Here is a 46,247-nt window from a genome sequence, read left to right as displayed (position 1 = left end):
GCTGATTGCTGGACGGTCGTCGGAAACATTTGAGAATGGCCTGCTTTCAGTCAATGTCCAGGACCCTGAGTCTCCGCAAATCGCTGGGGTGACACCACTTGAACTCACGATTCTTTCCGATCTGGAAGTCCACGGAAACCTGATCTTTAGTGCGATTGGTCGAGGGCTTTCAGTTGGGTTTATTCCAGTGTATGTCATACCTGAAAACCAGTCGCGTGCGGTCCTGGCTGGAGTGGTTCCAGCGTCACGCCTGGATGTACCCGGCGGTATCAACCGCTACCGGTTTGCAACTGGAATTGCCGTGGATGAATCGTTTACCTACCTGACAGCATCTGCGATCAACGGCAATCAAAACCAGCGCACAGGAGATTCGCGACTCATCATCAGCCAGTACAACCAGACGGATCGCAATGACGTTGCACCACAGGCTGAAATTACATCGCCAACGGCTGATCTGACGGTTGTGGGAGGCGAAACGTTCCCGATTGCGGTTTCCGCCACCGATGACAGTGCCGTGGTCGGGGTCGAAATCAAAATCAACGGCCAGGTTGCCGCCAATTTGACCGAAGCGCCGTTCCAACTGTCCTACACGGTTCCGAATGCCGCGCCGGGAACGCAACTCACGTTCGAAGCCCGCGCGATTGACTCTGCCGGGAATGTCGGGGAAGCCGCACCGGTGACGATTCAAATCGCTCCAGATCCATTGACGACTGTGACCGGAAGGGTGGTGACTCCAATCGGAACTGGTGTTGCCAATGCCCAGGTGACGCTCCAAAGCGACAACCAGACCACGGTTACTGACGCGGGGGGCTTTTTTGAGTTTGTAGGTGTGCCCACGCTACCGTTTGGAAAAGCAGTTTCGGTCAGCGTCGAAGAGCCAATTGAGGGCTACCAGGGACGTTCTGCCTGGGTGTCGGTGGTTCGTGGAGGAACAACTGGCCTTGGTCTCATCACAGTTTCCCAAACCAAAGTCACTTTGCTTCACTCCGATGTGACGTCGGTGGTCACCTGGAATTTTGGTGGAGACGGGCCAGATGACCTGTTCATCGGATTTCCCGACCAGGCCAGTCAAATCTATTTCAGTTCCGGAACTGGCTCATTCAGTTTTGATTCCCGGTTCAACCTGCCGTTTGGTGCGACACTCAGTGCCGAATCTGGACAGTTCAATACTTCCCGAGATTTTGAACTCGATATTTTGGCTCAACCAGTTGGCCAACCTCAACCAGCAACTACCCTTTATCTGGACCGCAACCTTGGCGTTGTAGGAAGTGACCCGTTTGAAACCGGCCTGAGCCAGGAATGTGAGGCCATGGCGCGTGGAATTGATTTTGTCCGGATTGGTGGCGTTCAGCAAGTGTATGCCTTCCTGAAGGTCACTGGCGGAACGGAATTGACCGTTCGAGCTGAAAGGCCAGACCGAACCTTTGGCCCGCCGATTGTGATTCCAACTTCAGGTTCGACTCCGCTCCGAGGGTTGAAAGTGCTTGATGTGAATCAGGATGACCTGGTTGATGTGCTGGCAATTGCTGAAGATGGGGACAACCAGCGCCGACTTCTGGTGTTCCCCCGGACTTCGGCCACGACGTTTGGGACTCCGATTGAATCGGAAATTGTCACTCGGGATGTGATCCCTTCGGTTGGAACGGTGGATTTTGTGTACAGCGGAACGGACCTGCTGGTATTGGGAGACGACCGGGTACGGGTGTATTCCACCGATGGAAGCGGAAACTACCTGGCGTCAACTGAATTTTCACTTCCGGAAAACTTCAAGCTGCTGGGAATGGCCCAGGCGCCACAGGCTGGAAACGGGTCGGTACTGGGTTTAGCCCAGGACGAAGCAAACCCAACCAATCGGATTCTTTTGGCCAATGGGGTGCCGGTCATTCGGTATGAAGGCGCCTCAACTAGCCTCGATACCCGAATCGTAGTTGGGAATTTCGGAGGTGATCGCAACTATGATGTGGCGCTCATCGAAGGCAAAACGATTCGGGTCTTTCTGGATATTTTGGAGAACAACTCACCAGAACAATAATACCAGTTCGTTGTCAGTCGTTCGATAAGTTTATTTGATCGAATCGCTTGATGGCAGCAATGCTTCGTTCCTTCTTGTGTTTCCACCAATCACAATCGGTACTTAGTGAGTACCACCCGTGTGAGCGGGTGGGTTTGGAAGCAACCAGGCCCACTGACGCGGGTGGTACTGACAGGCCCTTTCTTTCCAAGGTGAGCCTGGCATACCACAAAATCCGGTAGAAGCAGAAACGACACGCCTGAGCAGTAGGACCACCCAGGTTTGGATTCAGACTTGATGATTTGATTTTTGGCTGGAGAAAGCAGGCTCACGCACTGCCTTTTCTTCAGCCAAATTTTTTTAAGTGAATTGAAAGTTTTTCTCGTGCTTGAGACACGGCTGTTTCCTGTGTTACAAGCTACGACCGTCCTTTTCACAACTCATTTTTCATCACCAATCTGCCGTTGTAGCCAGTTAAATCACTCAATCTCCTCAAGTTGATGAACGACTGACGACCGACTACCGGCGACTGACTAAAAAACCGAGACATTTTTATGGAATTCATTGAAAAAGTCCGTCTGATGGACGCGCCTCAAATGAACCGGGTTCTGGCCCGCATGGCGTCTGAAATCGTGGAACGCAACCACGGCAGCCAGGATTTGCTGTTAACCGGAATCCGACGACGTGGCGTTCCGCTGGCTGAACGCATGGCCGACCGGATTGCCGAACTCGAAGGGAGCCGCCCTCCGGTTGGAATCCTGGATATCACACTCTATCGCGATGACCTGACCCTGGTCGCCAGTGCTCCGGTTGTCAACCAAACCGAAATGCCGGAAGACATCACTTCCTACACCATCGTGCTGGTGGACGACGTGCTCTATACCGGACGCACCATCCGGGCGGCGCTGGATGCACTCTTTCATATCGGTCGCCCGAAATGCGTTCAACTCGCCGTCATGGTTGACCGGGGCTTTCGCGAACTCCCGATCCAGGCCGATTACATTGGCGAAAAAGTGGCCACCAAAGCCAGCGAAATCGTCAAAGTCATGATTGATAGCATTGACGACATCAATCAGGTGCTCATTGTTGAAGCGAAGAGCAAGAGCGAGTAGCGAGGTAGCGAGTAGCGAGTAGTCAATCCATCACAGTTTGAATTGGATCCTTGACCTTTAAGTTCTGGAGGCTGTCAATAATTTTTGAACACTTCAAATTTGGGAGTATTTGTTCTGACTACTCGCTACCTCGCTACCTCGCTACCTCGCTACTTCGCTACCTCGCTACCTCGCTCATTATGAAAGACTTACTTGGCATTCGCCCGCTCAACATTCAGATGATTCTTGATGTGCTGGATCGAGCTGATGGCTTTCTTCCACTCGAAACTCCTGATCAAGCAACGCTCTCCCGATGTGCCGGGCGGACGCTGGTGAATTTGTTTTTTGAAGCCTCGACCCGCACCCGCACGTCATTTGAAATCGCGGCCAAGCGTCTTGGAATGGAAGTGGTCAATCTGGTCGTTGGCGCCTCAAGTGTGACGAAAGGCGAGACGCTTCGCGATACCATTTTGACCCTGGATGCCATGCGACCCGATGCGGTGGTGGTTCGGCACTCGACTTCGGGAGTGCCGGCCCATCTGGCGAATTTTTCACAGGCGCATTTCATCAATGCCGGAGACGGTGCGCATGAACATCCCACCCAGGCGCTGCTTGATGCGCTCACGATTCGGCGACATTTCGGGAAAATCGCCGGGTTGACGGTGGCAATTCTGGGCGATGTGCTTCACAGTCGGGTGGCCCGCTCAAATGTTCATTTGCTGACCAAACTCGGCGCCCAGGTTCGAATTGGCGGTCCCAGAACGTTACTGGCGGATGGAATAGAACATCTGGCGGATGGAAATCCTGGAACAGCAACGGTTTATAATTCCATTCAAGATGCCGTAACTGATGCCGATGCCATTATGATGTTGCGAATCCAGCGCGAACGCCAAAACAGTGCCTTCCTGCCAACCCTGGGCGAGTACTTCAAGTTCTATGGCCTGAATCAATCCCGACTTGATCTGGCTCGCCCGAATGCGATTGTGTTGCACCCTGGTCCAATCAACCGAAACGTGGAAATTGCTTCTGAAATTGCTGATTCAGTCCAATCCAAAATCCTGGAACAGGTCCAAAACGGCGTGGCCGTACGAATGGCGGTGCTGGAAAAACTCCTTTTGGCCAACTCATAGACTGGTGAGGTTCACACACCCCTGAACCCTGAACCCCATAAGCGCCAGGATAAGGAAACCTGAGCTCCTTCCGTAGACACCAAACGACACCATTGCCTGGCCTGGGTCTGGTTCTGGCCGAGAAACCGTGGGCTTCGCACCACGGCTATTGCACGACGACCCTGCGGGCCTGAAATCCTTATCCTGGCGCTTATGCCCCTGAACCCTGAACCCTGAACCCTGACTCCTATGACATCACTCCACAGTGCTCCGTTTGGTTCGTGGAAATCCCCAATTTCCTCTGATTTGATTGTCGCCAAAACCGTCAACCTGCTCGAAATCCACGTGTCAGGCCACGACATGTACTGGATTGAAGGTCGCCCGCTTGAGGCTGGACGGAGCGTCCTGGTCAAATGGAATGGCGATGGGACAACGACTGATTTGATTCCCGAAGGCTTTAACGCGCGAACCAGAGTTCACGAATACGGCGGCGCTCCGGTGCTCATTGACACACAGACGGTGTACTTTTCAAACTACCGGGATCAACGGCTGTACCGCACAAGTTCAGGGTCCGCACCTGAAGCGATCACGCCGGAAACCCAAATGCGATATGCGGATGCAGCCATTGATCGAGCCCATCAGCGGCTGATTTGTGTGTGCGAAGATCACTCACCGGAAGATCACGAAGCCCGGAACTTTCTGGGTGCGGTCACACTCGATGGATCTGGAACCATTTCGGTGCTGGTGGAAGGCAATGATTTTTACTCCACGCCGAGACTGAGTCCCGACGGAAAGTTTTTGACCTGGATTGAATGGTCACACCCCAACCTTCCCTGGGATGGCACTGAGCTATGGATGGCCGAAGTTGCTGAATCCAGTGAACTCATCAACCGCTCTCTGATGGCTGGTGGCCGGACGGAATCAATTGTCCAGCCAACCTGGTCACCTTCCGGCGAATTGTATTTTGTGTCAGACCAAACCGGCTGGTGGAATCTCTATCGGTGGAAGTCAGGTGATATTCAGCCGGTGTGCCCAATGAACGCCGAATTTGCCGAACCCCACTGGGTATTTGGCATGACCCTGTTTGCGATTGAGTCGGCTGAACGGATGGTGTGCAGCTACATTGAGCACGGCCAATCGCGTCTGGCCACAATCAATCTGCAGACTGGCGACTTTCGCAAAATTGATCTTCCCTACACCAAAATTTGGAATGTGAGTACGGTTCCGGGTGCGGCGGTTTTTTGTGCTGCGTCTCCAACTGAATCGAGTCAGGTGGTTCGGCTTGACCTGGAGACGCTTCAGGTCGAAGTGTTGCGCACATCCAGCACCCTGGCGGTTGACGAACGGTTTTTGTCGGTTCCCCAGGCAATTGAATTTCCAACCGAGCAGGGGTTGACGGCCCATGCTTTTTATTATCCGCCGACCAATCCTGATTTCGAGGCACCTGAAGGTGAAAAACCTCCGCTGCTGGTCAAATGTCATGGCGGTCCGACCGGACAGACCTATCCGATTTTGACCTGGGGGTATCAATACTGGACCAGTCGTGGTTTTGCCGTACTGGATGTCAATTATGGCGGCAGTACTGGATATGGACGCGAGTACCGCGAGCGGCTTCGTGCTGAGTGGGGTGTGGTTGATGTCCAGGATTGCATCAACGCGGCCCGGTATGTGGTGGGTCAAGGGCTGGTAGATGCCAACCGGCTGGCGATTGATGGCGGCAGTGCCGGAGGCTACACCGTGCTCTGTGCATTGACCTTTCACAATGTATTTCACGCCGGGGCCAGTTTTTATGGCGTAAGCGATGCCCTGGCACTGGTGCGTGACACCCACAAGTTCGAATCCCGATACCAGGATTTTCTGTTCGGGCCTGACTGGGAACGGGTGTGCGTCGAACGGTCGCCGATTCACTTTGTTGACCAGCTTTCGTGTCCAGTGATTTTCTTTCAAGGGTTGGAAGACAAAGTCGTTCCTCCCAATCAGGCGGAAATGATGGTGGCGGCACTGGAACGAAAAGGGCTTCCGGTGGCCTATGTGGCTTATGAAGGCGAACAACACGGCTTCCGCAAAGCTGAAAACATCAAGCGCACGCTCGACGGCGAGTTTTATTTCTATTCGCGAATTTTTGGGTTTACTCCGGCTGACCTGATTGAACCGGTTCAAATGAGGAATATAAAATGAAGAACCTTTTAACCTGTAGGGCACAAACAATTTGAGCCTGTTTCTTAACGACATTTCATTTTGTTGCGGAAACAATGAAATTGGGGCTACGATATATTTGATTTGGTGAAAACCAAGACCACCCTTCCCTGGAAACTTTGTTCAAGCGGCAGATAACTTATTTATTCTACATTCTTTTAGGAGGCCAGAAATGTCCACCAAATATCAAACATTGGACCACCCGTTGCCACCAAAAGAAACACTTCCAACCATGGAAGATCTACCATCCGAACAGATAGGAGACCCAGGTGTGCCAGACTTTTTTCATCTTTGGCAGCCCCGTCTACTCGAAGACACATTTCAGTCACCGGTTTATGCGCCCGAAGAAATCTGTATCGCCGCAGATGTGAATTTGTATTTCAACGTGCATAACACCGGCCAGTGCAAGCGGCCAGATTGGTTTGTTGCGGTTGGCGTGAAAAACGGACGGAAATTGCGTGACAGCTATGTGATTTGGCAGGAAGGAACGGCGCCCATGATCATTGTTGAATTCCTGTCGGAAAGTACCAAAGATGAAGACCTTGGCAAATCTCGACCTCGAAAACTAGGCGAATCCCCTTCCAAATGGGAGGTTTACGAGCAAATTTTGCGGGTTCCCTATTATGTGCTCTTCAGCCGACATACGGACGAGTTAAAAATCCTGAAATTGTCGGGGACACGGTATGAGGAAGTGCTCAATCATCAAGGGCGATTTTGGTTTGAAGAAATCGAATTAGGACTTGGGCTATGGGAAGGCAGCTACCACGACAATCATCGGCTTTGGCTCCGGTGGTATGACAAGTCTGGCCACTGGATTCCACACCTCGACGAACGCCTGGAACAGGAACGAAGAGAAAAAGAATCCGCATTGCGTCGAGCTGAACAAGCCGAGCAAAAAGCCATCGAAGCTGAGCAAAAAGCCGCACGCCTTGCTGAATTGCTCCGTCAGCTTGGACAAGACCCAGATCAAATTTAAGGTATTTGGAATCAAGGATATGGCTTTCAAAGTAGTTAAAAAATCCACTGGCGAGATTGGCTATGGTGATTTATACCCAAGCCCGGTTGAGACAGATCCATTTAAAATGTTGATCAAGTTCCCAACGAACCAAAAAGACATTGTGATTCTGTCTGATGATCCGGAATACAAATGGACCTATCTGGATGAATGTGACATGGGGTATGAACTGGTAGCACTCAATGACCGGCTTGCGTTGCTGGAAATCCAGCTTGCGGCACTCGCTGCTCCAGATGGGACTGACGAACCACCCGCCAACACAGGTGAGCCGGACACTCCTCTGGACTGGAAAGTCGGATAGACCGGGCGCCCCCACCTCCTGTAGGCTTCCCTTTTCACTCATCATCTGCAATTTTTCAACGAGGAGTATGGGGGTATGCCTAAGATTGAGGATATCGAATACACGCCAAATCCAAATGCTCGCAAGATCATTTTGAAAGAACCATTGACCGCGCCAGGTGTCTCACACAGTTTCGCCACCCCGGCGGAGGCAGCTTCAGACCCGCTGGCCGAATCGCTGTTTACGATTCCACACGTCAAGAGCGTCTTTATCATGGACCGCTTTGTGACCATTACCAAAGACAATGAAATTGGTTGGGATGAATTGCTGCGTCAGGTGGCAATCCCAATTCGAGCAGCGGCTTCGATTGCCGCCCAGGTGCCAGCGGAGGCGGCCTTTTTGCCCGGATTGAACCCCAAGCTGGATCAAATCAATGAAATTTTGGACCTTCGGATCCGACCTGGGCTGGCTGGGGATGGTGGTGGCCTGCAAATTATGGGACTTGAAGGAAAAACCTTATCGGTCCGGTATCAAGGCGCCTGTGGAAGCTGCCCAAGCTCCATTTCCGGAACGCTGTACGCCATCCAGCATATCCTGCGGAGCGAAGTTGACCCGGAACTCGAAGTCGTTGCCGTGTAGCAAGCCTCCACATTCATCAGTTGTTTCCCCAAAGACGAACCATGGCCAATGTGGCCACGGTTCGTCTTTTTTTGTCCAAAAATTAGTCCTTGATATACTATGGTATGAACGGTGACAGCTAACTCACGGGAATTTCCCATCAGCTATCCTCTGAAAACAACAGGGTACTCAGTTATGCACGCGATAAATCGATGCCTAAAGCGTCTTGTATGGGATTCAAGAATATTCATTTGGCTTATCATTGGATTCACAACCAGTTATGGCCAGCAGTCACCGTCAACAACCAATGTTCCCAACCCACCACCTGTCACTCAATCCCCTCAATCAGCGCCATTCTCTTTTGGAACGACACTTCGAAAAACAGTCGTGACAGGCGAGAAATATGTCTACTCACTCTCACTCCCTGAAAATTCGGTCCTTGAAGGAAAAGTTGTCCAGCATGGGGTTACCACAACGATTCGACTCAGAAGTGCTGACCAAAACCTGCGACTTGAACGGTCATTTCCGTTGGGCACCTATGGCTCCCAGATGATCTTTTTTGTTTCAGGATCGGGTGGCCGGTATGAGCTTGAAATTAAACCAAAAGATCCAACATCCACTTCCAGCTTTTTTGAACTTACGGTCAGTGAGCGACATCCAGCCACGCCAGATGATTTTTGCCAATTTGCAGATTATGTGAACCTGCCGCAATTTTTTGATGAGGTTCAAAAATTCTCTCAAACCGATGACCCAGAACAATTGCACCGGGCCCTCACCAAACTTGGAGCGGGAACTCAATTGAGCCAACGCCTTGGTGATAAGCGCGCTGAGGCATTGTTTGTACAGGAATCAGGACAGGTGTATGAGCGTTTGAACAACTTTGAGAAAGCCCTGGAAAAATACCAGCAGGCAGCCCAGATCTTTCATGATGCAGGAGATAAAGACACTGAATGTGTTGCACTTTCCGCGGTGGGAGGGATCTATCAATATTCAGGACGACTTCCGGAAGCCCTGAAAACCTATCACCAGATGTTGGAACTCAGTCGTAAAATAGGCATCCGATTTCATGAAGCAACGTGTTTGGGCAATATTGGTGCCGTTCACAAACTGGCGGGTGAGCAACAAACAGCGATTGAATATTTTGAGAAAGCGCTGGTCATCCAGCGCGAAGTCAAAGACCAGGCGAGTGAGCTATTGATCCTGAGTGACCTGGGCCATACCTACTTCCAGATGGGAAACCCTCAAAAGGCAATTGAAATCCTGACCCAGGCACACGATCTGGCTCAGTCCCGTCAGGTGGATAGGGAAATAGTAAGAGCGTTCAATGATTTAGCTGCCACCTATGATGCGTTAGGCGAATATGAAACGGCGATTGGCTATTATTCCAAAGCTCTGGAAATGGCTCACAAAAATAAATTTATCCACAGCGAAGCCAATCTCGCCAACAATCTTGGGTATGTCTACCTGATGATCAGGGACTATGCCAAAGGCTCAGAAATCCTCAAGCAGGCAATTCAACTCAGTCACGAATATGGATATCAGTACATCGAAGCCTCATCGTTGACGACGCTCGGTGTCATCTACCGCCGAATGGGTGATTTGCCCCAGGCGTTGAGCCATTATCTTCAGGCGCTCGAATTGCACAAAAAAATCAGCAATCCCATCATTCAAGCTTCGACGCTGAACAATATTGGGCGGCTTTATCACCTGACGAAGGAATTTTCCAAGGCAGAGGAAGCTCACCAATCGGCACTTCGGCTGGGTCAGCAAACTGGCGATACTGAAACTCAAATCAGATCACTTGGAAGTCTGGGGTCATTACAAAAAGACTTGCGTCAACTTTTAGCAGCCAAAACCACCTTTGAGGAAGGCATCAGACTGGTTGAACTCTTGCGTCAAAATACAGCCAGTCCTCAAACTCGGGCGGCCTACTTTGCAACGGTTCAGGCACTGTACGGCAGCTATATTGAAGTCCTGGTGCAGCTCGATCAGGAACATCCCCAGGCAGACTATGCCAGGCTGGCCTTTCAAATGGCCGAAGGGAGCCGGGCGCGAAGCTTTGTGGAACTGTTGCGGGAAAATCAACTGGGTCTGCGTCAGGGGGTCAGACCGGAACTCCTGACTGAGGAACAGAAGCTTCAGCGGCAGTTGAGCGAAAAGTTCATTACTCTCCGAAAATTGACCAGCACCAATCAGCCCGCCGACAAAATCAGCGCGGGTGAAAAAGAAGTCCAGGACTGTCTGAATCAACTTGATCAGGTACAAACCAAAATCCGAACTGAGAACCCAAAATATTCATCGGTGTTTCAATCCAAACCGCTCTCGGTTGAGGAAATACAACAGCAGATACTTGATCCCGACACCGTGCTGCTTGAATATCTACTCGGTGAAAAACAAAGCTATTTGTGGGTTGTTTCCCAAACAACCATAAAAACGTACCAACTCCCTGGTCGCACTACCATCGAACCCGTTGCCCGCCGGGTGTATGACGCACTCAGTGCCAATCCAGCGGCAGAAACTTCCAGTTCGCCATCGGCTCAATCAGCCATCGGTGAGGCCGCCCAGGCGTTAAGTCAGATGATCCTGGCGCCAGCCGCAGCCGAGTTAGAAGGAAAACGACTCATCGTTGTCAGTGATGGAATTTTGCAATATATCCCGCTGGGTGTGTTGCCAATTGCACCTGCGGCGGGTGAATCACAAACTGTGCCAGCCTCCCTGGTGACAACCAACGAGATTTTATACCTCCCGTCAATTTCAGCCGTACCGGTTTTAAGAAAAGAAGGTGACCATCGCAAGCTGGCGTCAAAAAAACTGGCGGTTTTTGCCGATCCAGTATTTACCTCAACCGATAGCCGACTCAAAAAAGAACTGGCCCAGACCAAAAAGAACCCGCCCGAACAGGTAGTCGCCAGTGCCTCAAAGCATCAGGTATTGCGTGATTTTCCAGGGGATACCTCCTTAGGGCGACTTCCCTTTTCCCGCCGGGAAGCAATTGACATTACCACTGGTCTTTCACCAAAGGACTTTAAACTCGCCCTGGATTTTGAAACCAGCCGCGATACAGCCCTTCATCTTCCGTTTGATCAGTATCAGGTGATTCATTTTGCCACCCACGGGCTCCTCAACAGTCAGAATCCGGAGCTTTCAGGCATTGTCCTGTCGCTGGTCAATGAGAAAGGCACGGACGTAGATGGGTTTTTGCGGGTTTCGGATCTGGTGAATCTGAAAATCCCGGTGGAACTGGTGGTCCTGAGTGCCTGCCGCACCGGTCTCGGAAAAGAAGTCCGTGGCGAAGGGCTGGTTGGGCTGACGCGTGCCTTTATGTATGCCGGCGCCAGCCGGGTGGTCGCCAGCCTGTGGAAAGTTGACGATAAAGCCACGGCAGTCTTTATGAAGGAATTTTATCGAGCCATGTTTCAGAATCATCAACGTCCAGTCGCGGCCCTACGAACAGCACAACTGACACTGATGAAAAACCCCCGGTTTCGCTCTCCATTTTATTGGGCGGCGTTTACGCTCCAGGGTGAATGGCGATGACAGAGGGCACCTGGACTGACTGAAGCCGGATCAAAAGCCAGTATCCCTCACTCGAATTCGACTTGACTTTTCCGGTAACATCTCACAAAGAAAACACTTCCCAGCAAACAAGCGGGTAAGGTATGGTTTGTTTTTTTGAAGGAGAACTTTGATTTATGTACTGCCCAGCCTGTGGAACCGATTTGCCATCCCAACTGAAATTCTGCAACCGGTGTGGAACGCAATTGTCACTCCAGGGAAGACCCGCCGAAATGGTGGTGCCATCGCATCAACTGACAGAGATGGTGAAATATGTGTCAACCACGGTTGGTGTGATCGGAGGTGGAGCACTGATCCTGTTGTTTTTCTTTGCCATCAAGTTACTGGAGCGAGGACAGGTCGGCGAAGCCGTGCCGTTATTTCTCATTGGATTGTTGATGATTATGGGTCTTGCCAGCGTGTTTCTCTTTCAGTGGTCTCGACTGTTGAAACTCTATCTGCACATGGCACCTCCGGTACAATCGAATTCCCTCCCCTTGCCAGAGCGACCCCTGGCTCAACCGAACCTGCTTCCAGAGCCTCCACTCAGCGTCACCGAACACACCACCAAGACGCTGCAACCGCAGTCGCAGTATCGGGAACGAACCACAAAATAATAAGAGTCAGTAGTCAGTCGTCAGTCGTTCGCTAAGTACAAGTCCCCATAAAAGGGGGATGAAATTCGACTACTCGCCAGGAGAAAATTGGTTTTCGCCCGGATGGGCGCCGGACAATAGCCGGTGACAAGTGTCGCTTTGGACAGGCGGCCACCGGAAAGAGTCGCCATCACGGGTTCGCGCCCGGATGGGCGCTGGAACAGGAGTCGTGAGCCAGCAGCCGAAACTTCCACGAAAACCGGGACCCGAACCAGCTTCCAGCGCCCATCCGGGCGCGAACCACTGCGGACCAAAGATCCGGTGGTGTGCCCAAAGCGGCAAACCACCGGCTATTGTCCGGCGCCCATCCGGGCGAAAGCCAATTCGGAATCACCGAAATTCCATCCCCCATTTATGGGGACTTGTACTAAGTTTATTTGATTGAACTATTTGACTATTTTATGATACGAGCGCTTTATTGCAAATTGGTCTTAGGCTACTCCGAGCCCGATGACGGAGAATCGCTCCTCCGGGCAAGTCTCAAGGCATCGTCGGCCTTCGATTCAACCCGATAAACCATTTCCTTTAAATCTTGAACCATCTCACGAACCAGCCGCCGGTCGGCATCCGCCGTTTCCATTGATCTCCGCGAGAGTTCGATCAAACTGGCAATGTCGGCAGACATGCTCGCCTGATTTGCAGCCATACTGGCCTGATTTTCGGTTAACCTTCCGATGTCGGCAGACATTCTGGCCTGATTTTCAGTCAGTCGTTCCTGAGACTCTTTCAACAAATCAATATCCACGCTGAATTTGGCTTGCTGAGTCAGAATAAACCCCATCGTGCGTTCCATTTCTTCGTGAGTCATTTCGGCTTCTCCACAAATACAGGTTCTCGATATGAGCCAGGAGTTCTCTTCGTGAACGATACCCATTGCCTGGTTTCACGGCAACCAGTTTGCCAATGGCGAGAGCACAACAACTTCAGCAAAGCTGAGCATCGGTCACCTTTCCGTTTTCTGAAAGAGTTTTGTTGCAGATTGCTCCTTAATGATTGAGAATGTCCTTTGATCATTCTCTTCCAACCAGCGCGGATCATTCTTCTTTGATTTCACGCTTTCGAGCTTTCTCCAACAACTGTTTTGATTTCACGGATTTCCAGGTTTATGACCGAATACACCATCCGCATTTTTCATATTTCGGACTTCCACCAGAAACCATCTGATGATTGGCGCCGACGTCGAGTGCTTGGCAAAGAGTGGGAAGACAACCTCTCCAAAATTGTCGCAGATGGAAAACCAGTTGATCTGGTGTGCTTTACCGGAGACCTGGCGTTTTCAGGACAGCCTGCGGAATATGAAAAAGCTTCGGAGTTTCTTGACCTGACGCTCACCCGGCTCAAGGTGCCTCCCGAACGATTTTTTGTCGTGCCTGGGAATCACGATGTTGACCGAACTGTTCAAAAACCAGTCTGGGAAAAACTCCGCAGCGATTTTTTTCAAGCTTCAGCCGTCAATCTTTCCAACTGGGTGGCCGGCGGAAAACCACCATTTGGATTTGAAGCTGCACAACTTGCCGCCATTTTGGAACGGCAACAAGCCTACCGTGAGTGGCTCCGAGCTTTTGGACGGACTGCGTTGCTTCCAGATGCTCAATTGCACTCCAACCTTGGCTACCGGCAAACGCTACGATTAAATGGGTTTCCATTTGACCTGCACATCATTGGCCTCGACTCCGCATGGCTCGCCGGAGATAACAACGACAGCGGAAAACTCCGGTTGACTGAAGATCAGGTGATGCGCCTTGCGACGGAAAAAGGTGCTTCCCTTCCCGGGTTTCGGATTGGATTGATCCACCATCCGCTGGAAGATTTAGCCGATGGAAATGACTGTCGCCGCTTTGTTTCCGAGAACCTGGATTTGCTCCTTCGCGGACACCTCCACGAGACCGAAGTCTCAGAATGGGCAGACCCGCAACGCTCGCTCCGGCACCTGGCTGCCGGGTGTCTCTATGAACACGATAAATATCCGAATTGCTGTCAGGTGATTGACATTACCTTTGACCAGACTGGACGCCCGCTCAAATTTGATCTGTGGTTTCGAGGCTGGGCAAAAGGTGGCTTCTGGAGTGACACCAATGAAATATACAAAAACACCAACAATGGCCGGCTTCGCTGGTGGGTTGTTCCACCACCTCCCGAACCAGATATTGAACTCCGCGAACGTGTTTTCATCGGTCGGATTACCGAACTCGAAACCCTCGAAAAGGCATTACTTCCCGCCACTGGCAATCCTCAACCCGTGGCGATTTGCGCGGTTCACGGCATGCCCGGCGTCGGTAAATCCTATCTGGCGGATGAATTTGCCCAACGACATCACGACCGATTTCCAGGCGGGTACAAACGGCTGGTGCTCCAATCAGATGATGTCAGGACAGCAGAGCAATTGCGCGACACGTTGCTTGACCAACTCCAGGTGAGTTATGGCGGAGCTGATCCTTGGAAGCTTCTGCGTGAACGTTTGTTCAACTTCCTGACTTTGCTCCATATCGAAAATGTGGACTCCAGTGCCATCGCGTCGGTGGTCGGACAACTGGTCAGTCAATTGTCTTCCGTTCCAATCATCATCACCGGACGGCTTCAAGGATTAGGACGACAAAATTCAAAGTGGGAACAGGTTTCCATCCAGCCCTTCACTGAAGAAGATGCACTCAAACAACTCCTGGCTGAATTTGGGAAATATCCATTGCCTCCGCTGGTGGACCAAAAACGACTGGTCAAAGAGCTGGGCTTCCTTCCGCTGGCGATCCACCTCGCAGTTGGGTATTTGCTTGACGGGTATTCGGTCAAATGGTTTTTAGATGAACTCCACCGGAAACAACTCGATCTTGGCCCGGCTGACCCAACTGATCCGGCAGACAGAGCCCGCACCATTTTGCGAAGCACCTTTGAACTTTCGTTGGAATTGCTTCGCCGTCATTTTGATCATGACGGTGACCGAATGTGCTCCGCCCTTGCCTTGTTGGGGTACTTGCCGGTTGCCGGTTTTGGGCCTGGGATTGGCGCTGCCGTTGCCGGTTTGGAGGAACACGATTTTGAAACGCTGATCGTCACGGCACAAAAGTTTTCGCTGGTTGAAACTGTTCCCAAAACAGTGCGCCCTGACCCGGCGTGGAATATTCACCCGCTTCTGGCGGAATACTTCCGTTCGCTGGCGGATGCCAAAACAGCCCTTGATCGCATGACCGACTGGTTTACGGTTCGTTTTCCGAAAGCGGCTGAAAACACTGATGAAGCCCACCAACAGCAAGGTGATTGCTGGCGGGCGATTCATATTGAACAGGCAGCACTGGTCAACTGGCTGGAAATAGTCCAAACCGCCAATCTTTCAGAACCAGAGCTGAACCACATCGAACAAGCCGCCAGTTGGTTTGCTTCCATCGTGGGCCCATTCCACGCCTGGATTCAATTTTGCCGGGCTGGACTTTCTGTCTGCCAGGATGATCTTTCAAAATCAAATTTCTATTGGACGCTGTGCCTGGTTGCCCTCAAAGCTGGTGAACCAAAAACCGCCTGGGATGCGGCTGAAGCCAAACATACGCTTGACCAAAAACGAGGAGCGGACCGTGAGGTAGCCCTGGCAGCCGGGGTCAAAGCCGACATTCTGGCGGCGCGTGGGGAGTTGGACTAAGCGTTGCGGATTCGGCAGGAGGAACAGTTGCCGGTCTATAGCCGGTTGGGCGATGTGCGGGAGCGGGCGGTGACGCTGGGGCAGATCGCCGACATTCTGGCGGCGCGTGGGGAGTTGGACGAAGCGTTGCGGATTCGGCAGGAGGAAGAGTTGCCGGTTTATGAAAAGCTCAATGCCAAACGTGACCTTTTGGTTGGGCGAGCAAAATTCAGTCTGCTTTTGATGCAACGAAATCAACCTGATGACCGTGCCGAAGCCCGGCGATTATTGACACTGGCACTCCAGGCGGCTGAGGAGATGCAGATACCCGAAGCTGGAATCATCAGAAGCTGGTTGGCGGGGCTTGATGTTGATGGAGAATGAGACCGATGAGGGTTCAGGGTTTTGTGAAAAGGCAGTTCTTTCAATCATTGAATCGTACCGAACACATTGTGCAGCGCCCATCCGGGCGCGAACGCTTCGCGGCCTGGATTCCGGTGGGTGCGCCTCAAAGCAGGCTTCCACACCGGCTACTTTCCGGCGCCCATCCGGGCGAAAACCAATTCTTCAACACCGGAGAAACGACTGAACCTCTCCCCTCAAATGACACCTCCATCATAAAAAATATTACCTTTTTGGAATCATATTCCCGATTATCAAAAGACTAAACCATTGAAATAATTGTATTTCTCCGAACCCTGAACCCTAAATACCATAAGGACCACCTATGTTTCGTTTGACTCTGCTTGTACTTCTCTCTGGCTGGCTGGTGCTGTCAGCCGCACTTCCAACTCTGGCAATCGTGCCGCAAAGACCCACGGCATCGGCACCGACCACCTATCAAACTTTTCAAAATGCAACCGAAGACCACCCGGTTTTTCTGAAGTATGTCACCATTGAAACATCCGAAGCGCGCTACGAAATTGACGTTTCCGGCCAGGGAATCAAAATCCCCGTCCGAGGCGATTCCGCGCTCAAATTTTCCTGCCCCGGTTTTGAAAAAAGCACGTTGCGCCAACTGCAATTCATCGCTCATCAAAATGAACTCCTGACGGTCGCGCTACTGCAACCAGAAGAACCAGGTAAAGACTACAGCTATGAAATGACCTTGTGGGACACAACCACCATGAAGCCCAAATGGTCGCATCCGGTGAGCAATCCGGATGGGAATGACGTCATGGGCGCCAGTTTTAAGGATGCTATCTTTTTCGCTTCAGGCGACACGGTGACCAGGTACGAATGGGCAACTGGTAAACAAGTCTGGACGATTGAATTGCGCAAGCCGGATAAAATCATTACTTCTTCAACCAGCCTTGGGTTCTCAATTGATCTGACCCAGAAGATCGTCTTTCAGTGGTCCATCAATGACATCGGGCATCCGCTTTATGTCTGCACGATTGACGGCGTGACCGGCAAAGTGCTGAACGTGAAAAAACAAAAGCGGAAGTGGTAGCTGTTCAGAAAAAGAATATGGAGTGCTGTGACTTGTCACAGCTTTGATTTCCGTTGATGTGTATGCCTTGTCCCCGTGTCTCCTCATCTCGCTGTCTCAAAGACGCTAAAATTTCCTTATCCTGGCGTTTATGGGGTTGATTGACCTGGGTTTGTTCTTTATGATCGGCTCAGCTTTAAAAAGTTGAACAAATGTCAGGTTCGAGGGTTTCCCCCTCTGGTTCGCATACATCCCAATATCACATTTTTTGGAATCTAAACTTGAGAAGAATTATGAAATACTCTTCCCTCTTTCTGTTTGCTGTTCTCTGCTTTGTATTCACGAACCCGTTCCTGGGTTCAACCGCAGCTCAAGAATATGCTTACAGTTCAAAACAAATCGCAGTCAACCAGATGATTTCACCTGCCTGGCCAATCAAAGTGGAAACGGCTGTGATCATGGACATGGATCAAAAACAAGTGTTGACCGGCACCGTGAGGAACCAGGGTCAAACGACAATCCACAATATTGAATTTCTCATCACGGGATTTTTGCCAGATGGCTCTCATAATTGTGTTGCGCTCTGGCAGCAGCCAGTCAGCATTGCCCCTGGGCAATCAGTTGATTTCACCTATCAACTTGGTTTGAAAGTCAAACCTGGCACTTCAACCAAACTTGATAAGCAAGGAATTACCATGGAGTCAGCGAGCCAGGTGGCCCTGTCCATCACCAATGTAAAAACTGACTCAGGGGGCTGGAAAACTGACCAACTCCAATCGCTCCGATCATTAAATCGCTTTGCGCTGGGCAAGTTTATTCAACCTATCGAACCCGAAAAATATTAAAACTCGCTTCTCACAACGAAAGAATCGAATTTTTCCCATCCACCGCCGTGCTGCCCTGTTCAATTGAGTTCAGGTTGGCACGGCGTTTTTGTGTTTCTGGCTCTCACCTCATTTTTGGTCTCAGTGATGGTTGGTTGAGTCCAAACCAAAGGACATAAAGGACATAAAGGACATAAAGGACATAAAGGACACCCTTGAAGTCAGTTTGATGGGAGTGACAAAGAGAGTTTCGTGAAATCCAATTCCACTCGATGCCATCTTGGGCAAAAGTGAGGTCATTCGCATCACCAGCCACTCACCACTTTTTTCATTCTTCATGCTGCCTTTGCGGAAAATCCCCCTTTTCAATCAAGGCACGGGATTTGCTCCTCTTCTAAATCAAGTGAGGTACAACCCCAAATCGGTCTCCAGCACAGCAACGACCCAATCTCGGTGAAAAGTTTTTGATGGTTGCTCACGGTTCCTGTTTGTCGAACTGGTCAGATGAGTTGCGTCTCCTCGAATCAGAATGACAACCAGTTGAAAATACAGCACTTACTTAATAATTCAATGCTATTGAATTTCATCAGGACGTGATCGGGCACCAGGTTTTCGGCCAGCCACAACTGAGGAAAACAACAGCCAGCGAAAGGTAGGACGAGCAATGAATCGCGAAAAAGTTACCCTGGAAGGAAATGAAGCCGCCGCTTATATCGCGCACAAAACCAATGAAGTGATTGCCATTTATCCGATTACCCCGTCTTCGGCGATGGGGGAATTGTCTGATGCCTGGTCGGTTGCCGGCCAGACCAATATTTTCGGCAGCATTCCACTCGTGCAGGAAATGCAATCTGAAGGCGGCGCGGCAGGTGCCGTCCACGGTGCGCTCCAAACCGGTGCCCTGACCACGACCTTCACTTCAAGCCAGGGACTGCTGTTGATGATTCCCAACATGTTTAAGATTGCGGGCGAATTAACCAGCACCGTGTTTCATATCGCCGCCCGCTCAATCGCCACCCACGCACTTTCAATTTTTGGCGACCACAGCGATGTGATGTCGGTCCGGTCAACCGGCTGGGCGCAGTTGTTTGCCTGTTCGCCGCAGGAAGTGATGGATTTTGCGCTGATTGCGCAAAGTTCCACACTCAAAGCCCGTGTTCCCTTCCTTCATGTATTTGACGGTTTTCGAACGTCACACGAAGTGATGAAAATCGAGCGCATTCCGGAAGAAGATATCTCCGCAATGATTGACCGTGAAAGCGTTTATGCCCACCGCATGCGTGCGATGTCACCTGACCGTCCGGTCATTCGAGGCACGGCCCAAAACCCGGACGTCTTTTTCCAGGCCCGCGAAACGATCAATCCTTTTTATACCGAGACACCCGGAATCGTTCAGGACACGATGGACAAGTTTGCCCGGTTGATCGGGCGGCAGTATCACCTGTTTGATTATGTCGGTGACCCGGAAGCCGAACGCGTCATTGTGATGATGGGTTCAGGCTGTGAAACCGCCGAAGAAACCGTCAATTACCTGCTGGCACAAGGCGAGAAAGTCGGCCTCTTGAAAGTCAGGCTCTATCGGCCATTTTCAGTTGAACATTTCCTGAAAGGGCTGCCGGCCACCGTCAAATCCATCGCGGTACTGGATCGCACCAAAGAACCTGGCGCCTCGGGCGAACCGCTCTATCAGGATATCCTCACCGCCATCAGCGAAGATTACATCAACGGTCAGGTCCTGTCGCCGTTTACCAAATTCCCGAAAGTCATCGGCGGTCGCTATGGCCTGTCATCCAAAGAATTCACCCCGGCCATGGTCAAGGCCGTGTTTGACGAACTTGCCAAAGACAAGCCGAAAAACCACTTCACCATCGGTATCAATGATGACGTGACGCACACGAGCCTCGATTTTGATCCGAACTTTGATATCGAAGCCGATGATGTCGTCCGGGCACTCTTCTGGGGACTCGGAGCTGACGGCACGGTTGGCGCCAACAAAAACTCAATCAAGATTATTGGCGAAGAGACTCCGTTTTACGCTCAAGGGTATTTCGTCTATGACTCGAAGAAATCCGGCGCGCGAACCGTTTCGCACCTCCGCTTTGGCCCCCGCCCGATCAACAGCACGTACCTGATCCGACGTGCCAATTTTATCGCCGTCCATCAGTTTGGCTTTGTCGAACAATTTGACGTGCTCGAAAATGCCAGTGAAGGCGCGACCTTCCTGCTCAACAGTCCATATGGACCCGATGAAGTCTGGGACAAGCTGCCGCGCTCGCTCCAGGAACAAATCATTCGCCTCAAGCTCAAGTTCTATGTGGTTGACGGCTATTCGGTGGCCAAACAGGCGGGCATGGGCAACCGCATCAACACCGTGATGCAGACCTGCTTCTTTGCCATCAGCGGTGTGCTGCCCCGTGAAGAAGCAATTGAAAAAATCAAAGGCACGATCCGCAAAACCTACGGCAAACGCGGTGAAGCCGTGGTGATCAAAAATTTCGCCGCCGTTGACCAGACACTTGAAAATCTGCACCAGGTGGCAGTCCCCGAACAACTGACCAGTACCTTTGAACGACCACCGGTCGTGCCCGCCAACGCCCCGGATTTTGTGCGCAACGTCGAAGCCGAAATCATTGCTGGTCGCGGCGACCTGTTGCCAGTGAGCGCCTTCCCAATTGACGGCACATTCCCTGTCGGCACCACCCAATGGGAAAAACGGTGCATTGCCCAGGACGTCCCAGTCTGGGAAACCGATCTCTGTATTCAATGCGGCAAGTGCGTGATGGTGTGCCCACACGCGGTGATTCGCGCCAAAGTGTATGACCCGGCGGAACTTGAAACGGCGCCGGCGGCCTTTAAATACACCGATGCCCGGTTTAAAGAACTGCCTGGAAAAAAATATTCGCTTCAGGTTTCAGCCGATGACTGCACAGGCTGCCGGCTGTGCGTCGAGGTCTGCCCGGTCAAGGACAAGACCCAAACCGGACGCCGCGCCATCAATATGGCACCGTATTTGCCACTCAGAGAAGTCGAACGGGACAACTGGGAATTTTTCCTCAAGTTACCTGACATTCCAGTCCACGAGTCACTCAAGGTTGATTCCGTGAAAAACGTCCAACTCATCCAACCCCTCTTTGAATTTTCTGGTGCCTGCGCCGGCTGTGGCGAAACACCGTATTTGAAACTCCTGTCGCAGCTCTTTGGCGACCGGGCGTTGATTGCCAACGCCACGGGGTGTTCGAGTATTTATGGCGGGAACCTGCCAACGACCCCCTGGGCGACCAACAAAGATGGACGTGGACCAAGCTGGAGCAATTCCTTGTTTGAAGACAACGCGGAATTTGGACTCGGCATGCGGCTCACCATTGATAAACAAACCGAATATGCCCGCGAACTGGTCACCCGATTGCGCACGGTCATCGGCGACAACCTGGCCGATGGTCTGCTCAATAGCACCCAGGACACCGAAGGTGAAATCGGCGCCCAACGCGAACGAGTCGCCATCTTGAAACAAAAGCTGCAAACCAGCGATGGCGAATTTCCTGAGTACCACCTTCAAATTCGCGATTTGGTCTGTGTGTCGGAAATGCTGGTCAAAAAGAGCGTCTGGATTGTCGGCGGTGACGGCTGGGCCTATGACATCGGCTATGGCGGACTTGACCACGTGCTGGCTGGTGGTCGAAATATCAACCTGCTGGTCCTTGATACCGAAGTCTATTCCAACACCGGCGGTCAGGCATCGAAAGCCACGCCGATGGGTGCGGTTGCCAAATTTGCCGCTGGTGGAAAACCGACTGGCAAAAAAGACCTGGGCTTGATGGCGATCAGTTACGGCAATGTGTATGTGGCCCAGATTGCGATGGGCGCCAGCGACATCCACACCCTGAAAGCCTTCCAGGAAGCTGAAAGTTATGACGGGCCGTCGCTCATCATTGCCTATAGCCACTGCATTGCGCACGGGATTGATATTGCCAAGGGAATGCACCAGCAAAAACTGGCTGCCGAAACCGGGTACTGGCCGCTGTTCCGCTATAACCCGCGACTGAAAGCCGAAAACAAGAATCCGTTCCTGCTCGATTCACGAACGCCGAAACTGCCGCTCAAGGACTATGCCTATAACGAGACCCGCTACAGCATGCTCGTTCAGAGCGATCCGACGACGGCGGCCCACCTGATGGAAGTCGCCCAACGTGAAATTATGGAACGCTGGAAAAAGTACGAAAAAATGGCCAAAACCGAACAACCGAGCTGAGGAGGACGCGTTATATGGATCTGTCAACGACCTATCTGGGACTCAAATTAAAACATCCGGTGGTGCCATCGGCATCACCCCTGTCCAGAACGCTGGATACTATTCGCCGAATGGAAGACGCCGGCGCCTCAGCCATTGTCATGTATTCTTTGTTTGAGGAACAAATTACCCACGAAAGCCATCGTCTGGATCATTACTTAGCCTATGGTTCAGAAAGTTATGCCGAAGCCATGAGTTATTTTCCAGAACCGTCGGCGTACAATCTCGGTCCAGATGAATATGTCAATCTGATTGCCCGGGCCCGCGAGGCAACCGACATTCCAATCATCGGCAGTTTGAATGGGATTTCGACGGGTGGCTGGGTTGATTACGCCAAAAAGATTGAACAGGCCGGCGCGCAAGGGTTGGAACTCAATATATATTACATTCCAACCGACCCGCACATTACCGGCACGGTGGTCGAACAAATGTATCTGGACATTGTCTGCGAGGTCAAACAAAGCATTTCGCTGCCGCTCGCGGTCAAACTCAACCCATACTTTAGCGCCACGGCCAATATGGCCCACCGACTGGCCACCCAGGGCGCCGATGCACTGGTCCTCTTCAACCGGTTTTACCAGCCGGACTTTGATCTGGAAAACCTGGAAGTGGTCCCGCACCTGGTCCTCAGCAATTCCAACGAACTCCGTCTGCCTCTGCGCTGGGTGGCAATTCTTTATGGTCGCGTGCCGGTTGATCTGGCGATTACCAGCGGCGTCCACACCCATGAAGATGTGCTCAAGGGCATGATGGCCGGGGCCAAGGTCACCATGATTACCTCTGAACTGCTCCAGCACGGGTTTAAACGGATCAATGAAATTGTGACCGATCTCACGCGCTGGATGGAAGAACGCGAATATGAATCCATTGTCCAGATGCAGGGCAGCATGAGCCAGAAAAACGTGGCGGAACCGACTGCATTTGAACGCGCCAACTATATGAAAGCGCTGCAATCCTGGCGCTCTGATCCAACCGGGGTGCTTATTTGAGGGATCGGGGGTCAGGGTTTGAAAACCAGGGTTCAGGGTTCAGGGTTCAGGGTTCAGGGAAAAGACAAAAAAGATCAAAAGGACATAAAGGACATAAAGGACGAAAAGGACATAAATTTCGAAAACCCTGAACCCCGCAACCCTGAACCCCGCAACCCTGAACCCTGAACCCTCATTGGTATTACCGAAGATGAAGTGCTTTTTCCGAAAGGTGAAACTATGCAAATCGCAACCACAGGACTTGACCAGGAAACCCTTGAGATGACGCTCAAGGCATTTAAAGACTACATTGCAGCTCAGGTTTCAGACCATGATCTGATCGGGTTTGACGAACGCGATGAATTCCCGACCGACGTGGTTCGGGGCATCGGTTCCGACCTTGGCATTCAACTGGTATTTGTCCCCGAAGCCTATGGTGGAATGGGCGGCGATGCCATTGATATTTATCGAATTTGTGAAGCCATGGCCCGGTTTGACCTGGGAATTGCCACCGGTGTGCTGGCGACGTTTTTGGGAAGCGACCCAATTCTGGCCGGAGGCACCGAAGACCAAAAAATGACCTGGCTTTCAAAAATTGCCGAAGACGGTGTGCTCTATGCCTATGGCGCCACCGAACCCGAAGCCGGAAGCGACCTTGGGTCACTGCGCACCACCGCCCGACCGGTCGAAGAAGATGGCAAAGTCATCGGCTATCGGCTCAACGGCAATAAACAATGGATCAGCAACGGCGGCGTGGCCGATGTCTACACCATTTTGGCCAATGCTCCGGGCGGCCCAACGTGGTTTGTCCTTCCCAAAGATCAGGAAGGGTTTAGCCACGGCAAACCGGAAGACAAACACGGGATCCGGGCCAGCAACACGGCGGCACTCGCACTCGACGAAGTCTTTGTTCCATTTGAAAATATGGTTGGCGGCGTGGAAGGCCAGGGCTTGTTGCAGGCTCAGGACGTGTTTGGCTACACACGCCTAATGGTGGCTGCGTTTGGACTTGGCGGCGGCTGGGCAGCAATGGATCGCGCGATTCCCTACTCCACGACGCGAATTCAAGCCGGTGCGCCACTCTCTGAAAAACAGGGCTATACCCACAAACTGATTGTTCCACACGTCGTCCGACTCGAAGCCGGACGCGCCTATATCGAAGCCACCGCCGAACGGCTGGCCAGCGGTGAAGCCAACCTCAACACCGAGGGTGCCATTGCCAAATATCTGGCGACCGAAGCCGGGAACGCCGCCGCGGATGCCGCCATCCAGGCCCTGGGCGGCTATGGCTATACCAAAGAATACATGGTCGAAAAATATAAACGGGACGTGCGCATTACAACCATTTATGAAGGCACTTCCGAAATCATGGAAATGACCATCAGCCGTGACCGGTGGCAGGCTCACTTAAAAACCCGTGGCCAGCATTATCACGACAAAGCCAAGGCGATGGAGGCCCTCCATCAAACCAATCCGCAGGTCGGGGCCAATGTCGTCGCCCTGGCGCTGCACGCGCTGGCTGAAATCCTGGAACGCGCCCGCACGGCTCGACTCACCCGGTATCAACACATTTTGTTCCGCCTGGGTGAGCTGATTGCACTGGCTGAAGGCGCCGAAGCCCTGGCCAGACGCGCCGTGGCCACCGCCAATAAACTGCTCAACCCGAAAGCCGAACATCGCTTTCACGCTGCGGCCCAGGCGGCCATGAGCCGGGTGAATGCCCGCGAAGTCGCACTCAAACTGGCTCAAGATGGCATGCGCTGGATTGCCGGCGCCGGCGGCGTCAGTGATGCCGAAATGCCGGCCTTTGAAGCCAGCCTGCGATGCGCCGCCATTTACCGCGCTCAGGCTGGAATGGTTGCCGATATGGACCTGGTCGCCGATGCGATCTATGACCGGAAACAGTGAACAGCAGGGTTCGGGGTTTAGGGTTCGGGGTTCAGGGTTCAGGGTTTGGTCTTCCTGAACTCAATAAAAGGGACAAAAAAGACGAAAAGGACAAAAAGCAATCATTTCGGAGCAGCATAAACCCTGAACCCTGAACCCTAAACCCCGAACCCCAAACCCTGAACCCTGAACCCTAAATCCCCATTCTCTGGAAGAAACCTTATGGAAGATACAGCTTACCGTGCAATTGCCGTCGTCGGAATCGGTGCCGCACTCCCCGATGCACCCGACGCCTCGACCTTCTGGGCCAATGTAAAGGGTGGTCGCTATTCGATTTCGGAAGTCACCCCCGACCGTTGGGATCCGGCGGTGTATTATGACGCCGATCCGAAAGTACCAGATAAAACCTATTCCAAAATCGGTGGTTGGGTTCGTGAATGTGCCTGGGATCCGATTGCCTGGCATTTGCCGATTCCGCCGCGTGTCAGCCAGTCAATGGATGACACCCAAAAATGGGCGGTAAAATGTACCCACGAAGCACTGACCAGTTTTGGATACCCCAACCGACCACTCGACCTGGAACGCACTGCCGTTATTTTCGGGAATGCCATGGCCGGTGAGCGTCACTATTTGACGTCAACCCGGCTGGCCCATCCTGAATTTGCCCGCGAGTTGAGCAACGCCCCGGCGTTTGCGGCGCTTCCAGCGGATGTTCGCGCCACGATCCTCCAGCAATTTCATGCCAACACCCAGGAGTTCTTCCCCAACATCACGGAAGACACCATGCCGGGCGAGCTTTCCAACTGCATCGCGGGTCGTGTCGCCAATCTGTTTAACCTCCACGGCCCAAACTATGTCTGTGATGCGGCCTGTGCTTCAGCCATGGCGGCCATGAGTGCCGCGATTGAAGGTCTGGTTGAACGTGATTTCGACACCGTGATTACCGGCGGAATTGATCGCAACATGGGAATCGCCACGTTTGTGAAATTCTGCAAGATCGGCGCCCTGTCGGCGACCGGCACCCGGCCTTATGCAGACGGTTCGGACGGATTTGTGATGGGTGAAGGGGCCGCCATTTTTGTGCTCAAGCGCCTCGAAGACGCCGAACGCGATGGCGATACGATTTATGCGGTCATGCGCGGCATGGGTGGCTCCAGCGATGGACGTGGAAAAGGCATTACGGCTCCAAATCCAATCGGCCAGCGAATTGCCATCGAACGCGGCTGGAAAAATGCCGGGCTCTCGCCAGCCACGGCCACCTTGATCGAAGGCCACGGGACGTCAACCAAAGTCGGTGACGTGGTCGAAGTCCAAAGCCTGATTGACGTCTTTACCCCGTTTGGACCTGCCACGCAGTCCATCGCGCTGGGTTCGGTCAAATCCAACATCGGCCACCTCAAAGGCGCCGCCGGGGCCAGCGGGATGTTGAAGGTCATCATGGCCTTGCACGAAAAAGTGCTGCCGCCAAGCCTCAACTTCCATAGACCGAATCCAAATCTTGATTTCGCCCATTCGCCATTTTATGTCAACACCGAACTCAAACCCTGGCCAACGCCGGCGTGTGGTGTTCGACGGGCCGCCGTCAGCGCCTTTGGGTTTGGTGGCACCAACTTTCATGCTGTCTTTGAAGAATATATTCCAGGCCGCCTGAAACCGAAAAAAGTCCAGGTTTCCGGCATTGAAACTGTGCCCGCGAAAGGCTCAACGGCTGAACTGAGAGCGCCGTTCCGGGGGGCTCTGGTCCTTGGCGGCACGTCAAGCACCGCGTTGATCGAACGCCTGAAAGCCGTGCAAACCGCAGCCCAGGCCGGAAATGCGCCAGAAATCGAAGCTCCAGCCGAAGCTGACCTCCGAGCCCCGGAACGCATCGCGATTGACTATGCCGATGCCAAAGACCTGGCCGACAAAGCCGGAAAGGCGCTCAAAGCCCTCGAAACCAACAACCCGGCCATGTGGAAAGCGTTGCGGTCGCAGGGTGTGTTTCACGGCAGCGGCCCGGCGCCAAAAGTCGCGTTTCTCTACACCGGGCAGGGTTCGCAATACGTCAACATGCTCCAGCACCTGCGCGACATCGAACCAGTGGTGGCTGAGGTCTTTGCTGAAGCCGATAAGGTCATGACCCCGTTGCTCGGTGGAAAATCGTTATCCGATTACATTTTTGTGCAACAGGCTGATGAAGCCGCCGTCGCCCAGGCCGAAAAGGATCTGCGCCAGACAGCCATTACCCAGCCAGCGGTCCTGGCGGTTGATTCGGCACTTACCAAATTGATGGCCAGCTATGGCATCAAATCCGATATGGTGATGGGCCACAGCCTGGGTGAATACGGGGCGCTGGTGGCCGCTGAAGCGATGCCGTTTGCCGATGCCCTCGAAGCCGTCAGTGCCCGTGGCCGCGAAATGACCAAAGTTTCAATGGGCGACAACGGCAAAATGGCCGCGGTTTTTGCGCCGCTTCCAGAAATTGAACGGATCTTAAAAACTGTTGATGGGTATGTGGTGATTGCCAATATCAACAGCAACGTTCAGGCCGTGATCGGCGGCATCAGCGAGGCGGTGGCCCAGGCCGAGCACCTTTTTAAAGAAGCTGGATACAACTGTGTGCCGCTCCCGGTCAGTCACGCGTTTCATACCACGATTGTCGCCCCGGCAAGCGGTCCGCTCCGCCAGACGCTGGAACGGCTCACCATGCGATCTCCGAAAATTCCGACCGTGGCCAATATCAACGGCGAATTCTACCCAACCGGTCCCAATGTCAAATCAGAGATGCTCGACATTCTGGCCAAACAGGTGGCCTCCCCCGTGCAATTCGTCAAAGGACTGCACACGCTCTATGAAGCCGGCGCCCGAATTTTTGTTGAAGTCGGCCCGAAAAAAGCCCTGCAAGGGTTTGTGGATGATGTACTGGGTCACCATCCAGATGTGATTTCGCTGGCCACCAATCATCCGAAAACCGGTGATGTTGCTTCGTTTAACCAGGCTTTGTGCGGGCTGTATGCCGCCGGTCTGGGTGCCGGGCGAGTTCCCCAACCCGTTGCCCAGCCAGTTGTCACCCAGGCGACAGCGGCGATTTCCGCACCCGCCCAACCATCAGTGAATTTGACTGCCGCCGCGCCGGTTCACCCGACGCCGTCTGGAATACCAACCGCGGCTGTCACTCGTGGAGCAGGTATGAGCACACCAAATGCAAATCAAACCTATGTGGAGCTTGGCAAACTCTTTGCCGAATTCCTTGAACGCGGCATGCACCTGTATCAAGGCCAGGCCACACCCGCTCGCGCCGCCCAGGAACTGGTCGTTATTTCCGGTGCCGCGCTTGGATTGCCCGGCGTTGAACGCGTGTTTGACGAAGCCAATCTGGGCCGTATTTTACGCGGCGAACAATTTATTGATGTCATTCCAGCCAAATACCGGCGGTTGATGGTCGAAAAACACATCACCCGGCTGGTCAAGAGTGATGCCGGCGCCCGCTTTGAAGCGATTGAAAGCGCTTCGGAAGTGGTGAAGCTGGCGGCCAGAGCTGGAATCATTGATCTGGAACACGATTTCGGCATCCCAGCGGACCGGCTGGCGGCCCTGGATGAAGTGACACAACTCGCCATTGGCGCCGGGATTGACGCCCTGCGCGATGCCGGAATTCCACTGGTGTTGCGGTACAAAACCACCACCAAAGGCACGCAACTCCCCGACCGGTGGGGGCTGCCCGAAGCCCTGCGTGATGAAACCGGCGTGATTTTTGCCTCGGCGTTTCCAGGCTATGACTCATTTGCGTCGAGTTTGACCCACTACTGGGAAGATCACGCCCGGCACCAGGAACTGGAAATGTTGACCAGTCTGCGCTCGCGCCTGGATGGCCAGGCAACCACCATTGCCCTTGAAATTGATCGCCGGATTGGCGAACTCAACCGTGCCATTGAAGCCGCGCCGTTCCAGTTTGATCGCCGATTCCTGTTCCGGGTTCTGGCCATGGGTCATTCACAATTTGCCGAATTGATCGGCGCCCGTGGGCCAAACACCGCGATTAACTCCGCCTGCGCCAGCACCACGCAAGCCGTTGCCCTGGCCGAAGACTGGATTCATTCCGGTCGCTGCCGACGGGTGGTTGTGGTGGCCGCTGATGATGTGACCTCCGACAATCTGATGGAATGGTTTGGCGCCGGATTTCTCGCCACGGGCGCGGCGGCCACCGATGATGTGGTCGAAGAAGCCGCCACCCCGTTTGACCGTCGTCGTCACGGGATGATTCTCGGGATGGGCGCGGCGTCCTTTGTGATTGAAAGTGCCGAAGCCTCCCGCGAACGCGGCATCCAGCCGATTTGCGAAGTCCTCAGCACGGCCACGGCCAACAGCGCCTTCCACGGCACCCGACTCGACGTCAACCATATCTGCATGGTGATGGAAAAGCTGGTCTCCCAGGCCGAAGCCCGCACCGGAATTAACCGCCACCAGATCGCACCGCAGACCGTGTTTGTCTCGCACGAGACCTACACCCCGGCTCGCGGTGGCAGCGCGGCGGCCGAAGTCCATGCCCTCCGGCAGGTCTTTGGCGACCATGCCAGCCAGCTTGTGATCGCCAATACCAAAGGCTTTACCGGCCATCCGATGGGCGTCGGAATTGAAGACGTCATCGGGATCAAAGCGATTGAAACCGGTATTGTGCCGCCGGTCGCCAATTTTAAAGAAGTTGACCCGGATTTGGGCGTGCTCAATCTGTCGAAAGGCGGCGCCTACCCGGTTCAATATGCCCTCCGGCTGGGCGCCGGGTTTGGCTCACAAATCAGCATGACGCTGATTCGCTGGATTCCAACCGCCGATGGCATGCACCGTGCGCCCGATGCGCTCGGGTATGAATATCGGATCTTTGATCGGAATCAGTTCAATCAATGGCTGAGTTTCGTGTCAGGCTATCAAACCGCCGAAATGGAAGTGGTCAACCGCACCCTGCGCATTAAAGACCAGGGAACGCCAGCCGTGCCGCTGCATACCGGTGCCGCGAAACCGATTGTCAATGCACCGGCGACTTCCTGGGCGCAACCGGCCATGTCACAACCGTCACCCGCACCGGCAGTGATTCAACCAGCGGCCAAAATTGAACCTCCGAAGGTCGAACCGGTTCTGGCGGCACCGCAATTTACCCCGGTTGCAACGCCGCTTCCGGTCTTTGACCTGGTTAAAGAAAAAGTGCTTAACCTGGCCGCCCAAAAGACCGGCTATCCCGTGGATATGCTGGACTTAGATCTTGACCTGGAAGCCGACCTCGGTGTTGACACCGTCAAACAGGCCGAAATGTTTGCGGCGATTCGCGGGGCGTATGACATTCCACGCGAGGAAACCCTCAAGCTGCGCGACTTCCCGACCCTCAAACACGTCATTCAGTTTGTCTATGATCGGCGTCCCGATCTCAAAGCGGTTGAACTGCCACCACTTCCGGCGAGAGTCGTTTCCATGCCTTCTGGTGTTGGCGCGGCACCGGCTCTGGCACCCGTCGTCGCGGTGGCAACGATTGATCCAGTTCGCGAAGAAGTGCTGAAACTGACGGCTCAAAAAACCGGCTACCCGATTGACATGCTCGATATGGACCTTGATCTGGAAGCCGACCTGGGTGTTGACACCGTCAAACAGGCTGAAATGTTTGCGGCGATTCGTGCGGCCTACACCATTCCACGCGATGAAAACCTCAAATTACGCGACTTCCCGACGCTCAAACACGTCATTCAGTTTGTCTATGATCGGCGTCCGGATTTGAAAGCTTCAGAACCAGCGGCACCAACCCCGGTGGTTGTAGCCCCGGTTCACGCTCAAGCGCCAGTTGCCGCGCCAGAACCGGTTCACGACGAAGTCACCCAAAAAGTGATGGCCCTGGCCGCTGAAAAGACCGGCTATCCGCCGGAAATGCTCGATCTTGACCTCGATCTGGAAGCCGACCTGGGCGTAGACACCGTCAAGCAAGCCGAAATGTTTGCTTCAGTTCGGGCCATTTTTAACATTGCTCGCGATGAAAACCTCAAGCTGCGCGACTTCCCGACCTTGAAACATGTGATTGGGTTTGTCTATGACAAACGACCTGACCTGAAAGTCACCGCGGCACCAGCACCGGTTCAACCGGTTGCCGCCCCGGTCGCCGAAGCAGCACCGGCAGTTGACGAAGTCACCCAGAAAGTTTTGGATCTGGCCGTCGAGAAAACCGGCTATCCGCCGGAAATGCTGGACCTTGATCTCGATTTGGAAGCCGACCTGGGGGTTGACACCGTCAAGCAAGCCGAAATGTTTGCCTCGGTTCGCGGAATGTTTGACATTCCACGTGATGAAAATCTGAAACTCCGGGACTTCCCAACCCTCAGCCACGTGATTGGGTTTGTGTATGACAAACGCCCGGATTTGAAAGGCAACGTCACGGCTCAATCAACTGCCCCGTCAACGAGTGCGGCGGCAACCGTAGCGGTCACAACGCCCGCAACGCCAAAAACGATGTCGCTCGATGCGGCGGCGGCCATTCCACGACGCGTCCCGGTTCCGATCCTGCGACCGGCACTGACTGATTGCAAACCAACCGGCGTCAGGCTCGAAGCCGGCACCCGCGTGATCGTCATGCCCGAACTGGGCGACGTCACCGAAATCCTGTGTCAGAAACTGGCAAACCGTGGCGTCGAAGTCCTGAAACTTGACAATCTATCGGATGCGGCTTCCCTCACCGATCAGATTCAGACCTGGCTCGAAGCCGGGCCAATCCACGGTGTGTACTGGTTACCAGCCCTGGCCGTCGAAGACAACCTGTTTGATATGCACCTGGAACAGTGGCGGGCTGAGCTGGAGGTTCGCGTCAAGTACCTCTACGCCACAATGCGGGTGCTCTATGACCAGATTCAGGCCGCCGGCACCTTCCTGGTTTCGGCAGTTCATCTGGATGGCCAGCACGGCTATGGCCCGACCGGAGCCCGCGCTCCGCTGGGCGGCGCCGTCACCGGCTTTACCAAAGCCTATAAACGCGAACGCACCGAAGCACTCGTCAAAACAGTTGACTTCCAACCTGACACTTCAGCCGATGAGATTGCTGAAACCCTGATTGCTGAAACCCTGACTGATCCTGGCGCCGTCGAAATTGGCTATGCGGAGGGAAATCGCTGGACAGTTGGACTCCGGGAAATCCCGGTCGAAAACGGCGAACCCGGAATGGAATTGAACCAGGACACCGTGTTTGTGGTCACCGGTGCCGCCGGGAGCATTGTGTCAGCAATTACCACCGATCTGGCCGTCGCCTCAGGTGGGACGTTCTATCTGCTTGATTTGGTCCCTGAACCAGACCGCCATAACCCGGACATTCCACGGCTGGCCAATGACAAAGACAACCTCAAGCGAGACATCTTTGAACGCCTCAAAGCCAGAGGCGAACGCGCCACCCCGGCCATGGTTGAAAAAGAACTCGCCGCCCTGGAACGCGCCAGCGCCGCACTCACCGCCATCCAGGCCATCGAAGCCGCCGGCGGGACCGCGCATTACTTTAGCGTTGACCTGCGGGATGCCGAATCGGTCGGCAACGCGATTGACGCCGTTCAGGAACAGCAAGGCCGGATTGATGTGCTCTTGCACGCCGCCGGACTCGAAATCAGCCGCTTCCTGAAAGACAAAGAACCGCGCGAGTTTGATCTGGTGTTTGACGTCAAGTGCGACGGCTGGTTTAACCTGCTGCGCAGCATTGGCCAGATGCCGCTTGGCGCCACCGTGGTGTTTAGTTCGATTGCCGGACGCTTTGGCAACGGCGGTCAAACTGATTACAGCTCTGCCAATGATCTGCTCTGCAAAACCACATCGAGCTTCCGCACGACGCGGCCCAACACGCGGGGCATTGCCACCGACTGGACGGCCTGGAGCAGCATCGGAATGGCCTCGCGCGGCTCGATTCCAAAAATGATGGAACTTGCCGGCATTGACATGCTGGCCCCCGAAGCCGGCATCCCATTCATTCGCCGCGAATTGATCTCCGGCAGCCGCCGGGATGAAATCGTGGTCGCCGAGCGACTCGGCCTCTTGATGGACGAATTTGATGCAACCGGCGGTCTCGATGTCGAAGCCATCAATCAACAACTGGCCGAGCACCGCGAAGCCGGAAACGTCGGCCCAATGATTGGCAACGTGACCGGATTTGGACTCCACACCGGGCTCACGATTGAGACCACACTGGATCCAAAGGAACAACCATTCCTCTTTGATCACCAGATTGAAGGCACGCCAGTACTGCCGGGCGTGATGGGCATGGAATCATTTGCCGAACTGGCCGCCGTGCTCTTCCCTGACCGGTCAGTCGCCAGCGTTGAAAACGTGGACTTTCTGGCGCCGTTTAAGTTTTACCGGCACGAACCACGGACCATCAAACTCGTGGCCAAATTCCAAACCGACGGCGAAGACATTCTGGCCTTCTGCCGCCTGATTGGAACGCGAACGTTGCCAAACCAACCGACACCGCAGGAAACCGTTCACTTTACCGGTACAGTTCGCCTGACCCGGCAACCACTCCCGGAAGACCTGGAACAACCAGCGACTGAAGCTGAAGCCACCGTCAACGCCGAAGACATTTACCGGATTTATTTCCACGGCCCGGCCTATCAGGTCCTTGAAAAAATCTGGAAATGGGAGGATTGCGTCGCCGGTCAGTTTGCCGCCGAATTGATCGAAAACCATCGTCCGATGGAACTTGAAACCCAACTGACGCCGCGTCTGATCGAGTTGTGCTTCCAAACCGCCGGAATCTGGGAAATTGGCGAAACCGGCCATATGGGATTGCCACTGCACGTTGACCGGGTGCTCAAACTCCGCACCGGAGAAAACGTCAGCGGTCGTCAGGTCGCCATCATCCGTCGCGACACCGAAAACAACGGCTTTGACGGTGTCGTCTGTGACGGCGAAGGCAATGTCTTTCTGTACCTGCAAGGGTACCGGACCGTCGAATTTACCGCCAACGATGAAGCGCAGGTCGCGCTCATCCGAACGGTGTTGAGTTGATGTCTTATTCTCCGTTATGGAGAGGTCGGTTTTCGCCCGGAGGGCGCCGGACAGTAGCCGGTGGGAAGCCTGCTTTGAGGCGCACCCACCGGAACCCGGACCGGAACAAATTCGCGCCCGGATGGGCGCTGGACTAAAATCGCAAACTGATCGGAAAACTTTCAGATACTGAACCAAACCCATCTTCCAGCGCCCATCCGGGCGCGAACCAAACCGGACTGAAGATCCGGTGGTGTGCCCAAAGCGGCAAACCACCAGCTACTTTCCATCGCCCTCCGGGCGGAAGGCTGTCAAGCTCAAGCGATCTTTCCATAACGGAGATTTTTCATTCTTCATTCACCCTAGAGAGGATCCAGCCATGAATAACCACGTCGCACCATCATTAACCCAATCTCAAATCGATGCTTTGACCTTTTTGATCCACCATTACAAAACCGGGAACCTGCTGGCCACACTTCAGATTTGTCACGATTTTCTGGCCTGCCTGCCGGACTCAACCCCGGAAAAACAAATGTTTTTGACTGACATCACCGGTTTGAAAAAAATTGTGCACCTGCTGGCCCACGTCAACACTGAAGAAGAAACCAAAGCCAGCGAAGCCGCAAGCTAGCGAACAAAAAGCGAGTAGTGAGTAGCGAGTAGCGAGTAGTCAGAAAAGAAGATTTGTTGTTTCGGTTACTGGTTCTCCTACTTCTCACCTGGGAAGTGATCCAATACTGATTTGAGCTCCACTTGCTATTCACTTTTCTGGATTGACTACTCGCTACTCGCTACCCACTACTCACTCTTGAGCTCGCTACTTGCTTCTCTCTTAGATGGAGGAAATATGCGTCCCCTGATTCAGCGTGTCGCCATTGTGGACCGTGGAACGGCTGCCGTTCGGGCCATTCGTGCGATCCGGGAATATAATGAAGAGCACCAGACCGATATTCGCTCACTGGCCCTGTTTACCAAAACCGATCAACGCGCCTTCTTTGTCGAAGAAGCCGACGAAGGCTTCTTACTCGGTTCAGATGAATGGTGCTCAAACGGTCACACCGGGAGCCGGTATTGTGATTTGGAAGCCCTTGAAAAAGCCCTGGTGGCGTCACGCGCCGATGCCGTATGGACCGGGTGGGGCTGGATGTCGGCCCGCCCCGAACTGGCTGACCTGTGTCAGAAACTTGGAATTGCCTACCTCGGGGTTGAAGGTAATGTGATGCGTCGGTTGCTGACACCTGAAACGGCAACCCGGCTTGCCGAAGCCTCTGGACTGTCCTTGGACCTGGGCGCTTCAGAATCGCTTTCCGACCTGCGCCAGCTTGAAGTCCAAACCATCGCCGATGATGACGGCACAGTGTGGGCGCTCGGCGTGGTTGATACCACGCTGAAATTGAGCGACACCGTCGGCCTGGTCGAGTCTCCATCACCAGTCGTTTCGGGTGACCAGGAATTGATGCTGTGTACCGCCGCCGTCAAAATGGTCAGGCAATCGAAGGCCACCGGACCGGTAAGTGTGAAATTTGTCTGGAAAACCAGAAACCAGAGCGTTCAGAACGTCACGATCCATCCAGGCATTCAGGCTCATCACACGGTCACCGAAATGCGAACCGGCGTTGATCTGGTCAAACTCCAGATTCATCTGGGTCGAGATGGACGCCTCGAATCGCACCCACCCGGCTTTCCACCAGTCCATGCCATCGGGGTTGAACTGGTGGCGATTCCAGAAAACACCGATCTTCCGGCCAGCGCCAAAACGGTCGAATCCGTCAAAATGGTGACCGGGCCCGGTTTGCGCATTGACCCCGGTGTCACCGAGGGCAATCTGCTGGCCCAACCATTTCTCCCGTCGCGATGGATCAGTCTGGTGACGACGAGTGGTCAGAGCCGCGCGGAGTCATTCTCCCGAATGAAGCGTTCCCTCTTGAATTCAGCCTGCGTCATCCACGGCCATAGTTGCAATAAATCGCGGATCCTGGCCTTGCTCAATCGCCCGGATGTGATTGACGGTCAATCAACCCTGATTCCCGCCGCCACCATTGCTCCGCTCAACCCGCTCTTTGGCAAAGTAGCGTTAATCCAGGCCGCCATTGAAATCTATCTGGCTGATTTTTCAGTTGAACACGCGCAATTTGTCACTTCCGCCGCGCGTGGCCGGCCACAGGTCCGAGGTGAAGCGGGTCTGACAGTCGAACTCGGCTATCAGGGCGAAGTCTATGCCCTCACCGTGTATCGGCTTGGCGACCAAAACTATCGCATTGACGTTGATGGACAGCAGATTCCAGTCACTGTGGCCTGGAGCAATCGCCACGAACGCCGACTGGTCGTCGCCGGTCAGAATTTTCATACCTTCCCGGTCATCACCCAGCCCAACTTTACGATTGAAGTTGAAGGCACCGAACACCACATTTCCCGTGAAGATTTCGGCGTGGTGCGCTGTCCGACCCCAGCCGTCGTGGTATCGGTCGCCGTGAAAGAAGGAGATGAAGTCAAAACTGGCGATGTGGTGGCCGTGGTCGAATCCATGAAACTGGAAATGCCGATCAATGCGCCCTATTCCGGAAAAGTTCGCCGAGTGCTGGTGCTCCCCAATGTCCAGGTGGATATCGGCGCCCCGCTGATCCAGTTTGAACTGTCCAGCCATCCGGCAGCCGGGTCTGGCGGCGAACGGCTGCGGTTTTCAAATTTGGCGCCAACCGCGCCAGACTCATTGCAGGCCCGGTGTCATACCAATTTTGAAGCGTTTCGCAGCCTCCTGCTTGGATATGACGTGGCTCCAGCCGAAGTCAAACGATTGATGGCCGACCGGGGACAACTCTGTCATCAACTGCCGGTCACCGACCCGGAACTGATTGGAAACGAAGATGAGATGTTGACGATCTTTGTTGACCTCTGCTCGCTCTTCCAACGCCTGGCCTTGACTGAAGATCACGAAGCTGCCGAAGCCCTCGCGTCCCAGGAATACCTGTTGACCTATCTGCGAACGTTTGACACCCAGGGAACCGAACTTCCGCAAGCGTTCCTGGATAAACTGCTGCGAACGCTCGCCCATTTTGGCGTCTATAGCCTGCGACGTACCGCTGAACTCGAAACAGCCCTCTTGCGGCTCTACAAATCTCATTTAAAGATGGATCAGCACCTGACCCTGATGATGAGTTTGCTTGAGCGACGACTGGCCAACCACGAGGCCATGCACCCAGCGCTCAGTGAGTCATTCCAGTGGCTCTTAAATCGGACAATTGAAGAAACCCTCGGGAGCTATCCCAGCCTGAGCGAACTGGCTCGCGAAGTTCGCTTCCGACTGTATGACGAGGCAATGTTTGAACAGGCACGGCAGCGGATTTATGCTGAAGTCGAATCCCATTTGAATTACCTTGAAGAAATGCCGGGTGCCGAAGACCGCGAAACCCACATCCGGGCGCTCGCCGACTGCCCACAACCACTGGCCGGGTTGCTGGCCAAACGGTTTGGCGATATGTCGCTGGCCATGCAACAGCTCATTCTGGAAGTCCTGACCCGGCGCTATTACCGCATCCGCAAGCTTGAAAACTTCCAAAACCTGCTTGGGAAAAAACACATTTTCGTCACGGCTCGCTATGATCACCCGATTGACGGCAAAAACATCCACGTCGCCAGCACCCTGGCGGCCTATGACCAGTTAACCGAGACCGGTCAGGAGCTTTGCCATCTGGTCAAAGCCATTCCGGAAGATCACGATGTGGTGATTGATTTTTACCTCTGGAACCCAGATCGCACCCGGTCGGCGGATGAAATCCAGCAAGACATTCAACGCCATTTGAACGAAGCCCCCTTCCCGCGTCCAATTCGGCGGATTGTGGTCTCGGTCGCCAGCCTGGTGACCGGACACGAAGCGGAAGGCACCTGGCACTTTACCTTCCGGCCATCGCCCGAAGGCTACCAGGAAGAAAAAGTCTATCGTGGATTGCACCCAATGATGGGCAAACGGTTGCACCTCTGGCGGTTGAGTAACTTCAACATCGAACGGCTGCCTTCGGTGGAAGACGTCTTTTTGTTCCGGGCGCTGGCCAAAGACAATCCAAAGGACGAACGGCTGATTGCGATTGCCGAAGTTCGTGACCTGACTATTGTGCGCGATGGAAACAACCAGATTGTCCAGATTCCATATCTGGAGCATATGCTCTTTGAAGCGGCTGCCGGATTGCGGCATTTCCTGGCGCAACGGCCTCCGCGAGAACGACCACAGTGGAACCGATTGCTCCTTTATATATGGCCAACGCTGACCTTGAACCGCGAGGAAATCAATCAGGTCTCCCGCAAGCTTTCGGCGGCCACCGAAGGGCTGGGACTCGAACGGATGGTGATTCGCTGTACTCTTCCAGATGCGGAAACCGGCGAAATCAAAGACACCGTGTGGCGGATTTCCAACCCTGGCGGACACGAGCCGGTGGTTTCATTTCACACACCGGCTGAAAAACCGATGCGTCCGCTGGGCGATTATGAACGCAAGGTCCTGCAACTTCGCCGCCGTGGGCTGGTCTACCCCTATGAAATCGTCGAAATGCTCACCTCATCGCAAGGCGAGAAAATTCAATTCCCGCCCGGTGAATTTCAAGAATATGACCTCAACGAACAAAACGAACTGGTTCCGGTCAACCGGCCATACGGCTTGAACAAAGCCAATCTGGTCGTCGGCGTGATTACCAACAAGACCGCCAAATATCCGGAAGGCATGACGCGTGTGATTATGCTCGGCGACCCAAGCAAGAGCATGGGGTCAGTGGCCGAACCCGAATGCCGGCGGATTCTGGCCTGCATTGATCTGGCCCAAAAAATGAACGTTCCGCTCGAATGGTTCCCGGTCTCGGCGGGTGCCAAAATTTCAATGGAAAGCGGCACGGAAAACATGGACTGGATCGCGGACGTGCTGCGGGCGCTGATTGAATTCACCCAGGCCGGGTGCGAAGTCAACATTGTCGTCAACGGCATCAACGTCGGCGCCCAGCCGTACTGGAACGCCGAAGCCACCATGCTGATGCACACCCGTGGCATCCTGATTATGACGCCTGACGGAGCGATGGTCCTCACCGGCAAACGCGCCCTCGATTTTTCCGGGAGCGTTTCGGCAGAAGACAACTTCGGCATCGGCGGCTATGATCGGGTGATGGGCCCCAACGGACAGGCACAATACTGGGCAGCGGATATCGTCGAAGCCTCAGAAATCCTGCTCCGACACTATGATCACACCTATGTCGTTCCCGGCGAACGATTTCCACGTGACACGCCATCAACCGATCCGACAGACCGCGACATCCGCAGCTTCCCATATTCCGGCAATAAAGCGGACGGGTTCGAACTGGTCGGAGAAATCTTTACCGAAGAAAAGAACGCTGGACGCAAACGGCCATTTGATATTCGGTCCGTGATGCGGGCGGTGGTTGACCAGGATCACCAGCCGCTCGAACGCTGGTTTGGCTTCCGGGATGCGGAGATTCCGGTGGTCTGGGATGCCCACCTTGGCGGACATCCCGTGTGTATGATCGGCATGGAATCGCGTCCGCTGCCGCGACTCGGCTTTATCTCAGCGGATGGACCTTATCAGTGGACTGCCGGGACACTCTTCCCGCAAGGCTCAAAGAAAGTCGCCCGAACCGTCAATTCGGCCAGCGGCAATCGTCCACTGGTGGTGCTGGCGAACCTGTCCGGGTTTGACGGCTCGCCGGAATCCATGCGCAAGACCCAGCTTGAATTCGGAGCTGAAATTGGCCGGGCGGTCGTGAACTTCAAGGGGCCGATTGTGTTCTGTGTGGTGTCGCGCTATCACGGCGGGGCCTATGTGGTCTTTTCGAAGACCTTGAATAAAAACCTCGAAGTCGCCGCGCTCGAAGGCTCGTTTGCCTCAGTCATCGGAGGCGCTCCGGCAGCCGCCGTAGTGTTTGCCGGCGAAGTCGAAAAACGAACCAAAGCCGACAACCGGCTGACGACGCTTGAAAAAGCGATTGCGGCAGCCGCGGGTCCAGACAAAGGCCGCCTGCGGGCCGAATACACTGATTTGTACAACGTAGTCTATTCCGAAAAACTGGGCCAGGTGGCCGAAGAATTCGACCACGTGCACAGTGTCCACCGGGCGCTGGCGGTTGGGTCACTGGACCGCATCGTTCCGTCAAGCCAGCTTCGGCCATATCTGATTGACGCGGTTGAACGCGGAATGAAGAAGACGTTGGAGCCGGGCTGAAGAACTCGGGCTGAAGAACTTGGGCTGAAGAAGTCGGGATGAGGGCTGAAGAAAGTGGGTTGAAAAACTGGTTTTATTTCATCCCTCATCCCTCATCCCTCATCCCTCATCCCTTTGATTGCCCCGAACTTGCGAGTCTTCAGCCCCAAATAGTATTGCTTCCTGCTCGACTTACCAAAAAGCGACAATCTGTTACCTCAGGCAGATTGTCGCTTTTTTACTTTATTTTCATTCCTGTTGACCCATAAGATGTCAATAATTCGCTTTCTTACATGGAACTACTTTTAAGAACACTTAATACAAGTCCCCATAAAAGAGGGATGAAATTTGACCACTCGCTAGGAGAAAATTGGGGTTCGCCCGGATGGGCGGTGGAAAATAGCCGGTGGCAAGTGTCGCTTTGGACACGCGGCCACCGGAAAGAGTCACCATCACGGGTTCGCGCCCGGATGGGCGCTGGAATACAATGGTGAGCGAGTCGCCGAAAACCCCGCAGGGAACGTGACCCGAACCAGCTTCCAGCGCCCATCCAGGCGCAAACCAGCGCAAACCACTGCGGACCGAAGATCCGGTGGTGTGCCCAAAGCGGCAAACCACCGGCTATTGTCCGGCGCCCATCCGGGCGAAAGCCAATTCGGAATCACCGAAATTCCATCCCCCATTTATGGGGACTTGTACTTAAGGAGAAAACAATGTCTACTAATCAATATAAAGTTGTTGCTGAAGTACTTAACTTCCGAGATGAGCCATCTATTCACGGAAATATTATTGGTTTCCTTAGAAAAGGGGATATTGTTGAGTTTATCAGTATGTCTGGTGACGACTACTGGTATAAAGTTATATCTCCCACAGGTCAAAAAGGATGGGTTTCTCACAGGTACCTCCAGGCTGTTACCGAGACAACGGACTCAGCTTTAGAATTCCCATGGGTGAGCATTGCACTTGGCGAAGTTGGAGTTAAGGAATTTCCTGGAAGCGGAGACAACCCCAGAATTGTAGGGTATTTACATTCTACCACTCTCCCAGGTTCAGCCAGAGACAATGATGAAACCTACTGGTGTTCAGCTTTTGTAAATTGGTGTGTTGAACGTGCTGGTTATGAAGGAACTGATTCAGCCTGGGCAAGATCCTGGCTTAATTGGGGGGTTCCAATAGACCAGCCCCGTAAAGGCTGTATCGTCGTTTTTAGAAGAGGCGCCGGTGGACATGTGGGATTCTACTGGGGTGAAACGAGTGACAAAATCAAAGTACTTGGCGGGAATCAAAGCAATGAAGTTAATACCTCCGAATATCTTAAAAGTAATCTTTTGGGATATCGAGTCCCAGGAAATAATTCTTGACAAAAGACTTATGCGGTCTAATTTCTGGGCAATCAATGACGAATGGTCAAATTTCTCTTTAATTTGAGGACCAAACTCATTGAGTTCAAACCACCCGGCACCTGGTATCATTCTAGGATTCAACTTGGTACATTCAGCAATCTGTTGATTTGGAGAAATCAGCCATGTATGAAAAATTTGGTGCGGTTGTCAGCGGTCCCCGAGTTGTGTTTTCCCTATTCCTTCCTGATAAGGCAATAGATCCAACCCAGTATGTGCGTGGAGGGTCACCTCGAATCAAGGAGATCCACGTTTGCGGTGACTTCCAAAACAGTCTGGGCAGCCAGAACTGGCAGGTTGATCAGCAATTTAAGATGCAAAAAGTTGCTCATCCAAACGGCTGGGTGTACCAACTTGCCCTGAATTCAGACCTGCCAGAAGGCTACTATCAGTACAAATATGTCGTCGAATTTGAAAATGACACTATCCGCTGGGTAAGCGATCCGGTTACAAAGTATGGCGGCAATGATGAGAGCGAAAATTCAGCCTTTGTGATTGGCGGTAATCGAACCGATGTGTTGCCAATCGGAAACCGTCTGCCAGCACGTGACCTGATTATTTATGAAACGCATCTGGACGACTTCACTCACGAATATCGAGGCACGAAGGCGCCGGTTGATGCGTTCCGGGAGCGGCTTGATTATCTCCAACGGCTGGGTGTCAATGCGGTTGAGTTTATGCCCTGGACGGCCTGGCCGGGGAATGCTTTTAACTGGGGGTATGCGCCTTTCTCGTTTTTCTCAATTGAATACAGTTATGTCAATGATCCAACCACTCCTGCTGATAAAGTGGTGAAACTCAAGAACTTGATCAACGACATGCATCAGCGGGGCATGCATGTGATTCTGGACGGTGTTTTCAACCATGTTGAGGCCGGAGATAGTTTCAGTCCACGATTTGCCTACAAGTGGCTTTACCAGGATCCGGCTGATTCCCCGTTCATCGGCGACTTTGCAGCCGGTGGCTTCTTTGACGAATTGGATTATCAAAACAATTGCGTTGAAGAATTCATCCGTGATGTCTGTATTTTCTGGCTTGATCAATTTCAGATTGACGGAATTCGGTTTGATTTCACCCGTGGGTTCTTCCAGGAAAATAACCCTCATGTTGGTATTACGAAGCTGATTTCCAATCTCAACCAGCACCTCACCACCACCCACCGCTCAAACATTGGGTTCTTTATCGAACACCTTCCAGACAACCGATTTGAGGCCATTGACGACACCAATCATATCGGCGCCACTGGGTGCTGGTTTGATCCTTTTATGTTCAAGCACTTTGAGTACTGTCAATCTGGCCAGATTGATGACAGCATCCTGCGAATTCTCAATTCAAATCTGGATTTCCAACCAGGAAAGTGTCCAGTGACCTACCTTCAGAATCACGATCATTCATCCCTTACGCATGAGGTTGGAAGTCGAAATCGCTGGTTCAAAACTCAGCCAGCAGTCATTGCCCTGCTGACTTCTCCCGGAGCGGTGCTGCTCCACAACGGTCAGGAATTTGGCCAGGAGGAATCTTTACCCGGAGACGGCCCAGGCCGGGTCATTCCCCGCCCGCTCCGGTGGCAGGCGGATGGAAGCGACAATATCGGCGCATCTTTATTTGGGCTTTACCAGCGCCTTACAGATATTCGAACACAACATCCATCGTTGCGCTCAGCAAACTTCTTCCCGTACCCATCCAATTCTGAAGATGGATATGGGGTCTTTCCCGATCAAGACATTGTTATTTACCATCGGTGGGGCAATGCAGATGACGGAAGGATTGAACGATTCATCATCGTTCTCAATTACTCTGACGCTGACCAGCAGGTTGACATCCCCTTCTCAACCAACGGCTTGTGGAATGATCTTTTGAACAACACGACTGACACGGTCACCAACTTTAAGCTGTTCAATCAGACAATCAATTCCAATTGGGGGCGGATCTACTTTCAAAAAGAGTGAGGTTCTTTGGGCTCGGTTTGGTCGGGCCAGGCCACAGAGTTGGCTAGCGCAGCCCAACTCATCCAAAGTTTCAATCCCTGATGGGCTCGGTTTGGTCGGGCTAGAAGGACTGCCCGACAAAGGCGGTCACTTCAGGTGAGTTTCAATCCCTGATGGGCTCGGTTTGGTCGGGCTAGGTCGGCTTGGGACCATCCGTCAGGGTCTCCGTGATGTTTCAATCCCTGATGGGCTCGGTTTGGTCGGGCTAGCAAGGACAACAGCCGAAGACCCAGGTACAGCCGGTTTCAATCCCTGATGGGCTCGGTTTGGTCGGGCTAGAGTACGAAGCCTCGGCGGAGGTTTGGGGCAAATTGTTTCAATCCCTGATGGGCTCGGTTTGGTCGGGCTAGAAAGGTAGTGCCCCTCCCCCTCCAAAGAAAGGTGTTTCAATCCCTGATGGGCTCGGTTTGGTCGGGCTAGAATGTGGCCCAAGCCGGTTGTCAGCCCGGTTGCAAGTTTCAATCCCTGATGGGCTCGGTTTGGTCGGGCTAGCGGCGACACCTTTTCGTACAAGAGCGGCACCTACAGTTTCAATCCCTGATGGGCTCGGTTTGGTCGGGCTAGCCATTATGCCCGCCGAATTGATTATACCAATTTATGTTTCAATCCCTGATGGGCTCGGTTTGGTCGGGCTAGGCGGCACAGTGTAGCGGTTCGTCAATTTCCCTCTGTTTCAATCCCTGATGGGCTCGGTTTGGTCGGGCTAGGAAGCTTTTTAGAATTTTTTGCCGGTTCATTTTCGTTTCAATCCCTGATGGGCTCGGTTTGGTCGGGCTAGTTCCGAAGGGAAAGTGATAATTTCATCTTCAAAAAGGTTTCAATCCCTGATGGGCTCGGTTTGGTCGGGCTAGCCAACGATGGCATTTGACGGAGCAAGCACGGTTGTTTCAATCCCTGATGGGCTCGGTTTGGTCGGGCTAGTAAAGCGAAAGAGAAGCTTTATGATTTAGTTCGGGTTTCAATCCCTGATGGGCTCGGTTTGGTCGGGCTAGCGGCGCTAGGGCGGCTATCACCGGCAGCCCGATAGTTTCAATCCCTGATGGGCTCGGTTTGGTCGGGCTAGTCAAGAAGTATCCTAAGTTCTTTTCTATTTAAATTGTTTCAATCCCTGATGGGCTCGGTTTGGTCGGGCTAGCGAAAATTTTTCCGTTTTGAAACGTTGGTTGCAAGTTTCAATCCCTGATGGGCTCGGTTTGGTCGGGCTAGAAAACTTGAAAGGGAAAGGGAAATTAACCTCTCCAGTTTCAATCCCTGATGGGCTCGGTTTGGTCGGGCTAGAGGCAATCATGAAGAGTTTGCAATTCATGATTATGTTTCAATCCCTGATGGGCTCGGTTTGGTCGGGCTAGCGACTAAAACAAGGGAAAGATGATACCCCAAAACCAGTTTCAATCCCTGATGGGCTCGGTTTGGTCGGGCTAGCAGGAAGAGCGGGGCGCACGACTGGCTGAGGCCGGTTTCAATCCCTGATGGGCTCGGTTTGGTCGGGCTAGATTCTGGCGGCCCGGCCACTTTAAGTGAAATCCTGTTTCAATCCCTGATGGGCTCGTTTCAATCCCTGATGGGCTCGGTTTGGTCGGGCTAGGGTCAATCGAAAAGAAACTCCACGGTGTATAGATCTGTTTCAATCCCTGATGGGCTCGGTTTGGTCGGGCTAGAAGAGTTTGCTATTCATGATTATGAAGACTTTCCAGTTTCAATCCCTGATGGGCTCGGTTTGGTCGGGCTAGAAAAAATGGCGTCCAGTCGGGCTAGGGTTGATGGGTTTCAATCCCTGATGGGCTCGGTTTGGTCGGGCTAGAGAACTATTAGAGCTTGGCGGTGCAACCGTGAGTGTTTCAATCCCTGATGGGCTCGGTTTGGTCGGGCTAGGGAGCACATGCGGCGGTGGCTGGCCGGGGCAACCGGTTTCAATCCCTGATGGGCTCGGTTTGGTCGGGCTAGAGTTGAGTCAAACCCAGCTTATGGGAATCTATTTCGTTTCAATCCCTGATGGGCTCGGTTTGGTCGGGCTAGCAGGATTTCACTGCCGAATTTATCAATCACGGAGTTTCAATCCCTGATGGGCTCGGTTTGGTCGGGCTAGCCAGAGCTAAGAAAGAACTGGTTTTCTGCCTGGATGTTTCAATCCCTGATGGGCTCGGTTTGGTCGGGCT

General features: G+C 53.3%; 23 protein-coding genes, 1 pseudogene and 1 CRISPR repeat array. Of the genes and pseudogenes, 21 read left to right on the top strand and 3 right to left on the bottom strand.

Going from position 1 to position 46,247, the window contains the following annotated elements; genetic code table 11:
- From HY774_04695 to HY774_04655, 9 genes are all read left to right on the top strand, one after another.
- Nucleotides 1-2,032 (top strand): hypothetical protein (locus HY774_04695; GenBank protein MBI4747760.1); only part of this gene is annotated, 2,032 nt, incomplete at its 5' end.
- A 533-nt stretch (nt 2,033-2,565) separates the two neighbouring features.
- Nucleotides 2,566-3,123 (top strand): bifunctional pyr operon transcriptional regulator/uracil phosphoribosyltransferase PyrR, encoded by a 558-nt coding sequence (gene pyrR, locus HY774_04690; GenBank protein MBI4747759.1) that lies wholly within the window; start codon nt 2,566-2,568, stop codon nt 3,121-3,123.
- A 179-nt stretch (nt 3,124-3,302) separates the two neighbouring features.
- Entirely contained in the window at nt 3,303-4,232 is a 930-nt protein-coding gene (locus tag HY774_04685; GenBank protein ID MBI4747758.1) for an aspartate carbamoyltransferase catalytic subunit, read from the top strand.
- A 228-nt stretch (nt 4,233-4,460) separates the two neighbouring features.
- Entirely contained in the window at nt 4,461-6,389 is a 1,929-nt protein-coding gene (locus HY774_04680) for a S9 family peptidase (protein MBI4747757.1), read from the top strand.
- 190 nt (nt 6,390-6,579) lie between these two features.
- Nucleotides 6,580-7,383, top strand: coding sequence for a Uma2 family endonuclease (locus tag HY774_04675; GenBank protein MBI4747756.1), 804 nt, complete (start codon nt 6,580-6,582; stop codon nt 7,381-7,383).
- Between the two features lie 19 nt (nt 7,384-7,402).
- Entirely contained in the window at nt 7,403-7,723 is a 321-nt protein-coding gene (locus HY774_04670) for a hypothetical protein (GenBank protein MBI4747755.1), read from the top strand.
- 75 nt (nt 7,724-7,798) lie between these two features.
- Nucleotides 7,799-8,341, top strand: a complete 543-nt coding sequence (locus HY774_04665; protein MBI4747754.1) for a NifU family protein — start codon at nt 7,799-7,801, stop codon at nt 8,339-8,341.
- 366 nt (nt 8,342-8,707) lie between these two features.
- Complete coding sequence (locus tag HY774_04660) at nt 8,708-11,857, top strand: CHAT domain-containing protein (protein MBI4747753.1); 3,150 nt, start codon at nt 8,708-8,710, stop codon at nt 11,855-11,857.
- Between the two features lie 155 nt (nt 11,858-12,012).
- The gene (locus tag HY774_04655) at nt 12,013-12,492 is read left to right on the top strand and encodes a zinc ribbon domain-containing protein (protein MBI4747752.1); all 480 of its coding nucleotides are present in this window, start codon (nt 12,013-12,015) and stop codon (nt 12,490-12,492) included.
- A 20-nt stretch (nt 12,493-12,512) separates the two neighbouring features.
- Here the strand turns inward: HY774_04655 and HY774_04650 are convergent, their stop codons facing one another.
- The gene (locus tag HY774_04650; protein MBI4747751.1) at nt 12,513-12,818 is read right to left on the bottom strand and encodes a hypothetical protein; all 306 of its coding nucleotides are present in this window, start codon (nt 12,816-12,818) and stop codon (nt 12,513-12,515) included.
- A gap of 149 nt (nt 12,819-12,967) precedes the next feature.
- Nucleotides 12,968-13,339 (bottom strand): hypothetical protein, encoded by a 372-nt coding sequence (locus tag HY774_04645; GenBank protein MBI4747750.1) that lies wholly within the window; start codon nt 13,337-13,339, stop codon nt 12,968-12,970.
- A 297-nt stretch (nt 13,340-13,636) separates the two neighbouring features.
- Here HY774_04645 and HY774_04640 point away from each other — a divergent pair, with 297 nt between their 5' ends.
- The 10 genes from HY774_04640 (at nt 13,637) to HY774_04595 (ending at nt 40,724) form a co-directional block, all read left to right on the top strand.
- Nucleotides 13,637-16,159 carry a metallophosphoesterase gene (locus HY774_04640; protein ID MBI4747749.1) on the top strand — a complete coding sequence of 841 codons (2,523 nt, stop codon included), beginning with the start codon at nt 13,637-13,639 and terminating at the stop codon, nt 16,157-16,159.
- A gap of 3 nt (nt 16,160-16,162) precedes the next feature.
- A complete protein-coding gene (locus HY774_04635; GenBank protein ID MBI4747748.1) occupies nt 16,163-16,522 on the top strand; it encodes a hypothetical protein in 360 nt (119 codons plus the stop codon).
- Nucleotides 16,523-16,865: 343 nt separating this feature from the next.
- Nucleotides 16,866-17,591: a hypothetical protein gene (locus HY774_04630; protein ID MBI4747747.1), complete on the top strand. Its 726-nt coding sequence runs from the start codon at nt 16,866-16,868 to the stop codon at nt 17,589-17,591.
- A gap of 272 nt (nt 17,592-17,863) precedes the next feature.
- Nucleotides 17,864-18,415 (top strand): hypothetical protein, encoded by a 552-nt coding sequence (locus HY774_04625; GenBank protein ID MBI4747746.1) that lies wholly within the window; start codon nt 17,864-17,866, stop codon nt 18,413-18,415.
- Nucleotides 18,416-19,058: 643 nt separating this feature from the next.
- Complete coding sequence (gene nifJ / locus HY774_04620; GenBank protein MBI4747745.1) at nt 19,059-22,643, top strand: pyruvate:ferredoxin (flavodoxin) oxidoreductase; 3,585 nt, start codon at nt 19,059-19,061, stop codon at nt 22,641-22,643.
- A gap of 14 nt (nt 22,644-22,657) precedes the next feature.
- The gene (locus HY774_04615; GenBank protein ID MBI4747744.1) at nt 22,658-23,671 is read left to right on the top strand and encodes a dihydroorotate dehydrogenase-like protein; all 1,014 of its coding nucleotides are present in this window, start codon (nt 22,658-22,660) and stop codon (nt 23,669-23,671) included.
- Between the two features lie 219 nt (nt 23,672-23,890).
- The gene (locus HY774_04610) at nt 23,891-25,558 is read left to right on the top strand and encodes an acyl-CoA dehydrogenase family protein (protein MBI4747743.1); all 1,668 of its coding nucleotides are present in this window, start codon (nt 23,891-23,893) and stop codon (nt 25,556-25,558) included.
- A gap of 201 nt (nt 25,559-25,759) precedes the next feature.
- Nucleotides 25,760-34,531 carry an SDR family NAD(P)-dependent oxidoreductase gene (locus HY774_04605; GenBank protein MBI4747742.1) on the top strand — a complete coding sequence of 2,924 codons (8,772 nt, stop codon included), beginning with the start codon at nt 25,760-25,762 and terminating at the stop codon, nt 34,529-34,531.
- 358 nt (nt 34,532-34,889) lie between these two features.
- On the top strand, nt 34,890-35,141 hold the full coding sequence (locus HY774_04600; protein ID MBI4747741.1) for a hypothetical protein: 252 nt from the start codon (nt 34,890-34,892) through the stop codon (nt 35,139-35,141).
- Nucleotides 35,142-35,357: 216 nt separating this feature from the next.
- Entirely contained in the window at nt 35,358-40,724 is a 5,367-nt protein-coding gene (locus HY774_04595) for a biotin/lipoyl-binding protein (GenBank protein MBI4747740.1), read from the top strand.
- Nucleotides 40,725-41,018: 294 nt separating this feature from the next.
- Here HY774_04595 and HY774_04590 read toward each other — a convergent pair whose 3' ends face one another.
- On the bottom strand, nt 41,019-41,321 hold the full coding sequence (locus HY774_04590; GenBank protein MBI4747739.1) for a hypothetical protein: 303 nt from the start codon (nt 41,319-41,321) through the stop codon (nt 41,019-41,021).
- Nucleotides 41,322-41,416: 95 nt separating this feature from the next.
- On the opposite strand from HY774_04590, the gene HY774_04585 reads away from it, so the two are divergent.
- Together HY774_04585 and HY774_04580 are read left to right on the top strand one after the other, a co-directional pair.
- Nucleotides 41,417-42,064 carry a TIGR02594 family protein gene (locus HY774_04585; protein ID MBI4747738.1) on the top strand — a complete coding sequence of 216 codons (648 nt, stop codon included), beginning with the start codon at nt 41,417-41,419 and terminating at the stop codon, nt 42,062-42,064.
- Between the two features lie 164 nt (nt 42,065-42,228).
- Nucleotides 42,229-44,040, top strand: a pseudogene (locus HY774_04580) (1,4-alpha-glucan branching enzyme).
- A gap of 5 nt (nt 44,041-44,045) precedes the next feature.
- Nucleotides 44,046-46,247: a CRISPR direct-repeat array (repeat unit 37 nt; unit sequence GTTTCAATCCCTGATGGGCTCGGTTTGGTCGGGCTAG).

The organism is Acidobacteriota bacterium (assembly GCA_016208495.1).
In the GTDB taxonomy this organism is placed as follows: Bacteria; Acidobacteriota; Blastocatellia; order Chloracidobacteriales; family Chloracidobacteriaceae; genus JACQXX01.
The sequence above is the reverse complement of the archived record's forward strand: the minus strand, read 5'-3'. Positions and strand labels throughout refer to the sequence as shown.

Coding starts and splice junctions, on each gene's coding strand:
- pyrR (MBI4747759.1), top strand. CDS start 2,566: ATGGAATTCATTGAAAAAGTCCGTCTGATGGACGCGCCTCAAATGAAC.
- HY774_04685 (MBI4747758.1), top strand. CDS start 3,303: ATGAAAGACTTACTTGGCATTCGCCCGCTCAACATTCAGATGATTCTT.
- HY774_04680 (MBI4747757.1), top strand. CDS start 4,461: ATGACATCACTCCACAGTGCTCCGTTTGGTTCGTGGAAATCCCCAATT.
- HY774_04675 (MBI4747756.1), top strand. CDS start 6,580: ATGTCCACCAAATATCAAACATTGGACCACCCGTTGCCACCAAAAGAA.
- HY774_04670 (MBI4747755.1), top strand. CDS start 7,403: ATGGCTTTCAAAGTAGTTAAAAAATCCACTGGCGAGATTGGCTATGGT.
- HY774_04665 (MBI4747754.1), top strand. CDS start 7,799: ATGCCTAAGATTGAGGATATCGAATACACGCCAAATCCAAATGCTCGC.
- HY774_04655 (MBI4747752.1), top strand. CDS start 12,013: ATGTACTGCCCAGCCTGTGGAACCGATTTGCCATCCCAACTGAAATTC.
- HY774_04645 (MBI4747750.1), bottom strand. CDS start 13,339: ATGACTCACGAAGAAATGGAACGCACGATGGGGTTTATTCTGACTCAG.
- HY774_04640 (MBI4747749.1), top strand. CDS start 13,637: ATGACCGAATACACCATCCGCATTTTTCATATTTCGGACTTCCACCAG.
- HY774_04630 (MBI4747747.1), top strand. CDS start 16,866: ATGTTTCGTTTGACTCTGCTTGTACTTCTCTCTGGCTGGCTGGTGCTG.
- HY774_04625 (MBI4747746.1), top strand. CDS start 17,864: ATGAAATACTCTTCCCTCTTTCTGTTTGCTGTTCTCTGCTTTGTATTC.
- nifJ (MBI4747745.1), top strand. CDS start 19,059: ATGAATCGCGAAAAAGTTACCCTGGAAGGAAATGAAGCCGCCGCTTAT.
- HY774_04615 (MBI4747744.1), top strand. CDS start 22,658: ATGGATCTGTCAACGACCTATCTGGGACTCAAATTAAAACATCCGGTG.
- HY774_04610 (MBI4747743.1), top strand. CDS start 23,891: ATGCAAATCGCAACCACAGGACTTGACCAGGAAACCCTTGAGATGACG.
- HY774_04605 (MBI4747742.1), top strand. CDS start 25,760: ATGGAAGATACAGCTTACCGTGCAATTGCCGTCGTCGGAATCGGTGCC.
- HY774_04600 (MBI4747741.1), top strand. CDS start 34,890: ATGAATAACCACGTCGCACCATCATTAACCCAATCTCAAATCGATGCT.
- HY774_04595 (MBI4747740.1), top strand. CDS start 35,358: ATGCGTCCCCTGATTCAGCGTGTCGCCATTGTGGACCGTGGAACGGCT.
- HY774_04585 (MBI4747738.1), top strand. CDS start 41,417: ATGTCTACTAATCAATATAAAGTTGTTGCTGAAGTACTTAACTTCCGA.